The 43,207-nt window shown below is 70.7% G+C and carries 31 protein-coding genes and 2 pseudogenes; 18 read left to right on the forward strand and 15 right to left on the reverse strand.

Translation table 11 applies throughout. The features are described 5' to 3' along the window. Positions 1 to 167: 167 nt before the first annotated feature. The gene (locus IE318_RS28875) at positions 168 to 4,244 is read right to left on the reverse strand and encodes a discoidin domain-containing protein (RefSeq protein ID WP_189905046.1); all 4,077 of its coding nucleotides are present in this window, start codon (positions 4,242 to 4,244) and stop codon (positions 168 to 170) included. A gap of 297 nt (positions 4,245 to 4,541) precedes the next feature. Between IE318_RS28875 and IE318_RS28880 the strand changes: the two genes are divergently transcribed. The 11 genes and pseudogenes from IE318_RS28880 to fumC all read left to right on the forward strand — a co-directional run bounded on the left by IE318_RS28880 (position 4,542) and on the right by fumC (position 18,739). Beyond that, the gene (locus IE318_RS28880) at positions 4,542 to 6,683 is read left to right on the forward strand and encodes a DUF8189 domain-containing protein (protein ID WP_189905047.1); all 2,142 of its coding nucleotides are present in this window, start codon (positions 4,542 to 4,544) and stop codon (positions 6,681 to 6,683) included. Positions 6,684 to 6,800: 117 nt separating this feature from the next. Then, the gene (locus tag IE318_RS28885) at positions 6,801 to 8,090 is read left to right on the forward strand and encodes an ABC transporter substrate-binding protein (RefSeq protein WP_189905049.1); all 1,290 of its coding nucleotides are present in this window, start codon (positions 6,801 to 6,803) and stop codon (positions 8,088 to 8,090) included. A 1-nt stretch (position 8,091) separates the two neighbouring features. Beyond that, positions 8,092 to 9,030, forward strand: coding sequence for a carbohydrate ABC transporter permease (locus IE318_RS28890; protein ID WP_189905191.1), 939 nt, complete (start codon positions 8,092 to 8,094; stop codon positions 9,028 to 9,030). Beyond that, on the forward strand, positions 9,030 to 9,878 hold the full coding sequence (locus IE318_RS28895) for a carbohydrate ABC transporter permease (protein WP_189905051.1): 849 nt from the start codon (positions 9,030 to 9,032) through the stop codon (positions 9,876 to 9,878). The genes IE318_RS28890 and IE318_RS28895 overlap by 1 nt, the downstream gene beginning before the upstream one ends. After that, complete coding sequence (locus IE318_RS28900) at positions 9,875 to 12,013, forward strand: alpha-galactosidase (protein ID WP_189905054.1); 2,139 nt, start codon at positions 9,875 to 9,877, stop codon at positions 12,011 to 12,013. The genes IE318_RS28895 and IE318_RS28900 overlap by 4 nt, the downstream gene beginning before the upstream one ends. A gap of 17 nt (positions 12,014 to 12,030) precedes the next feature. Beyond that, positions 12,031 to 12,225, forward strand: a pseudogene (locus IE318_RS28905) (SDR family NAD(P)-dependent oxidoreductase); the annotation flags it as partial. 139 nt (positions 12,226 to 12,364) lie between these two features. Continuing rightward, entirely contained in the window at positions 12,365 to 13,510 is a 1,146-nt protein-coding gene (gene dgoD / locus IE318_RS28910) for a galactonate dehydratase (RefSeq protein WP_030183520.1), read from the forward strand. A 2-nt stretch (positions 13,511 to 13,512) separates the two neighbouring features. After that, complete coding sequence (locus IE318_RS28915; protein WP_373311307.1) at positions 13,513 to 14,325, forward strand: hypothetical protein; 813 nt, start codon at positions 13,513 to 13,515, stop codon at positions 14,323 to 14,325. A 328-nt stretch (positions 14,326 to 14,653) separates the two neighbouring features. After that, positions 14,654 to 15,364 carry a YoaK family protein gene (locus tag IE318_RS28920; protein WP_189905058.1) on the forward strand — a complete coding sequence of 237 codons (711 nt, stop codon included), beginning with the start codon at positions 14,654 to 14,656 and terminating at the stop codon, positions 15,362 to 15,364. 229 nt (positions 15,365 to 15,593) lie between these two features. Then, entirely contained in the window at positions 15,594 to 17,273 is a 1,680-nt protein-coding gene (locus tag IE318_RS28925; protein WP_189905060.1) for an NAD-dependent malic enzyme, read from the forward strand. Continuing rightward, complete coding sequence (gene fumC, locus IE318_RS28930; protein WP_189905061.1) at positions 17,270 to 18,739, forward strand: class II fumarate hydratase; 1,470 nt, start codon at positions 17,270 to 17,272, stop codon at positions 18,737 to 18,739. The genes IE318_RS28925 and fumC overlap by 4 nt, the downstream gene beginning before the upstream one ends. Before the next feature lie 219 nt (positions 18,740 to 18,958). Here fumC and IE318_RS28935 read toward each other — a convergent pair whose 3' ends face one another. The 3 genes from IE318_RS28935 to IE318_RS28945 form a co-directional block, all read right to left on the reverse strand. Beyond that, positions 18,959 to 21,241 (reverse strand): ATP-binding SpoIIE family protein phosphatase, encoded by a 2,283-nt coding sequence (locus tag IE318_RS28935; protein WP_189905064.1) that lies wholly within the window; start codon positions 21,239 to 21,241, stop codon positions 18,959 to 18,961. Between the two features lie 284 nt (positions 21,242 to 21,525). Continuing rightward, positions 21,526 to 21,672, reverse strand: coding sequence for a hypothetical protein (locus IE318_RS28940; RefSeq protein ID WP_189905066.1), 147 nt, complete (start codon positions 21,670 to 21,672; stop codon positions 21,526 to 21,528). A 100-nt stretch (positions 21,673 to 21,772) separates the two neighbouring features. Next, a complete protein-coding gene (locus IE318_RS28945; protein WP_189905067.1) occupies positions 21,773 to 23,281 on the reverse strand; it encodes an MFS transporter in 1,509 nt (502 codons plus the stop codon). Between the two features lie 39 nt (positions 23,282 to 23,320). Here IE318_RS28945 and IE318_RS28950 point away from each other — a divergent pair, with 39 nt between their 5' ends. Then, positions 23,321 to 23,737: a winged helix-turn-helix transcriptional regulator gene (locus IE318_RS28950; protein WP_030183499.1), complete on the forward strand. Its 417-nt coding sequence runs from the start codon at positions 23,321 to 23,323 to the stop codon at positions 23,735 to 23,737. 334 nt (positions 23,738 to 24,071) lie between these two features. Continuing rightward, complete coding sequence (locus tag IE318_RS28955) at positions 24,072 to 25,205, forward strand: MFS transporter (RefSeq protein ID WP_229903818.1); 1,134 nt, start codon at positions 24,072 to 24,074, stop codon at positions 25,203 to 25,205. 359 nt (positions 25,206 to 25,564) lie between these two features. Here IE318_RS28955 and IE318_RS28960 read toward each other — a convergent pair whose 3' ends face one another. From IE318_RS28960 to IE318_RS28970, 3 genes are all read right to left on the reverse strand, one after another. Then, entirely contained in the window at positions 25,565 to 26,803 is a 1,239-nt protein-coding gene (locus IE318_RS28960) for a PP2C family protein-serine/threonine phosphatase (protein ID WP_189905071.1), read from the reverse strand. Between the two features lie 468 nt (positions 26,804 to 27,271). Then, positions 27,272 to 28,204, reverse strand: coding sequence for a hypothetical protein (locus IE318_RS28965; protein WP_189905073.1), 933 nt, complete (start codon positions 28,202 to 28,204; stop codon positions 27,272 to 27,274). Next, positions 28,201 to 29,448, reverse strand: a complete 1,248-nt coding sequence (locus tag IE318_RS28970) for an MFS transporter (RefSeq protein WP_229903819.1) — start codon at positions 29,446 to 29,448, stop codon at positions 28,201 to 28,203. Before IE318_RS28970 ends, IE318_RS28965 begins: the two co-directional genes overlap by 4 nt. A 90-nt stretch (positions 29,449 to 29,538) precedes the next feature. Between IE318_RS28970 and IE318_RS28975 the strand changes: the two genes are divergently transcribed. Continuing rightward, the gene (locus tag IE318_RS28975; RefSeq protein WP_189905077.1) at positions 29,539 to 29,997 is read left to right on the forward strand and encodes a winged helix-turn-helix transcriptional regulator; all 459 of its coding nucleotides are present in this window, start codon (positions 29,539 to 29,541) and stop codon (positions 29,995 to 29,997) included. A 69-nt stretch (positions 29,998 to 30,066) separates the two neighbouring features. Here IE318_RS28975 and IE318_RS28980 read toward each other — a convergent pair whose 3' ends face one another. Further along, positions 30,067 to 30,300 carry an MmyB family transcriptional regulator gene (locus tag IE318_RS28980; RefSeq protein ID WP_229903807.1) on the reverse strand — a complete coding sequence of 78 codons (234 nt, stop codon included), beginning with the start codon at positions 30,298 to 30,300 and terminating at the stop codon, positions 30,067 to 30,069. A gap of 100 nt (positions 30,301 to 30,400) precedes the next feature. Between IE318_RS28980 and IE318_RS28985 the strand changes: the two genes are divergently transcribed. Next, positions 30,401 to 31,054 carry an HAD family hydrolase gene (locus IE318_RS28985; RefSeq protein WP_189905079.1) on the forward strand — a complete coding sequence of 218 codons (654 nt, stop codon included), beginning with the start codon at positions 30,401 to 30,403 and terminating at the stop codon, positions 31,052 to 31,054. 168 nt (positions 31,055 to 31,222) lie between these two features. Here the strand turns inward: IE318_RS28985 and IE318_RS28990 are convergent, their stop codons facing one another. After that, on the reverse strand, positions 31,223 to 32,776 hold the full coding sequence (locus tag IE318_RS28990) for a nitrosuccinate lyase (protein ID WP_189905081.1): 1,554 nt from the start codon (positions 32,774 to 32,776) through the stop codon (positions 31,223 to 31,225). Beyond that, a complete protein-coding gene (locus IE318_RS28995; protein ID WP_189905083.1) occupies positions 32,773 to 34,809 on the reverse strand; it encodes an FAD/NAD(P)-binding protein in 2,037 nt (678 codons plus the stop codon). Before IE318_RS28995 ends, IE318_RS28990 begins: the two co-directional genes overlap by 4 nt. 311 nt (positions 34,810 to 35,120) lie before the next feature. Here IE318_RS28995 and IE318_RS45280 point away from each other — a divergent pair. After that, a pseudogene (locus IE318_RS45280) lies at positions 35,121 to 35,326 on the forward strand (helix-turn-helix domain-containing protein); the annotation flags it as partial. An 81-nt stretch (positions 35,327 to 35,407) separates the two neighbouring features. On the opposite strand, the gene IE318_RS29005 reads toward IE318_RS45280, so the two are convergent. Both IE318_RS29005 and IE318_RS29010 read right to left on the reverse strand, forming a co-directional pair. Continuing rightward, the gene (locus IE318_RS29005) at positions 35,408 to 35,929 is read right to left on the reverse strand and encodes a hypothetical protein (RefSeq protein ID WP_229903808.1); all 522 of its coding nucleotides are present in this window, start codon (positions 35,927 to 35,929) and stop codon (positions 35,408 to 35,410) included. A 212-nt stretch (positions 35,930 to 36,141) separates the two neighbouring features. Then, positions 36,142 to 37,254, reverse strand: a complete 1,113-nt coding sequence (locus tag IE318_RS29010; protein WP_189905087.1) for an ABC transporter substrate-binding protein — start codon at positions 37,252 to 37,254, stop codon at positions 36,142 to 36,144. 183 nt (positions 37,255 to 37,437) lie between these two features. On the opposite strand from IE318_RS29010, the gene IE318_RS29015 reads away from it, so the two are divergent. Continuing rightward, complete coding sequence (locus IE318_RS29015) at positions 37,438 to 37,578, forward strand: hypothetical protein (protein ID WP_189905205.1); 141 nt, start codon at positions 37,438 to 37,440, stop codon at positions 37,576 to 37,578. 153 nt (positions 37,579 to 37,731) lie between these two features. Further along, positions 37,732 to 39,975, forward strand: a complete 2,244-nt coding sequence (locus IE318_RS29020) for a pectate lyase-like domain-containing protein (RefSeq protein ID WP_373311308.1) — start codon at positions 37,732 to 37,734, stop codon at positions 39,973 to 39,975. A 239-nt stretch (positions 39,976 to 40,214) separates the two neighbouring features. Here the strand turns inward: IE318_RS29020 and IE318_RS29025 are convergent, their stop codons facing one another. The 3 genes from IE318_RS29025 to IE318_RS29035 form a co-directional block, all read right to left on the reverse strand. Then, the gene (locus IE318_RS29025) at positions 40,215 to 40,634 is read right to left on the reverse strand and encodes an SRPBCC family protein (protein WP_189905089.1); all 420 of its coding nucleotides are present in this window, start codon (positions 40,632 to 40,634) and stop codon (positions 40,215 to 40,217) included. A gap of 65 nt (positions 40,635 to 40,699) precedes the next feature. Next, complete coding sequence (locus IE318_RS29030) at positions 40,700 to 41,710, reverse strand: aldo/keto reductase (protein WP_189905091.1); 1,011 nt, start codon at positions 41,708 to 41,710, stop codon at positions 40,700 to 40,702. Positions 41,711 to 42,022: 312 nt separating this feature from the next. Further along, on the reverse strand, positions 42,023 to 42,796 hold the full coding sequence (locus IE318_RS29035; RefSeq protein WP_189905093.1) for an SDR family NAD(P)-dependent oxidoreductase: 774 nt from the start codon (positions 42,794 to 42,796) through the stop codon (positions 42,023 to 42,025). Positions 42,797 to 43,207: the final 411 nt, after the last annotated feature.

The following is a 43,207-nucleotide window of genomic DNA, read 5'->3' on the forward strand; positions in this document are numbered from 1 at the left end:
ACGGCACCAGCCACCGCTCCCTGATCCGGCCTGATCGACGAGACACCCCCTGGGAGTGCGCCGCAAAGTCAGGGCAGCCGGAGTCGTAGGCAGGCTGGGGTGACCAGGGCTTGGTAGTGCCGGGCTCGTTTGCGGCCCAGAGGCCCGTTCAGCCGCGGCGATCCCGGTTACGGCCGGCCTGTCACCTCGGGAACGTTGTAGCCCTCGGCCTTCAGCCCCGGCCGCGCCGTGTGCGCGCGGTCGGGCCAGGACACGGTGACCCTCCGGGACTCGCCGGGCAGCAGCCACAGGTAGTTGTCGCCGTACTCGGCGGGCAGAACCCGCTGCCCGGAACTCGTGTCCACCAGGGACAGGCGCACCATCGCCGCCACCGACGAACCACGGTTGGTCACCTCGGCTGTCAGCCGGTGCCGCCCGCCTGACCGGCCCTGCGAGTCGATGACGTCCACCGAGACCCTGGTCTGCCGCGCCTTGTTCAGCGTCTGCATGGCCTCCGGTGTCCCGTAGCGCCAGTACGTGTTCTCCGCGAGTGTCTTCCCGTGCTCGTCCGCGAGCCGCAGGCGCAGCAGGTACAGGCCGGGCAGGGAGCCCTGCGGGTCGGCGATGAACGCCTTCGCCGTCGCGGACGCGGCCACGTCCACGGTCGCCCTCTGCTCGTCGGCCACCTGGCGTCCGTCCAGGTCGTACCAGCGGGCGGTCACCGTGGCCTTGTGAAGGGCACGCGGGGTGTGGTTGACGGCGAGGACCTGCCCGTCGACCGGGCTCGCCTGCACGTGCACGGGCTCGCAGGCCTTGCGGGAGCCGTAGTAGGCGCCGTTGACATCGAAGTCGTAGTCGTACGTCTGCCAGACCGTGCTGTACCAGGCCGGGTGGGACATCCACAGCAGCAGGGCGCTCGCGTCGTCCCACAGCCTGGCGTTCCACGCCTCGAACATGGCGCGGTGGTTCTCGTAGTTCAGGAACTGCGCCTTGCGGCAGAAGTCGTCCAGGTCCTTCGCGGTGCCGAGCCGGGACTCGATGGCAGCGCGGTAGTTCTGCGGGGCCTGGTTCCCCCTGGTGCTCCAGTCGTGGTAGTACCAGGAGCCGCCGATGGGCCACTCGGGCTCGTCACCGACCAGACGGCGCACGGTCTCCGCCGTGGAGACCACGGGCATGCCGATCTCGGTGTGGAAGCCGTAGTTCTTGCTGCCGTACGTCGAGGCGGAGAAGTACTTCTCCGCCTCGACCCAGCCGTAGGGGCCGCCGCCGGTGACGATGCCGTCGGCCGAGTTGTTCTGGTAGAGCACGCCGGGCGCCCCGGAGTGGACCGCGTCGCGCATGCCGTCGTCGATCGCGGCGGGCGGATTGCCCTCGTTGGCGCCGCACCACACCACGACGCTCGGGTGGATGCGATAGCGGAGCACGACGTCGTGCGCCGTGCTGTTGAACGCGTCGTGGTCCGGCGGGTCCATGCCCCACGCGTTGGGGAAGTCGTTCCACACCAGGATGCCGTGCTCGTCGCAACTGGCGTAGAACTCCTCGCGGTTGCTGCTGCCGACCCAGTTGCGGATCATCGTGAAGTTCATGTCGCGGTGCATCCGCACCGCCGTGTCCATCCGCTCGGCGGGCATCCGGCGCAGCAGCTCGTCCCAGCCCCAGTTGCCGCCCCGGCAGAACACCCGCACGCCGTTGACGCTGATCTTCAGCGGCGCGATGGAGTTGTCGACCGACGTGACGTCCTTCCAGTCGGTGCCGTTGTCGGAGACCTGGATGGTGTATGTCCGCGCGTACGCCTGCTCCCAGGTGATCGCCACCCGGTCGAACCGCTCCGGGGCACCCAGGTCGAACCGGATCCAGCTGTCGTCCTCGTAGACCGAGGTCCAGCGGGTGTTGACGTCGCCGTCCACCGCGTTACCGGCGACCGTGCCCTCGCCCTCGGAGGAGGCGGTGGCGGGCTTGCGCAGCGCCAGATTGATGCCCGGTCTGGCGCTGTCCACGACGGCCAGTTCCCACATGGAGAAGCCCCAGCCGGTGGCCCTGGTCCGGCAGAACACCCGCATGTACCGCGCGGTGACCGCGTCGAACTCGACGTTCTGCATGCTCGCCGAGCCGGAGGTGTGGAAGGGCAGCGGCGCGGCGGCGTTGTCCACGTCCTTCACGCCGGTCCAGGCGGAGCCGTCGTCGGAGACCTGCACGGTGTACGTCCTCGCGTACGCCTGCTCCCAGTCGACCGCGATCCGGTCGAAGGAGACCGAGGAGCCGAGGTCGACCTGGACCCACTGCTCGTCGTCGAAGGATGACGACCAGCGGGTGTCGCCCTTGCCGTCGGTGACGTTGGCCGCTCCGCGCGAGGGGTCGTCGAAGGAGGACGCGGTCGCCTTCTTGCCGAGGGCCAGGTCGTCGCCGGGGGTGAAGCTGTTCAGGACCGACAGGCGCCACATGGACGAGCCCCACTGGGTGGCGCGGGTGTGGCACAGGATGCGGACGTAGCGCGCCTTCTGCCGGGCGAAGTCCACGGTCTGGGTGAAGATGTCGCTGCTCCACCGGAACGTCATCGGGACTGCGCCGTACTCGTAGCCGAACTGGCGTATGCCGAAGCGAGTGGTGCGGCGATCGCTCTCCCGGCCGTCCACGGAGGCGGTCAGGGTGAGGTCGTGCAGGTTCGGCTCGCCGTAGCCGTTGGGCCACCACAGCTCCGGGTCGCGCAGGCGCAACTGCGGGAAGTCGGCGGGGGCGAAAGTGACATCGGTGCTGCCGCCGCCGGACACCGTCACGGTCCGGGTGACCTTGACGGTGCCGAACGCGGCGGTGACGGTGACCCGCCTGTCGTCGGAGTCGGCGTTGCGCACCGGGACCACGACGGTCAGCTCGGCTGTGCGGGTGTCGGGCAGGTCCGGCAGCAGCGTGTCCACGCGCGGGTCGCCGATGACGGCGGCGCCGGTGGAGCGCAGGCGTACGTGGTTCCAGATGCCGGCCGCGCGGTCGCGCACCGCGGGCATCCAGTCCCAGCCGGAGGAGGCCAGGTACGTGGGGGAGTTGCGGTTCATCATGTTGGCGCCGGCGTCCACGAACGCGAGGCCGGCCGGGCCCTTGTCGGTGGGGCTGCCGGGGAACGGCATGGGGGTGATTCTTACCGCGAGCGCCTGGTCGCCGGGCGCCAGCAACTCGGTGACGTCGTAGGAGGCACGCGAGAACGGATTGGTGAAGGCACCTACCCTGGTGCCGTTGAACCAGATCTCGGCCTCGTGGTTGACGCCGTCGAACTCCAGCCAGACGTGCCGGCCCGTGCCGGTCCGCAGACCCCTGGGCAGGGCGAACTCGCGCCGGTACCACCAGGAGTGCCGGGACAGCGCCTCGGGCACGTGCAGGTTGTTGAACCCGGCCACCGGGTCGGGCAGATGACCCTGGTCCACCAGCGAGGTCAGCACCGTGCCGGGGACGGTCGCCGCGAGCCAGCGGCTCGTGTCGTGCCCGACGCGGGACAGCACGGCACCGTCGGCGCCGGCCCAGTCGTCCGTCGTCAGGTCCCAGCCGGACTCCAGCGGGACGGTCCCGTCGGCGGCCTGCTTCAGCGGCTGGGGATGCCGCTCGCGCACGCCCCAGTCGGTCCAGCCTGTGACCTCGGGGCGCCGGGTACGGCAGGTGCCGTACACCTGAAGGCCGTTGAGGCCGAGCGGGTTGGAGTTGGAGCGCTCGGTGACCGTCATCCGCACCCAGCGCGCGCTGACCGCCTTCGGCAGGACGATCTCCATCTCGCCGCCCTTGCCGGAGTGCGTGCGGTACACCGCCGTCCAGGACCTCCCGTCGCGCGAGGTCTCGATGACGAAGGCCACCGCGCAGCTGGACAGGATCTCCTGGCCGGTGGTGTTGTCGCGGGGGCTGCCGGTCGGGGAGTCCTTGAAGGGCGGGTCGTCGGAGGTCGCCTCGAACACCAGCCGCAGCGAGGAGACTTCGCACAGCGCCTGGAGGTCCACCTTGATCCACTGTGGGTCGCCCGCCGCCGCGCGCCAGCCGCTGCCCTTCACCCCGCGCACCGCGAGACCGTCCACGGCGAACTCGGCGGGCGTCGGGGCATAGTCGGTCGAGGACACGAAGACCGGTCGGTACGCGGCGAGTTCGGCCGGGGGAGTGCTGGGGTCGGGGCGCCCGGTTCCGGCCGCGGCGGCCGAAGCGAGCGGGCCCACGCCGAGACCGAACCCGGCCAGCAGGCTGGACCCCGCCGCCATTACGGTACGACGGGAGGGCGTGGAGGGCTGATCCGACATGAACAAGGCTCCGATCAGGGAAGACCAGGGAAGACCAGGGAAGACCAGTGAATGAGGGGCCGGTGGACCAGGATGTGATGACAACGTTGCCAGCCGCTGACAACGTTGCCGAACACTGCCCTCACGGCACCGGACTGTCAAGGTGTTCGGGCGACTCCGGCTTTGTTTCTCGTAAATTAGGAATAAAAGTTGACAGGGTTTCGGTCGGGCGTCACAGTCGTCGCCGTGACGCCGTAGGCCCCTGCTCCGGTGCGGCCCGCGTCACGCATCCCGCTTCCCAACCTCTGGGAGAGGCACGTGACTTCACGCCCGCACGAACACGATCACAGACGCGTCCGGTTCGCCCGGACCGCGCTCGCCGCGGCCATCGCGGTGGCCCTGGCCGCCACCGTGACGCCCTCTGCCCACGCGGCCCCGGCCGTGGACCAGGGCGCTCCCGACTACTACGACAGCGGTCTCGCGCCCACGCCCTACATGGGCTGGAACACCTACTACGGCCTCGGCGCGCCCACTGAGAGGGAGGTGCGCTCGGTCGCGGACAAGCTGGTCAGCAGCGGTCTGCGGGACAGCGGCTACGACATCGTGTGGCTGGACGGCGGCTGGCAGGCCGACAACCCCCGCGACGCGCAGGGGCGGCTGGTCGCCAATGCCCAGCGCTTCCCGTCCGGCATCCCTGCGCTCGTCGACTACCTGCACGAGCGCGGCCTGCGGGCCGGTATCTACACCGACGCCGGCACCTACGACGGCGGCAAGAGCTGCGGTCTCGGCAGCCGGGGTCACTACGAGCAGGACGCCCGGCAGTTCGCCGGGTGGAAGATCGACGCCGTCAAGGTCGACTTCCTGTGCGGCATCTCCGAGAAGCTCGATCCGGGCATGGCGTTCAAGGAGTTCAGCGACGCGGTCGCCAAGTCGGGCCGCAGGATGCTGCTGAACCTGTGCAACCCGCTCACCGACGACTGGGGCCTGCCCCACACCCCGGAGCAGGACGCGCACAACACCTACGCCTACGCGCCGACGATCGCGGACTCCTGGCGCACCGGCACCGACATCGCCTGGGGCACCCCGAGCCCCGGCCAGTGGCCCAACGTCCTGCGCAACATGGACGCCAACGCCTGGCACCCCGAGGCTCAGGGACCTGGCCACTACAACGACCCCGACTACCTGATCCCGACGCGCCGCATGCCGGACGGGAACCTGGAGCTGACCGAGGAGGAGTCGACCACCCAGTTCGTCATGTGGGCGGAGATGGGCTCCCCGCTGATCCTCGGCTCCGACCCGCGCACGCTGTCGCCGTCGATGCTCGCCACCCTGCGCAACCCGGAGATCATCGGCGTCGACCAGGACCGCCTCGGCGTCCAGGGTGTTCGCGTGGCCACCGACGCCACCGGTGACGTCTACAGCAAGGTGCTCTCCGGGGACGGCCGCCGTGCGGTCGTCCTGCTCAACCGCTCCGACCAGGCGGCCGAGCGCACCGTGAAGTTCTCCGACGCCGCCCTCGGCGGCCGGGTCAAGGTCCGCGACCTGCGGGCCCGCGCCGACCGGGGCACGCATACCGGGTCGTACACCGTCACCGTCCCCGCGCACGGCACCGCCTTCCTCCGGCTCACCGGCGAGGATGCGCTGCCCGGCGAGAAGCTCGGCCTGCCCGCCACCGCGAGCCCGGCCGCCGTCCGCACCGGCTCGGCGCCGAGCACCTTCGTGCGCGGCCCGCGCGGCACCCTGCTCCAGCAGACCTCCGAGGGCAGGGGCAACCGTGTCCGCGACCTCGGGGGCCCGGTCCGCGGCGGCATCCTCGGCCAGCCTGCCGCGTACGCCTCGGCCGACGGCCGGATCGACGTGTTCGTGCGCGGCGCCGACTCGCGGGTCTACCGGCGCGCCTACACCGGCGGCCACTGGAGCGGCTGGCAGAGCCTGGGCGGCACGGTGGCCGACGCCCCGAGCGTCGCCTTCACCGACTCAGCGCACTGGACTGTGTTCGCCACCGACGTGGACGGCCGCATCGTCCAGCGCGGCGCGAACACCGGCTGGACCTCGCTCGGCACGCCCGGCAGCCGCCCGGCGTACGGCAGGCCGTCGGCGGCCGTCGACTCCGAGGGCCGCGTGCACGTCGCCGTGCGCTCCGCCGCCGACGACATCTGGACCCGCACCCGCTCGGCGGGCGGCGCGTGGTCCGAGTGGACCTCGGTCGGCGGTACGGTCAGCGGCAGCCCGACCCTCGTCGCCTCCGGCGACAGCGTGCTGCTCTACGTCCGCGCCGGCGACTACACGCTCTGGCAGCAGCGGTACGACGCCGGTGCCTGGCAGGGCTGGAGCAAGCGCGAGGAGTTCCCGAGCGCCGCGTTCGACGGTTCCCTGGGCGCCGTCGCGGGCCCGGACGGCGCGGTCGACGCGGTCTACCGAGGGGTCGACGGCACGGTTCACCACACCCAGTTCAAATAAATTAGTAATTAATCTTGACGTGGTGTGAGTGCCACGCGAATCTTGACGCGCCGCGACGGGGCCGCGCCGGGCCCCCGGCCGCACGGCCCCGCCGCGTGAACCCACAGGGAGCCCTTCATGACGAACCTTCAGACGAGCCGCCGGCGTTTCCTCGCCGGACTCGGTGCCACCGGGACGGCGGCTGTGCTCAGCGGCTGTGTCACCGCCTCCTCCGACGCCAAGTCCCCTGCCACGGGCCCGGTGACACTCCAGTCGAACCTCTCGGCACCGCAGGCCAAGGCAGCGATGGAGGACCTGGCCGCCGCCTACGCCAAGAAGGGGTCCGAGCGCGTCAGCCTCAACACCGTCGCCGCCGAGACCTTCCGCACCCAACTCCCGACGTACCTCACGTCCGCCAACCCGCCGGACGTCTACACGTGGTACCCCGGCTCGGTCGCCGACGCCTACGCCAAGAAGAACCTGCTGCTCGACCTCGATGACGTCTGGGCGTCCTCGCCTGACCTCAAGCGCTACTCCAAGGCGCTGAACTCGCTGTGCACCTCCAGCTCCGGCAAGAAGGTGTTCGTACCCTCCACCTACTACTGGTGGGGCATGTTCTATCGGAAGTCCAACTTCGCCAAGTGGGGCGTCAAGGAGCCCAAGACCTGGGACGAGTTCCTCGACCTGTGCGACAAGCTCAAGTCCAAGGGCGTCGCCCCCATCGGCCTCGGCGCCGGCGGCAACACCCCCTGGGTGGCCTCCGCCTGGTTCGACTACCTGAACATCCGTATCAACGGCGCCGAGTACCACCGTCGGCTGCTCGCCGGCAAGCACCGCTTCGATGACCCCGAGGTGCGCAAGGTCTTCGACCGCTGGGCCGAGGTCCTGCCCTACTTCGACCCCAACGGCACCGCCGTCGCCTTCCAGGACGCCACCACCGCGCTGCTCAACGGCCGCACCGGCATGATGCTCATCGGCACCTTCTTCGCCGACGCCGCGCCCAAGGACGCCCTGGACGACATCGACTTCTTCCGCTTCCCGGTCATCGACCCCAAGGTGCCGCTCGCCGAAGAGGCCCCCACCGACGGCTACTTCGCCAGCGCCCGCAGCGGACGCACCAAGCAGGTCGGCGACCTGATGAAGTACCTCGCCACCGCCGAGGCCCAGGAGATCTACATCAAGGGCTCCTCCGGCACCGTCCTGCCCTGCCACCCCGATGCCAAGGACGCCGGCACGCCCCTGGTGAAGAAGGGCCGCGCGCAGATCGAGTCCGCCGCCGAGATCACGCAGTTCTTCAACCGCGACTCCAGCGACGCCCTCCAGCCCACGGCCGACACCGCGCTCACCAAGTTCCTCGCCAAGCCCAAGGACGTCGGCTCCATCCTCACCACCTGGCAGCGCGACGCCCAGAAGATCTGGAGTGCCTGAGGTGGCAGTGCTCACCACCACCGCGCGCAAGACCCCGGCCGTCACACCGCCCAGCGGCGGGCGCGGCCGGGGGCCCGTCCGCCGCACACCGCCGCTGGTCCTCGCCTTCGTCCTCATACCCCTGCTCGCCGAGGCACTGTGGGTCTTCTGGCCCGCCCTCCAGGGCTTCTACCTCGCCCTCACCTCCTGGGACGGTGTCTCCCCGCCCCGGTTCGTCGGCTTCGGCAACTTCCAGGAGATGGTGCACGACGAGGTCTTCCGGACCGCCGCGATCGACACCGTCCTGTGGCTGGTGCTGTTCGGCGGACTGTCCGCGATCCTCGGCCTGGCCGCCGCACTGCTGCTCCAGCAGGAACGCCGCGGCGTCGGCTTCTACCGCGCCGCTCTCTTCCTGCCCGTCGTCTTCTCCCTGGTGGCGACCGCCCTCGTCTGGCAGGCGATCTACCAGCCCGACGGCGTGCTCAACCAGATCCTCCAGGGCGTCGGCCTCGGCAGCCTCCGCCACGCCTGGCTCGCCGACCAGGACACCGCCCTGTACGCGGTGATCGTGCCCGCCCTGTGGCGCCAGATCGGCTACGTCATGGTGCTCTACCTGGCCGGCCTCAAGGGCATCGACCCCTCGCTCTACGAGGCGGCCAAGATGGACGGCGCCGGACGCTGGCAGCGCTTCCGGCACGTGACGCTTCCGCAGCTCCGCAGCGTCAACGCCGTCGTGCTGTCCGTCATCGTCATCGACTCCCTGCGCTCCTTCGACGTCGTCTGGTCGCTCACCCGAGGCGGCCCTTACCACTCGTCCGAACTGCTGAGCACCTACATGTACTCCACCGCCTTCCAGTCCCTGCGACTCGGCTACGGCTCCGCGCTCGCCGTCGTCATCTTCGTGCTGGCCTTCGGCGTCATCTGCTCCTATCTGGTCCGTGCGTTCCGGGAGGCCGACTGATGTCCGCCGACTCGACCGCCCTGAAGCGCAGACGGGCCGCGACCGCCGGATTCCACCTCGGCGCCGGACTGCTGGCCACGCTCTGGCTGCTGCCCATCGTCCTGGTCCTCGTCACCAGCCTGCGCTCGTTCGACGACGTTGCCGCCAACGGGCTCGGCAGCCTCCCGCACTCCTTCACCCTCGGCAACTTCCGCCAGGCCTGGGTCGACGGCGGCCAGCAGCGCGCCCTGATCAACAGCCTCGTCGTCACCGTCCCCTGCGTGCTGATCACCCTCGCGCTCGCCGCCATGGCCGCGTTCGCCCTCAGCCGCTACGAGATGCCGCTGCGCCGCACCCTGCTGCTGCTCATGCTCGGCGGCAACCTGCTGCCCCCGCAGATCCTGCTGATCCCGGTGTCCAAGCTCAGCGAGATCATGGGCATCTACGACACCCTGCCCGCCCTCGTCGGCGTGCAGATCGGCTTCGGAGTCGGCTTCTACGTCTTCGTCCTGCACGGCTTCATGCGGGCCATCCCCAACGAGATCCAGCAGGCCGCCGTCGTCGACGGCGCCGGACCCTGGCAGATCTTCTGGCGGATCATCCTCCCGCTCACCCGCCCCGCGCTCGCCGCCCTCGGCGCGCTCGCCTTCACCTGGATCTTCAACGACCTGCTCTGGGCCATCACCGTCCTGCGCAGCGACACGAAGATGCCCATCACGGCCGCCCTGATCGGCCTCCAGGGACAGTACGTCTCCATGTGGAACGTGATCGCGGCCGGATCCGTCATCGCCGCCGCCCCCACGGTGGCCGTGTTCCTGCGGTTCCAGCGCCACTTCGTGGCCGGCCTCAACCTCGGAGCGGTGAAATGACCTCCTGCGAACGCTGGACCCTCCGCACGGAGCACACCAGCTACACGGTGCGGCTCTCCCCGGACGGCCCCTGGGCGGAACTCGACGCCTGGGGACCCCTGGGCGTGGAGGACGGCCCGTCCGCCCTCGACTGGTCCCGGCGCACCCACTTCATCACCCCGGCCGACGCCGCCCCCGCCGAGTACCTGCCGCAGGGCCAGCGCCCCTTCACCGGCGCCGAGCTCGTCGTCGGGCACTCCGGGGACCAGCGCGGCGTGTGGTGGGAGTTCGCCGGGGCCGAACAGGACGCGGACGGGCTGCGCCTGGCGTTCACCGACGACGTCGCCGGTCTGCGCACCACCCTGTGCTACGCCACTGTGCCCGGCACCGACGTCGTCCTGCGCTGGACCGAGCTGACCTGCACCGGCGACGGCGAACTCCGCCTGGAACGCCTCGACTCGGGTGCGGTCACCGTGCCCGTCGCCGACGGCGCCCGGCTCACCTACCTCACCGGCCAGTGGTCGCAGGAGTTCACGCACACGCAACTCCACCTCAGGCGCGGCACGTTCAGCATGGGCAGCATCCAGGGAGTCCCCGGCCACGCCTACGCCCCGTGGCTCGCCGTCCAGGACGCGGCCCTGCCCGACGACGGCACCGCCCCGACCTACGGCATCGCCCTGGAGTGGTCCGGCAACTGGCACATCACCGCCGAGGCCGAACCCGGCGGCGCCGTCCGCGTCCGCGCCGGCCGCGTCCCCCACGAGGGCGCCGTCGTCCTCCAGCCCGGACAGACCCTCGCCACCCCACGCCTGGCCTGCGCGTTCAGCCCCGAGGGCACGGACGGCCTCGCCCGGGTCTGGCACCGCTACGAGCGGCACCTCGGCGGCGACCGCCTGCACCGGACCCGCAAGGTCCTCTACAACTCCTGGGAGGCCACCGGCTTCGACGTCCACGCGGCCGACCAGCTGGAACTCGCCAAGGTGGCCGCCGATATCGGCGCCGAAGTGTTCGTCGTGGACGACGGCTGGTTCACCGGCCGTGCCGACGACACCGGCGGCCTCGGCGACTGGTACCCCGATCCGGCGGAGTTCCCGCGGGGCTTCGGACGGTTCGTGGACGACGTGCGCACCCTCGGCCTCGGCTTCGGACTGTGGGTCGAACCGGAGGCCATCAGCCCGAACAGCCGCCTGCACGCCGAACACCCCGACTGGGTCTACCGCGTCGAGGACCGCCCCGGCCGCCTGGTCCGCAACCAGCTCCTGCTCGACCTCGGCCGCACCGATGTGCAGGACTTCGTGATCGGCACCTTCGACCGACTGCTCACCGGGTACCCGATCGAGTACCTCAAGTGGGACATGAACCGGCCGCCCACCGAGCGCGGCCGGCCCGGCGCCGGACCCGCCGACCGCCTCGACCTGGACGCCGGACACGTCGCCGGATACCTCCGCGTCCTGGACCACCTGCGCACCGCCCACCCGCACGTCACCGTCGAGGGCTGCGCCGGCGGCGGAGGACGCATCGAACACGCCACCCTGGCCCGCACCGACGTGGTCTGGCCCAGCGACAACACCGCGCCCCTGGACCGGCTCGCCATCCAGCACGGCTTCCTGCACGCGCACGCCCCGCACGTGATGAGTTCCTGGGTCACCGACTCGCCCGGTGTGTTCGACCCCCGGCCCCGCTCCCTCGCCTTCCGGTTCGTGCTTGCGATGTGCGGCGTCCTCGGCATCGGCGCCGACCTGCGCTCCTGGAACGCGGACCAGCGCGCCGAAGCCGCCCGCTGGATCGCCCGCTACAAAGAGATCAGGGACGTCGTCCACCACGGTGAGGTCCGCCTGCTCGGCACCCCAAAGGACCCGACCTGCGGGGTCCAGTACACCGAGGCCCACAGCTCACGCACCGTCGTCGCCGGGTTCAGCACCGGCGTCCTCGACGGCGCACCCCTCGTGCCCGGCCGCCCCGCCCGGCTCCGGCTGCGCGGACTCGACCCGGCCGCCGCCTACCGGGACGAGGACACCGGCACCCACTACAGCGGCGCTCACCTGCTGCACTACGGTCTGCCGTTCGCCTGGACCGCCGACCACGACGCCCGGCTCGTCGTGCTGACCCGCGACCAGGCCCGCACCGGCCCGCTCGATCCCGCCCACCACCCATGAAGGACCCGAACCCCACGATGGAGCAGCCCGCACGACGGAACGGTGCACGCTTCACCGGCCGCACAGCCGTGGTGACCGGAGCCGCCTCCGCTATCGGAGCGGCCACCGCCGAGCGCCTCGCACGAGGGGGAGCCGCCGTCGTGCTCGCCGACATCGTGGACGAGCGGGGCGAGGCCGTGGCCGGACACATCACCGAGGACGGCGGCCGGGCCGGCACCGCGCCGTCCTGGACGCCGCACGGGACCGCGACCCGCCGGCCTTCGAGGCCGCCATGTGCGCCCTGCTCGGCCGGGCCGGCCGCGAACTGGACCGGGTCGACCCTCCCGACGAAATGAAAGGCAACGGCGGTAAGTGAAGATCGCTCGCATTGAGACATTCCTGGTCCCGCCACGCTGGCTGTTCTGCCGCGTGGAGACCGACGACGGCGTGGTCGGCTGGGGCGAACCCGTGGTCGAGGGCCGCGCCGAGGTCGTCAGCAGCGCCGTCGAGGTCCTCTCCGAGTACCTCGTCGGCCAGGACCCGCTGCGCATCCAGGACCACTGGCAGGTCCTCACCAAGGGAGGCTTCTACCGAGGCGGCCCCGTCCTCTCCAGCGCAGTCGCCGGACTCGACCAGGCCCTGTGGGACATCGTCGGCAAGACCTACGGCGCGCCCGTGCACGCCTTGCTCGGCGGCCCCGTCCGCGACAGCGTCCGCGTCTACGCCTGGGTCGGCGGCGACGAACCCGCCCAGCTCACCGAGCAGATCACCGAACAGGTCGAGGCGGGCTTCACCGCCGTCAAGATGAACGCGGCCGGACCCACCTCGCCCGTTGCCACCGCCGCCGAGACCGCCGCCGTCGTGGCCCGCGTGGCCGCCGCCCGTGACGTGCTCGGCCCCGACCGGGACGTCGCCGTCGACTTCCACGGGCGCTTCGGAGCCGCCTCGGCCCGCCGCGTTCTCGCTGAACTCGCCCCCCTGCACCCGATGTTCGTGGAGGAACCCGTCCTGCCCGAGCAGAGCCACCTGTTGCCCGGCCTGGTCGCTGCAAGTCCCGTCCCGCTCGCCACCGGCGAACGTCTCTTCTCCCGCGCCGAGTTCCTGCCCGTACTGAACGCCGGCATCGCCGTCGCCCAGCCCGACCTCTCGCACGCGGGCGGCATCTCCGAGGTCACCCGCATCGCCTCCCTCGCCGAGACGTACGGAGCCCTGCTCGCCCCGCACTGCCCGCTCGGCCCCATCGCGCTCGCCGCCAGCCTCCAAGTGGCCTTCGCCACGCCTAACTTCCTCATCCAGGAACAGAGCCGCGGCATCCACTACAACAAGGACGCCGACCTCCTCTCCTACGTCGTCGACCCCGAGCCGTTCCGCTTCACCGCCGGACAGGCCCACCGAGGCGACGCGCCCGGCCTCGGCATCACCGTGGACGAGAACGCCGTACGCGCCGCCGACCGCACCGGGCACGCCTGGCGCAACCCCGTGTGGCGGCACGCCGACGGCTCGTTCACGGAGTGGTGAGCGTGTCCCTCACCGTCACCACCGACCCCGCGCACGGCGGACGCTGGACCTCGCTGCGCGCCGCCGGCCGCGAATGGCTGTGGCATCGCCCGGATCCCGCACGCGAACGTGTCGCACCCGGCGACGCCTTCGTGGACGCGGGCGGCCTGGAGGAGTGCGTCCCCACCGTGCGCGGCACCCCCGACCACGGCGACGCCTGGTCCCGACCCTGGACCCGCGACGGCGGCACCGAGCGCGTCGACTGCGACGCGTTCACCCTCGCCCGCACCGTCCGGACCACCGCCGACGGCGTCGAGGCCGACTACACGCTCACCGCCGATCCCGGCTACCGCTTCGTATGGGCCGCCCACGCCCTGCTCGACCTCTCCGAACGGGCCGAACTCCGGGCCCGTACGGGCATGCCCACCCGCGTCTTCCCGGAGGCGGCACCACTGCTCGACGGTCCCTGGCCCGACGGCGCCCCCTGGGTGGAGGGCGACTGGCCCGCCCCGCGCGGACTGCGCCTGGACCGGTTCGGCCCCGACGACGGCAGCGCGGTCGGCGCCGTCCTTGCGGACGGCCGGGTCTGCGTCCATGACGGACCTCACCGGCTCGCCCTCGCCGTCGAGGCCGAGGGACAGCCGGTGTCCGTCGCCCTGTGGCGCAACCTGGGCGGCTTCCCCCAGCAGGACCCCTACCGCAGCACAGGGGTGGAACCGATGCTGGGCCGCGCCTTCGACCTCGCCGAGGCCGGCCCCGACGACGCGGCCCGCGTCCCCGCCTCCGGCGAGGTCCGCTGGCGGCTCATCCTGACCGCGGGCTGCCGGTGCCCCTGACCTCGACCTGATCGAAGCGTCCCTCAGCGGCGCGCCGAGCTCGGCGTCATCGCCCGGGCCGCCGCGGAACTCGGGCCGTAGTGGCTGATCGGCGCGGGCACGGTCCTGACCGCCGACGCGCGCGGCCGCGCGGGACGCCGACGCCCCCTTCGCCGCGACCGCGGGCCGCGACGCCGCCGCCGTCACGACCCCCATCGAACGGCCGGGACGCGCACCGAGCACGACTGTCCCCTGCCGCGCGCGCACGAGTATCGCGACACCCACGTGTCCGGTGACGCAAAGTTAAGATTGTCCACCATGAGTGACGAAGTCCAGTCGCGGGGGAACCATGGAGCATCAGGAGGAATCGAAGGTCGGCCCGGGACGGTCTGTCCGCATCGCCGTGGTGCTGCTGGTGGCGGCCTCCGGAGCCCTGGAATCTGTTTCCTTCCTGGGCCTCGACCGGGTCTTCGCAGGAGTCATGACCAGCAACCTCGCGCTGCTCGGCATGGCCGGCGGCCGGGGCGAGGCCGTCGGCGTGAAGGCGGCGGTCCTGGCGCTGGCCGGCTTCGGCGTGGGCGTGCTGGTCGTCGCCCGGTACACCCGCGGCCGCGTCACGGTGGCCACCCACTGGCCGCGGCACATCATGGTCGTCCTCGGCGCCGAGGCGGTCATCCTGGCCGTGGTCGCGCTGGTCTGGGGAGTCACCGGCGGCATGCCCGGCGAAGCGACCCGGGACGTCATGCAGTTCGGAGCGGCGCTCGGCATGGGGTCGCAGTCCGGTGCCATGGTGGCCGCCGGGCAGGCCGCCGCTCCCACCACCTACCTGACCGGCACGCTGGCCACCTACATCGTCAAAGGCATCGGCACCGGCCGCCCGGGCATCTGGGTACCGTTGCGGTTCGTCGGCCTCATCCTGGGAGCCGCCGTGTCGGCCATGCTGCTGACGGAGGCCCGCGCGTGGGCCGCACTCCCACCCGTGGTCCTGGTGCTGTGCGCCGTCGCCATCGCCCGCGAACCGCTCGTCGCACGGCGTCACGACACCACCGGGCCGTCCTGATCGGCCGCGGGACATTCTGCCGGGGACGCGCACCGGTCGCCGCTGTGCGACAGCAGTCCGGTCGCCCTTCGGCGGCACGGCCGATCACATGACGGATGCGAGGTATGTCCCTTTTGTTCAGGCTGGGACATGAGGGCGCGACCGTCGAAGGCGCGCGGTTCCGCCGTCGATGCCAGTCGTGGGCGGGGCGGTACTCCGGCCCGCCCAGGGACAGACAAGGAGTTTCGGCATGGCAGAGGGCAACGAACACACTCCGGCGACCCCGAAGGTACTGACGGACCCGCTGCGCAACCATGGCGTGGGGTTCACCCAAGCCGAACGCGACGCGTTCGGCCTGACCGGACGACTGCCCGCCGCGGTCCTCACGCTGGACCAGCAGGCACAGCGTGCGTACCGGCAGCTTCAGGCCCAGGGCAGCGACCTCGCCAAGAACGTGTACCTCGAACAACTGCACGACCGCAACGAGAACCTCTACTTCAAGGTGCTCCGGGACCACCTGCCGGAGCTGCTGCCGATCGTCTACGACCCCACGGTGGGCGAGGCGATCGAGCAGTACTCCCACGAGTACCGCCGCCCGAGGGGCGTGTTCCTCTCCATCGACACGCCGGACGACATCGAGAAGGCGTTCGCCACCCTCGAACTCGGCCCGGAGGACGTGGACCTGATCGTCTGCTCCGACGCGGAGGAGATCCTCGGCATCGGCGACTGGGGCGTGGGCGGCGTGCAGATCGCCGTCGGCAAGCTGGCCGTCTACACCGCCGCCGCCGGCATCGACCCCAGCCGTGTCGTGGCCGTCTCCCTGGACGTGGGCACCGACCGAGAGTCGCTGCTGAAGGACCCGCTCTACCTCGGCAACCGCTTCCCGCGCGTACGCGGCGCCGAATACGACGCCTTCATCGAGAAGTACCTGCGCACCGCGTCCTCGCTGTTCCCCCACGCCTTGCTGCACTTCGAGGACTTCGGCCCGAGCAACGCCCGGCGCATCCTGGAGACCTACCGGAACCAGTACCGGATCTTCAACGACGATGTGCAGGGTACTGGCGCGATCACCCTGGCCGCCGTCCTCGCGGCCGTGAAGGTGAGCGGCGTACCGATGCGTGACCAGCGACTGGTCGTCTTCGGCTCGGGCACCGCCGGCGTCGGCATCGCCGACCAGCTCCGCGACGCGATGGTCCGTGACGGCGCGACCGAGGAGCAGGCCACCTCACAGATCTGGCTCATCGACAAGCAGGGGTTGCTCACCAGCGACATGACCGACCTGCGCGACTTCCAGCGGCGCTACGCGCGCGACCCCGGCGACATCGACGGCTGGGCGGTCGACGACAACGGCATCCAGCTCCTGGAGACCGTGCGCCGGGTCAGGCCCACCATCCTGCTGGGCACGTCGACCGTCCGCGGCGCCTTCACGCAGGACGTCATCGAGGCCATGGCCGCCGGTACGGAGCGGCCCATCGTCCTCCCGCTGTCCAACCCGACGTCGCGGATCGAGGCCATGCCCGCCGACGTCGTCGCCTGGACGAAGGGCAAGGCGCTGGTCGCCTCCGGCATCCCCGTGGACCCCGTCGAGTACGGCGGCGTGACCTACCGCATCGGACAGGCCAACAACGCCCTGCTCTACCCCGGACTCGGACTGGGCACCGTCGTCGCGAACGCCTCCCGGGTGACCGACCGCATGCTCCTGGCCGCCGCGCAGGCCGTGGCTGCCCAGGTCGATCCCTCGCGGCCGGGCGCCGCCCTGCTGCCGCCCGTCGAGGACCTGTGGGAGTCGTCCGCCGTCACCGCCACCGCGGTCGTGCGTGCGGCCATCGAAGAAGGCGTCGCCGGCAACCGTCCGTCCGACCCCGCCACCGCCGTCCGTGACCGTATGTGGGAGCCCGGCTACCGGAACAGGGTGGGTGTGATCGCATGACGCCGCGCGACGCCGGCAGCACGGACACCCCACGGGTCCGTGACCTCCCCATCGGCCTGCACGCGACCGGCACCCGGCGCGAGACCGATTCCATGGGCGCCATCGACGTACCCGCCGACCGCTACTGGGGCGCGCAGACCCAGCGGTCCCTGGTCCACTTCTCCATCGGCGACGACCACATGCCGAAGGCGGTCTACCACGCCTACGGCCACGTCAAGAAGGCCGCCGCGATCGTCAACGGTAGCGCCGGCCGCCTGCCCGGCTGGAAGGCCGATCTGATCGAGCGGGTGGCGGACGAGGTCATCGCCGGAAAGCTGGACGACCACTTCCCGCTCTACGTCTGGCAGACGGGGTCGGGCACGCAGTCCAACATGAACACCAACGAGGTGATCAGCAACCGGGCGATCCAACTCGTAGGAGGCGAACTCGGCAGCAAGACGCCGGTCCACCCCAACGACCACGTCAACATGGGGCAGTCCTCCAACGACACCTTCCCGACCGCCATGCACATCGCCGCGGTCAAGGCGGTGCACGAGCGCCTGTTGCCGAGCGTGCGGGCACTCCAGCAGGCCATCGCCGACAAGGCGAAGCAGTGGCGCGACGTGGTGAAGATCGGCCGTACCCACCTTGAGGACGCCGTACCGCTCACCGTCGGCCAGGAGTGGTCCGGCTACGCCCGCCAGTTGGAGCAGGCATGCGAACGGGTCGTCGACTCCTCGGACGGACTGCTCGAACTCGCCATGGGCGGTACCGCGGTCGGCACCGGCCTGAACGCCCCGGACGGCTTCGCCGAGGAGGTCGCCGACGAGATCGCCCGGGCCACCGGGTTCGCCTTCACCACGGCGAAGAACAAGTTCGCCGCGCAAGGCGGTCTCGACGCCATGGTGGGCGCCTCGGCGGGCCTGCGCGCGCTGGCCGTCCCCCTGATGAAGATCGCCAACGACATCCGTTGGCTGGCCTCCGGGCCGCGCTGTGGCCTCAGCGAGCTGGTGCTGCCGGCCAACGAGCCGGGCTCATCGATCATGCCCGGCAAGGTGAACCCGACCCAGTGCGAAGCCATGGTCATGGTGTGCATCCAGGTGCTCTCCGAGGACCAGGCCATCGCCTTCGCGGGTTCGCAGGGCAACTTCGAGCTCAACGCCATGCGACCGGTCATCATCGACAACTTCCTGCACATGGCGAGCATCCTCGCCGACGCCTGCGCCAAGTTCCGCGAGTACTGCATCGAGGGCGCGGAACTCAACTCGGAGCAGGTCGAGGACTACGTCGACCGCTCGCTCATGCTGGTCACCGCGCTGTCGCCGGCCATCGGCTACGACAAGGCCTCCGCCATCGCGCACAAGGCGAACGACGAGGGAACCACCCTGCGCGAGGCCGCGCTGGCCTCCGGCCACGTCAGCGCGGAGGAGTTCGACCGGATCGTGGACCCGGCGGCCATGGTCGGCCTGACACCACATCACGCCTGAGCCGCGACGAGACGACGTCCGCCGCAGTGCACCTGGCCACCCCACCCGGTCCCGGCGCTCGCCGGGACCGGGCAGGGACCCGTATGTCCAGGGCCGCGGCCGTTGACCACCGGCGGCCGGCGCGCTCTGCCGAGTAAGACAACCGGATGGTTCAGATCCGGGGGGTGCGTACTCGGACCGGTGCCCCCGGCCGGTCAGGGCACATGCGCCGCCGTCGGACTACTCCGCGCTGCCGATGCCCTGCCGAGCCCAGACCGTCTTGCCCTGCGCGTGGTACCGGATGCCCCAACCGTCGGCGACGCTCGCGACGATGAAGAGGCCACGACCGCCCTCGTCGATGGTGCGCGCGTGCTTCAGGTGCGGGGCGCTGTCGCCGGCGTCCCGAACCTCGCAGGTCAGACGCTCGTCGAGGATGAGGCGCAGTCGGTACGGCGGTGCGCCGTAGCGAATGGCGTTGGCGACCAGCTCGCTCGCGATGAGTTCCGTGGTGAATGCGTCGTCCGCGCCGATGTCCCACTCGGCGAGCTGTCCGCGCACCGCGGCCCGGACATCCGGGACGGCCGCGAGGTCCTCGGCCAGCGGCACCGTCAGCACGTGGTCGGCGGGCAGTCCTTTGGCGCGTGCCAGGAGCAGCAGCTTCTCGGTCTCGTGGCGGTCCCGAAGCGCGTAGGCGAGCATGTCGCTCACCTCGTCCAGAGGCAGCGCCGTTTCCTGGCGCAGCACGGCGCGCAACCGTGGTTCGCTCTCCAGCAGGTCCTCGTTGCCGACCGCGAGGATGCTGCCGGCCGGCAGCGGGAACTCGGTCGCGGGAAACGGCGCGTGGTCGGTGCCGGCCAGGATCGGCCCTCCCGGCGCGGACACGGCCTCCGCGTCGCCCCCGGGGCGGACCAGGTACGGCTCGGACAGGCCGGCGCGGACGAGGGTGCAGGTGTGGTCGACCGAGTCGTAGACCGCGATCAGGCAGCCGGCGGTCAATGGCTCGCGGTTCAGCGGATCTCCGGCCGGCAGCGCCGCCCGCTCGGAGGCCAGCTGCATGGCGGTGTCACTGAGCCGTGCCATCAATTCGTTCGGCTCCAGGTCCAGCCCGGCCAGTGCGTGAATGACCGTCCTGAGCTGTCCCATCGTGGTCGCGGTGGCGATACCGCGGCCGCCGACGTCGCCGAACACCAATGCGGTCCGGCCGCCGGCCATCTCGATCACGTCGAACCAGGCGCCTCCGCCGCCCGGCCCCGGGATGTGCAGGGACGCCACGTCGAGCGTGGACGGTGCCGAGCTCCGCTGCGGCAGGAGTCTGCGCTTCACCGTCGCGGCGATGGTCCGCTCCCGGGTGAAGCGGCGAGCGTTGTCGATGCACAGGGCCGCATGGGCGCAGAGGTCCGACGCCAACGCGATGTCGTCCTTGTCGAAGGGGGCCTCCTCCCGGTGCCGATAGAAGCTCACCACACCCAGCGCCTGACCGCGCACGGTCAGCGGCGCGACGATCAGGGAGTGTGCGTCCGACTGGGCGATGGCGCTGGCCCGTGCGGGGTCCGCCGACAGCCAGGGGCTGTCCCTTGTCACGGTGATGAGCCGCGGCCGCAGGTCGTTCAGGACGAGGGAGAAGGGCGTGCCCTCCGGCAGCCGCCGCACTTCCCCCACCGTGTGAGCCGACACCAGCCCCTTGAAGGCGGTTCGCCTGAGTGGCATGTCCTGGTCCACCGGAGCCAGCGGAGGCTCCTCGCCCCGGATCACGTCCTCGATGACTTCGACCACCGCGATGCCGGTGAACGCCGGTACGACCGCGTCCACCAGCTCCTGGCACACAGACGTGACTTCGAGCCGCTCGCCGACGGTGGTGCGGACGTCCTCCAGGAGCCTCACCCGGTGCAGTGCCCGTTCCTGCTCGGTCACATCGACCGCCGATGCGACAAGGCCCAGGACTGCGCCGTCCGCCCCTTCAAGGCGCACGTAGGAGAGGGAATAGTGCATGGAGCGGCCTGTGCCGTTCCTCGGCGCGGCCCGCACGACGCGCCGCAGCGCCGGCTCGCCGGTCATGAGGACCCGGCGCGCCACGGCGTGCTCACTCTCAGGGTTCACAAGACCGAGGGCTTCGGGAAAGTTCTGGCCGGCCAGGGCGCCATCCGTCCCTGGCAGAGCTTCGGGCGCGCCGCTCCCGGACCGGCCGATGCGTAGGTCCGCGTCCAGGATGTACAGGTCGATCGGCGAGTGGAGGAACAGCGTCCGCAGGATCGCCAGGTCCCGGGCCGTGGCGCCGTTGCCCTGGCCGTCGCGTACCTCCCAGGTGAGCGAGGCCCCCGAGAGCACAGGCCGTACGGACACGGCGCCCAGAGCCGCCAGCAAGGCCTTGCCTCCCGCGGTGCCGTCACCCCCGCCCGTCAGCTCGGCCACGGTGCGGCCCACGGCCTCCTGCCGCGATCGGCCGAGCAGCTCCCCGGCCCGCGCGGACCACTCGACGATCCGCCCGTCGTCGGCGATTCGCATGAGCACGGCACCGCTGGACATCGCACCACACCTCCGCTCGGTCCGCGCACATGCGTCCCTTCTCATAGTGGGGTATGTGATGGGGCCGCTCACCTCGGTGGGTCGCGCTCAGGAGGATGTACGACTGCATCGCGCAACCCCGCCGACGCCGGACGCCGTGCCGGTGACCCCGGGCGCTCGGCCGGGGACGCTGCGCCACGACGCGCATGACGACCCCCTGCGACCCGAGCGCCGTGTCCGTGGCATTGCCCATCTGCACCACCTTGCGCGCCACGCCTGACCGCACTCGACCGAGCACTGCCCGTTCAGGATTCGGTGGGCAGGAGCTGGACCAGGCCGACCCGGTTCTCCTCGTCCACCTCGGTGTGGGCGGCTCGGACCCTCCAGCGGCCGGCGGGCAGCGGGACCGATGCCTGGGCGGGCATCCCGCCACCGGGATACTCGATGCCCATGTCGAGCCGTCACTCCACGCGGCCGCCTCACAGAAGTGAGCCAGAGCCGGTTCCGGTGAAGCCCGGGAATCTTCCCGGCTCCAGGTGGTGGCGCAGCCGGTCAGTGAGCGGCGTTCTCGGGCACGGGTGTCTCCTCGACCGCTGGGCGTTGCGCTGGGGCGGGGGATCGCAGCAGGGCTGTGGCGAGGAGGAGAGAGACGACGACGAGGCACGCGCCGATGCGGAAGGCGAGTTGGTAGCCGCCTGTGAGTGCCGAGGCGGTGTCGGCCCCGTCACCCAGCAGGGCTTCCGTGTGCGCGTCGGCCAGCGTGCTGAGGACAGCGAGGCCGAAGGCGGCGCCGATCTGCTGCATGGTGTTGAACATGCCGGAGGCGATCCCCGAGTCCTCGGGTGTGGCCGCCGACATGGCCAGTGTGGCCAGAGCCGGCATCGCGAGGCCGAATCCGATGCCGAGCGGCAGCAGTGCGGGCAGGACGTCCACGGCGTAGCTTCCGCCCGCCGGTACGCGGCCGAGCGCGCCGAGACCCGCCGCGATCAGCGCGAGTCCCGGGAGAAGCACGGTACGGGGACCGAAGCGAGCGATGGCCTTGGGCGAGAGACCGAGGGACAGCGCACCGATGGCGACCGAGACCGGGAACACGCCGAGGCCGGTGTGTATTTCGTCGAAACCGAGCACCTTCTGCAGGTAGAGGACGCACAAGAACTGGAAGCTGAACATCCCGGCCACCATGAGAGCCTGGATGCCCATTGCCCCCGAGACGTTGAGTGACCGGAACACACGCAGCGGCAGCAGCGGACGGGTCGCCTTGGCCTGGCGGGCGACGAACGCCAGGAGCAGAGCCAGTGCCACGGCGCCGAAGCTCAGCGTGTGTGCCGAGGCCCAGCCGCGGTCGGTGGTCTCGACGATCGTGTAGACGCCGAGCATCAGCGCGGAGGTGACCAGGAGCGCGCCCAGGACGTCGCTCCCCTTGCCGAGGCCGACACCCTGCTCGGAGGCGAGCATGCGGCCGGCCGACAGAGCGGCCACGATGCCGATCGGGACGTTGACGAAGAAGATCCAGTGCCAGCCGATGCTCTGCGTCAGGGCGCCGCCGGCGAGGAGGCCCAGCGAGCCACCGGCGGACTGGACGAAGCTGTAGACGCCGATGGCCTTGGCCCGCTCCTTCGGCTGCGGGAACAGGGTCACGACCATGCCGAGCGTGACGGCGGAGGTCACCGCGCCGCCGATGCCCTGGACGAACCGGGAGGCGAGCAACATCACCGGGTCCTGGGACACACCGCACAGCAGGGAGGCAGCGGTGAAAATGCCCAGACCCGCGATGAAGACCCTCTTGCGCCCGATGAGGTCGCCGAGCCGTCCGGCGAGCAGCAGCAGGCCGCCGAAGGGGACCAGGTAGGCGTTGACCACCCAGGCCAGGCTGGACGAGGAGAACCCGAGGCTGTGCTGGATGGACGGCAGCGCCACGCTCACGATGGTCCCGTCGAGGATGACCATCAACTGCCCGGCACAGAGCACGGCCAGCGCCGCCCAACGCGATGCCTGTGCTGATGAGTTGGTTGTCCGCACGGGAACCCCTTCCAATGGTGCACGATTTGTTACAGCGCTCATCTTCTGTAACCATGACGCGCAGCGGAAGGAGGCACTTTCATGTCCCACAGTCACACCGATGTGTCCGACCAGGTCAGCAACGAGGCATGCCCGATCACCGAGGTCCTCGACCACGTCGCCGGCAAGTGGAGCATCGGAATCCTCGTCGCCGCAGCACACCGACCCGTCCGGTTCACCGAGTTGGAACGCACCATCACAGGCATCAGCCGACGCATGCTCACCCTGAACCTGCGCAAGCTGGAACGCGACGGCTTGCTCATCCGGACCGTCTACCCCACGGTGCCGCCCAAGGTCGAATACAGCCTCACACCCATGGCCCGCGAACTCCACGCAACCCTCACCGGACTCGTCGGCTGGGCAGAACGCCACCGAGCCGACATCACCACCGCCCGCGCCACCTACGACGCCGCCACCGCATCGGCTCCCGACGCTCACGCGGATCCTGGCAGGCGTTGAGCCATCGCCTACTGGCGGACACTCTTGGGTGCGTCAGCACCCCGGGCTCACGCGGCGTCAGTACGGCACGGTCGCGGCAGGCGTCTCGCGTGGGGTCGTCCGCCGCTCCACGAAGCCGGTCACCGTCCGACCGACGGCCTCGCCTTCGCTCGGATCGCCGGGGCGCACCCGCCCCAGGGCCTACGATTTTCGGTTGCGGCACCTCCGGTGCGTCCGGTGGGGTGAATCCATGGACGGGTCCACGGATCAGGTGCAACGGGCGGCGGCAGGAACAGGCCGTACGCGTACGAGGCAGCCGGCGCCATGGCAGGGGGCGGCGGTGCTCGCGGCCCTCATGCTGGCCGCCTTCACTTTCAACACTGCGGAGAACCTGCCGATCGGCCTGCTGGAGCTCATCTCCGAAAGCCTTCGGGTGCCCCTGTCCGCGGTCGGTCTCCTGGTCACCGGCTACGGCGTGACGGTGGCCGTGGCGTCTGTGCCGCTTGCCCACGTGGTGCGGGCCGCGCCCCGGCGACATGTGCTGACGGGCCTGCTGGCCGCGCTCGTCGTGTCCAGTCTGGTGGCGGCACTGGCGACCTCCTACGGCCTGCTCCTCGTGGCGCGGCTGCTGACCGCGCTCGCCCAGGCACTGTTCTGGGCCGTGATGGGGCCGGTCGCGGTCGGCCTCTTCCCGCCCGAGGTGCGCGGGCGTGTGGTCGGGGCGCTGTCCGTCGCCGGTTCCCTCGCCCTCGTCCTCGGTGTACCCGCCGGGACCTGGCTGGGCCGGCAGAGCGGCTGGCAGGTGCCCGTCGCCGTCCTGGCGGCACTGGGGCTCGTCTCCCTGGTGACCATCGCCGTTCTGCTGCCGACCTCTCATCCGGAGGAAGAGCCCGCCGCCTACGGAACCGGTCCCGACGCCCGCCGGTTCGGGACCGTACTGGCGGCCGGGACCCTGTCCGCTGCCGGGGCGTTCGCGGGCTACACGTACATCGTGAAGTTTCTGGGCGACGTGAGCGGGTTCTCCCCGAACACGGTCAGCGTCCTGTTCGTAGCTTTCGGTGTGGCGTGTCTGACGGGGGTGAGCATCACCGGGGCGTTTGTGGACCGCTTTCCGCGCGCCGCACTGGCCACTGCCGTAGCCACGCAGGCGGTGGGCATGCTCGGCCTGTACGCGGCCGGCACCGATCCCGCGGCGGCGGTGCTGTTCTTGCTGCTGATGGGCGGTGCGCTCGGGCCGGTGTTCATGACCACCCAGAACGAGATGTTGCGTTGCGCACCGGGGCGCACGGACATCGCACTCGCGGCGAACTCCGGTTCCTACAACGCCGGTATCGCGGCGGGCGCCGGGCTCGGGGGACTGGTCCTTCCGCTCGTCGACGTGCGGGGCACCTTCCTTGCCGGCGGACTGATGACCGTCGGGGCCTGCGCCGTGCTGCTCGGCGGGCGACTGCTGCCCGGGCGCGGCGTTCAAAAGCCATGCCCGCATTAGCAGCGTGGTACAGGCAATCCGCGCCACTTGGCCGACAGCCCGGGAGGTTGCCGGCGCACGCCCGCACGTCCTCCGGCGTGCTCTCGGCTGCCGGTCACCTCCGGCCGGTCATGGCGCTCACTACATCCGCTCGCTCGGCCTGAACTGTCCGGTGTCTGAGGCCACACACGCATCGACGATGGTTTCCTCACCGGCGGCTGATCCGTCCAGGCAGAGCCGGCCACCCTTGACGCGCAGGTCGAGAAAGAACCGCGTGGCTGCGCCGGACACCCCCTAGGTGTGCTGACCGGACAGGTTGGTGACGCGGAGGGCGTACCTTCCTGATCGACGAGATCGTCCGCGAGGCTGCCCGGAAAGCGTTACAGGCGGATGACGACCAGGGCGATGTCGTCGCGGGCGCCGCTGGTGACGCCGAGGCGGGCCGGCAGGGCCTCCGCGATCTGGCCGGGGGCGAGGGCCCTGCTCTGGGCGAGGACCGAGATCAGGCGGGCCAGACCGGTGTCGATGTCTTCGTCGTGGCGTTCGATGAGCCCGTCGGTGTAGAGCACCAGGGTGTCGCCCGGCGTGTAGGGCAGGCCGGCCTGAGGGCGGGGGACGTGGTAGGGGCGGGCCCCGAGCGGGGGATCGGTGGCCTGGTCCAGCAGCTCGCAGGTTCCGTCGCGGTGGACCAGGACGGGGGGAAGGTGTCCGGCACTGCTGTAGATGATCAGTCTGCTGCGGGTGTCGATGAGTACCTTGACCGCGGTCGCAGCCGTCGCGCCCTCGATGGAGCGGGCGTACAGGCCGAGGACTTCCAGGGCCTGGGCGGGGCTCGGGATGGCCCGGATGGCCGCGCTCAGGGCACTGCGGAGCATCCCCATGACGGCTGCGGCCGGCAGGCCGTGGCCGACGACGTCTCCGACCGCCACGGCGTAGCGGTCGGGCGGCAGATCGACGACGTCATACCAGTCACCGCACACGTTGAGCGATGTCGTCGCGGGCAGGTACAGCACGGCGATGTTGTCGTCGTGCCGGTTCAGGTCGGGGGCCTGGAGCATGGCTTCCTGCAGAGCGATGCCCACCTGGCGTTCGCGCGCGTGGGCCTGGCGCAGCTCCTCGTTCAGCCGCTGCAGCTCGCGGGCCCGCACGTAGAGCTCGGCTGCCAAGCCCTTTTCCCGCTCGGTGAACTCCTCGGTGAGCTGACGCGCCCAGCGTGAATGAATGATGGCGGTGACGTCCTCGGACCGTTGCACGATCCATGCCACCGTGCCGTCCGGTCCGGGGATCGGGGTGTGGATGTTGGACCACCACCGCTCCTCGAACCCGCTGAGCTGGTCGGGGGCGCAGATGTCGTACCGCTGCAATACCAGGGTGTCGGGGGCCTTGGTGTCCAGGACGCGATGCAGCGACGCCTTGAGGTTGTGTTCCGCGTCGCAGGGGATGCCAGGATTTTCCGGCAGGGCGTCGAAGAAGTACTTCCCGATCAGCTCTTCCCCGGTCCGCCTCGTGGCCTGCAGGTATGCGCGGTTCGCGTAGCGGATCACCAGGTCCGTGTCCAGTACCAGGTACGGGCTTGGGGTGGCGTCGAAGAAGGCCGTGAAGTTGATGTCCGCTGTCATGGCGCGCTCTCTTCGGTCCATGAGCGCGACTTGCCGTCGGCGAGTACGCCCGCGCGAGCCGCGGCCCGCGGCCCTGGCCGCGCGTAGCGACTGCCCTCTTTCCCATCCTGCCGCCTGGGCCGCTGACCTGCACCACACGGGCTCAGGCTGCGCGACGCCGTGACCAGCTGTGGCCGGGGCTGGGCGCGGGCACGCAGTGGTCGAGGCGGACGGATGAGGCGGGTTTCCCTCGTCCAGGCCGCATCCGTCGTTCGCGGCCTGGAAGCACTCCCCGATCGCCCAGCGGCTGCCGGCGATCCGGGCGGCTCGCAGATCTCGATGCCGGCGGGTGCGCGGCGGCCGCAAGACCCTCTCCGGCTCCGCCATTCGATGCCGAGCGCTGTCCCGCGCCGAGAGTTCCGGGCAGGCTTCGGCTGCCGGCCCGGCGCTGCCGTGTGTCCTGACGCCGTGGACAAGCCGTCCGCGGCGTCACGACACGCGCTCGCCATGGCGAGATCCGAAAGGCGCGGCCTGGTCACGGCGTTGCAGGATGTAGAGGTCCCAGCTGTCGGGGTCGCCGATGTAGACGAACAGCTTCGGGTGCTCGCGGGTTCCGAACACCTCCCAGGTGTCCCATGGACAGTCGGCGACGGTCACAGCCACCTTCTGGGACCATGGCCCGGTGCCCGGGTCGTACTCCCAGGTACCGGTGCCGGTGCATTCGTGCGCCACCGGTTCGAAGGAGTCGTCGAGGTCGAACGTCTTGACGCGGGTCGCCGTGGCCTTGCCATCTGCCGTGAGGGTGAGCGTGCCGCCTCTGCCGTCGGACCACGTCCCGGCGACCTGTTCCGCGCTCAGCCGCGGAGGTTCGTAGCCGATGCCGACGCTCAGGGCGATGCCCGCGAGCGTGCCGGTGGTGACGACAGCGAGCGTCCCGTACAGCGCCACCCGCCCGAACATCGCGGCGCCGGAGAGCCACGGGCGGTCCGGCAGCAGCAGCCTGCGGGAGACCAGCGCCGTGGCGGTGAGCGCCGCCGTCACCGCGAGCCATATGCCGAGGCCCGCCAGGAAACCGGTCTCCACGAGCTCCGCCACGGCCAGGGCCAACGGGGCTGTTCCGGCGGCCGCCAGTGCCGGGATCGACCACCACCTCTCGTGGCCCGAGAGCCGGCGGCCGAGCCATCCGGCCGCAACCAGCAGCGGTATCACCAGGGCGACCGACAGCACGGCGAAGAGGGCAGCTCCCGCTGCCGCGAGGAACGGCGCCACCAGGATCAGGAAGACGACACCCATGGCGTTGTAGGGAAGGTCTGGGCTCTCCTGGGTCTGCCCCCACACGACGAGCGCGATCGCACCGATCACAGCTTCGACGAACAGCATCGACACCGAAGCCGTCAGCACCGCGCCGAATCTGTCCCTCACCCGGACCTGCGTCTGTACCGGCTCCCGCATTTTTGAACGCATTCAAATCCCCTCCGTCCCGCATCCTCCTCCATGCGGGGTGGGCCTCCGCAACCGGGGCCCTGGTGGGCGTTTGCCGCCCAGACGGTGAGCGCGCAGGCCGCGAAGGCTGCGCCGAGGACGCTGGAGCCGGTCCATCCGGCGTCTGCGAACACGGTGGTCGTGGTGGTGGCGCCTAGGGCGGAGCCGAGGGCGTAGAAGATCATGTAGCCGCCGATGGCGCTGCTGGTGTGGTGCGGGTGGGTCATGGTGAGCAGGTGCTGGTTGCTCACATGCACGGCTTGCACGGCGAAGTCGAGCACGACCACGCCGATGACGACGGGCCACAGCGACCATGAAGTCTGCCCGATGGCCAGCCATGAGGTGGCGAGGAGCGCGAGTGCTCCGCCGGTGACGGCGCTCGCGAACCCGGCATCGGCCCAGCGTCCTGCCCGGGCGGCGCCGAGTGCGCCGGCCAGTCCGGCGAGGCCGAACAGGCCGATCTGCGCCGTGTCCAGATGCCACGGAGCGGCCGCGAGCGGTAGCGCCAGGCCGCTCCACAGCGTGCTGAAGGAGGCGAACAGGAAGAACGCGATCAGCCCGCGCGAGACGAACAGGCGCTCGCGGAACAATCCGCCCAGCGACGTCAGCACCTGTCGATACGGAGCGTGGTCGGTGCGCGGGTCGGGTGGCAGGGTTCTCAGGACGAGGCATGCCAGCGTCACCAGGAGCACGGCGAGCACGACGTACACGCTGCGCCAGCTCCAGGCCGTGGCCAGGGCGCCGGCCGCGACGCGTGCGCCGAGAATGCCGACGACGACACCGGAGGTCACCACACCGAGGTTCCGGCCGCGTTCCTCGGGCGTGGACAAGGCTGCGGCGTAGGCGACCGTCGTCTGGACGACGGTCGCGAACAGGCCGGCGACGGCCAGCCCGACCAGCAGAACCCAGGCCCGGGCAGCTGTCGCGGCCAGCACCGCAGCAACCCCGGTCAGCAGGAGATGCCCCGATATGAGCTTGCGCCGGTCGATCATGTCGCCCAGCGGGACGAGAACGGCCAGCCCTGCCAGATAGCCGAGCTGCCCGGCCGCGACGATCCGTCCCAGGTGGGCGTCCGGCACGCCCAGGTCGGTTCCGATCTGGGCGAGAACGGGCTGGGCGGCGTAGAGGCTCGCGACGGCGACCGCGCAGACCGCGGCGAACAGCGTCCTTCGGCCCGTGGTCATGCTCATGCTCTCCCTCGGTCAGTAGCAGATCGCAACCAATTCCAGAGTACGGCAGAATGGTTTCAATCAGCTACTCATCGGGGAGGCGTGATGACCCAGACCGTGATCAGGGCCGAGGGTGTCGCCTGGACCGACCCGACCTGTCCCGTGGCACGAACGCTCGACCTGATCGGGGACCGCTGGAGCCTGCTCATCGTCCGCGACGCCATGGACGGCGCGCGAGCCTTCACCGACTTCCAGCAGCGCACCGGGATCGCCCGCAACATCCTCACCGACCGGCTCCGTCGTCTCGTCGACCGTGGCATCCTCGCCCGGCAGACCGCGCCATCGGGCAGGCGGCAGCTCTACACCCTCACCCCGGCCGGTCGCGATCTGTTCACCGTCATCGTGGCCCTGCGACAGTGGGGCGAACGTCATGCCTTCGCCGCCGGCGAAGACCACTCCCTCCTCGTCGACGGACACGGTCTCCCACTGCCGCAGCTCCAGCCGATCGACTCAGGCGGCAACCTCGCCGACGTCGACACAACCTCCGTGCGACAAGACCGCTGATGCCGCCGGCCCGATCCCGGCGCCCATGAACATGGCCGAACCCGGGAGGCGACCGGCCAGTTCTTGTGATCAGCCGTTGCCCGACCGGTCGTTGCCCGACCGGTCGTTCCCTGACCGGTCCCTCCTGGAGGGGACGACGGCGCCGGTGCTCGCCCAGCCGGCGAGGAGACCGAGGGCCTCCCGCTCTCGCGAATCCGGTTCGGGGGTGCAGAAGTTGAGGCGGAGGCCGGGGCCGGACGGCAGGCCCATCGCCTCGTAGGGCTGGGCGAGGTCGCCGACGAGCGGATGATGCAGGTGCTTCACGCCCGAGCACTCGTTCACCTGGTCCGCTCCGGCTGGTCGAACGCCCTGACAGCCGCACAGCCGCACAGCCGCCTGTCTCATGAGGTCCTATGCTGCCGGGATGATCAAGCCCATTGAACTCGTGATATTCGACTGCGACGGCGTACTGGTCGACAGCGAGCGCATCGCCGCACGCGTGCAGGTCGCCCTCGGAGCTCAGTTGGGCTGGCCGCTGACCGAGGAAGAGGTCGTGGACCGGTTCATCGGGCGCTCACACGCGGCCATCCGTGAACAGGTCGCGGCCCAGCTCGGCGAGGACACGGCGGCGACCTGGTCGGAGCGGTTCGAGCAGCTTCACCGCGAGGCCGTCGACGCCGAGCTCGCCCCCGTCGACGGCCTACCGGAAGCCCTGGACGCACTCACCTTGCCGACCTGCGTCGCCTCCAGCGGCACCCACGACAAGATGCGCCACACCCTCGGCCGCACCGGACTGTACGAACACTTCGCGGGCCGCATCTACAGCGCCACTGAGGTCTCCCACGGCAAACCCGCTCCGGACCTGTTCCTGCACGCCGCCCGACAGATGGGCGTCGATCCCGCAGCCTGCGTGGTGGTGGAGGACAGCCGGCCCGGCGTCCGCGCTGCCCGCGCCGCTGGTATGCGGTCCTTCGGCTATGCCGGCGGACTGACCCCGGCCGAACGCCTCGAAGGCCGCGACACCACCATCTTCTACGACATGCGCGAACTCCCGACACTCATCGCGGGACGGCGCTGAACTTGAACGAGTGATGCCGGGACGCTCCTCGGAGGTCGGCAGGCGGCACGTAATAGTGCCCGACCATCCTTCCGCGGCCGGCTGATCACCCAAGGCCATGCGGCACTTCGAGCAGGTCGTCGCAGATGCCGACCATCTCAAGAAGCGCCGTCATCGTGTCCACGCCGCTCATTTCGCTCCCGGGTGAGGATGGGCCGGGCCCGGGTGTCGGTGTGTTGAGGTGGTTCGGTCACCGCTCAGCGCCCGGTCGACCAAGGCGCCGGCCGCGCCCGTGTAGCCGGCTGCGTCCAGCAGTGCGGCTGCCTCGCCAGGGGTGAACAGGCCGTGCAGGGAGGGTAGTTCGGTGAGCACCTCGGCCAGCGGCCGGGAGGTCTCGGCGGCCAGCAGGGACGCCTGGGCCAGCACTTCCTTGGCCGCCGCCTTGCCCAGCCGGGGAGCCAGTACGGCGGAGACCCGTTCGGAGGCGACCTGGCCGCCGGTCGCCTCCAGGTTGGCGCGCATCCGGTCCGGATGGATGGTGAGCCCCCGGGCCAGCTCCACGGCGGTGTGGGCGGCGCCGCCGGTGAGCCGCAGACACTCCCGCAGCGGGAGCCACTCGGTGTGCCAAACGCCCGCCGACCGCTCGTCCTCGGCGACCAGACACTGCGTCAGGATCGAGGCCAGCGCAGGCACTTGCAGTGCGGCGGAGCGGATCAGCGTGGCCAGGACCGGGTTGCGCTTGTGTGGCATCGCCGAGGACACCCCGCGGCCCGCCACCTGCGGTTCGGCCACCTCGCCGACCTCGGTGCGGGCCAGCACCAGCACGTCGGCGGCGATCTTGCCAAGCGCACCCGCGGTGTGCGCGAGGGCGGCGCCCAGGTCGGCGATCGGGGTGCGCAGCGCGTGCCAGGGCAGCAGGGGCTCGGCCAGCTGCGTCTCCCGGGCGAAGGCAGTGGTGAGTTCGGCGACGAGGGTGTGCGCGTCGGTGTCCTCACCGGCGTACTGGAGGTAGCCCGCGAGGGTGCCGGCGGCGCCGCCCAGGGACACCGGAAGCCGGTCGGCCACCTGCTCCAGGCGGAGGGCCGACTCCAGTACGAGCTGCCGCCAGCCGGCCGCCTTGAGCCCGAACGTGGTCGGCACGGCGTGCAGGGCGAGGGTACGGCCGGCCATCACGGTGTCGCGGTGCTCGGCGGCCAGCGTCGTGAGCGCGGCCGCGGTGGTCCGCAGGTCGCCGATGACGATCCGCAGCGCCCGCCGGGCCACCAGCATCGCTCCGGTGTCGAGGATGTCCTGGCTCGTGGAGCCGCGGTGGACGTACTCCACTGCCTCCGGGGCGTCCTCGGCCACCACCGCGGTCAGCGCCTTGATCATGCCGACGACCGGGTTGGCGGTCTCCCGAGCGGCCCGCGCCAGCGGCACCAGGTCCAGGCGCTCGGCACGGGCGGCCGCGGTGATGGCTGCGGCGACTTCCGCGGGTACGGTGCCGCAGCGCGCCTGCGCCCTGGCGAGCGCCGCCTCCGCGTCCAACATGGCCTGCAGCCAGGCGGTGTCGCCGACCGCCGGCTCTATGGGGGTGCCCGCCCTTACGGGGGAGAGGAGGCCGGCGTCCAGGTCGGGTGGGGGGAAGAGGTGGGCGCCGGTGCCGGGTGCGAGGCCGGTTCCAGGCTCCGAGTCGTTGTCGGCCGCGCCGTTGCCCGTGGTGCCGTTGCCCGTGCTCGTCCTGGAGAGATGAGTGGCCGTCATGCAGCTGCCCTCGTCGGGGTGTCGTCGTCCTGTGTGGGGCGGTCGGGGTGGATGACCGGGGTCGCAGTGGCCGGCACGGGGGTGGGGGCCGGGGCGGTTGCCGGCTGCGGGAGGGACAGCGCGGCGGCCGCTATGGCGTCGGAGTCCTCCAGCGTCACCGAGCCGACGCCGGGGCGGATGCCGGCCGCGGTGACCCAGTGCACGGACTCGGTGGGGACACCGTAGGCGAAGCGCCGGGGATGCGGCTCGCTCCGGGCGTCCACGAGGTGGTACGGACGCTCGGTGACGGCGAGACCGCCGGTCTCGTAGGGGGCGCCGGCCCGGCCGGGGATGCTAAAGGGGCGGCACTGGCCGGTGCGGAGCAGGTGCCGCAGCAGGGGGTCCGCGGTGCGCCGCAGGTCGATCTCCGGCAGCCGGCTGTCGATCAGCGTCGTGGCCCGGACCAGCACGCCGGGAATGTCGCTCGTACCGGTGAACCGGGCGCCTTCGGGGCCGTCCTCCTCGGTGCCGGCCCGCATCCCGGGGCCGAGGACCTCCAGGACGCCCGCGTCGATCAGAGCGGCCATCTCCTCGATGCGGGAGGCCGGCGGCCCGATGGACAGGTAGGCGTTGAGCGGTGTGTACCAGCCGTCCAGCTCGTCCCGGTGGGAGTCGCCGTCCAGGCCACCGTGGTCGACGGCCAGGCGGACCTCGTTGCGCAGGTCGCGCAGGACGTCCAGGGCCGCTTTGAGCGGGCCGGAGACGTTGCCCTGGCGGGCGTGGCGGACGTCGTCGTCGAGGTAGCCGCGCAGCCAGGCGCGGAAGTCGGCCAGGTCGGCGAAGCGCCGGTTGCCGTACGGCCTGGCGATCCGCTCCCAGTCCCAGCGTTCGGCCGCGGCCACGCCGGCCTCGGCCAGCAGCCGGTTCCGCCACGGACCGGGCTCGGTGCGCAGGTACCGGGCGGCGAAGACCGCGGCAGAGCCGGGGCCTTGGCGGGGGGCGAGCAGCGCCTCGTAGTAGACGCTCTCCACTTCCCTCGCGATCAGCGGCCACAGGTCGGTGCCGAACCGGATCGGTCCGCGACCCGGAGCCCGCAGGGCCGCGATGTGCCCGGCGGTCAGCAGCCGGGGCAGGTAGCGGCCGTGGGCGCCCTTCTCGTTCTCACCGCGCGCCTGATACGGCACACCGCGGCGGGAACCGGCGTACAGGCGCGGTTCGCGACCGGAGGGACGGTAGACCAGGCGGCCGTCGACGCGCTGGAAGACGCCGCCGCGGGCACGCGTGAACAGGGCCATGTAGTCGAAGAAGTTCAGGCCGAGACCGCGCAGCAGCACGCTCTCGCCGCACGCGATGGCGTCGAGGTCGGCATCGGCCGGGTTCGCGGGGGCGAGGTAGACCAGGCCGTGCCGGGCGGCGAAGCCGGACAGTTCCCGCTCGGCGGGGCCGGGTACGACGGGCAGGTGACCCTGCGCCAGCACGACCGCGGAGAGCCCGGCCAGCCGGGTTCCGTCGGCCAGGAGCACGGTCTGGGGTCCGCGCGCGCCGAGCGTGTCGTCCCCGTCGTCCAGCGCGACCGCCCGCTGGGCGTGCACCCGTACCGTCACATGCGCGGCCGCGTTCGCGGTGACCTGCTGGAACACCCAGCCCAGGTATGCGCCGTACAGGGCACGGGTGGGATAGGTGTCCGGGCCCAGGTCGCGGGCCTCGGCGAGTGTCTCGTCGGCGCAGGAGGTGCCGTCGGCCGGGGTGAGCGCGGTCGGGCCGAGCGCCTTGGCCCACTGGTAGAGACTCGGGCCCTCCTCCAGGGGGCCCTCGATGCCGACGCTGGCGTCGGTGTAGACCGTCACCTGGGAGGCGACGGTGTTCATCAGCAGGTGCCGGGACTGGGAGGGCCGCCACACCTGGCCCGAGCCGGGCGGGCCCGGGTCGACCACGTGGACGGTGAGGTGATCCCAGCGAGGGGACTTGCGCTCCTGGGCGCACAACCGCTCCAGCACGGACAGCCCGCGCGGGCCGGCGCCGACGAGGCACACTTCGATACGTCCGCTGCTCACAAGGACACTCCGCTCGGCGTACGGGGGTGACGGGCCGACGGGGCGGCACCAACGGTGAGGCGGGCACGCCGGGCGTCGCCCCTGGGGAGCTGAGTGGATTCCCGGAGTTCCGGACAGAAGGAGACGGCCGCCGTCGCCGGCAGCCCCGCCGGTGGGTCGGCGCACCGACCGTCCCACACACCTTCGCGCATACCGTCCACAGCGCCTCCTCCGTCCGCCACCGTGGGCCGGTGCGCTCGACCGGAGCTCGGATCCGGCTAGTGCTGTGACCGCAGTCGTGTGGGTAGACGACCGATCAGGAGGGGCAGAAGCTGCAGCAGATCGTGCGCCGGGGCAGCACCAGCTCGGTGCGCCACCAGCGCGCGATGATGCTGCCGGCCTCGGCCGGCGGGAACCGGGTGCCGGTGATCGCCCAGCTGGTCCAGTCCGACGAGGTCACCGTCCGGGACGTGATCCACCGGTTCAACGAGATGGGCCTCGCCTGCCTGGACTCCTCGGTGGGCGGGAGGGCACGCGGGCCAGGTCCGAGTGGCGACGGACCAGAAGGCCGTCCCAGGTGCGCCAACTCATGACGTTGGCGCCACGTTCACGGTCACGGTCATGGCGCGGCGGGGTTGTTGTTGTCGTTGAGAAGGAGGCTGTGGCGTTCGGTGAGGGGGCCGACGCCGAGATCTTCACGCATGAGCTTGCGCATCTTGGCGGCTGCTTTGCCGCGCGCCTCCCAGTGGGCGCGATCCTCCGGACTGCTGACAGCAATGCCCTCGACATAGCCGTCGCAGATGCGTCGCAGGCAGTGGAACACGCTGTTGGAGGCCCTGACGACGGGTTGGGGCGCGATGAGCCACATCCGTTCTGATGCTATGGCTATGCCTGAATCCCGAAAGGCTCCGCGCAGCGCAAGCGCCCGCTCGTCGTCGGAAGGGTGTTCTCGCTCGGCCAAGGCCCGCAGGGTCTCACCGAGGACCTTCACGGTGGTGGTGTACTGCGTGTAGATGTCGAGCCGCAGCCGAAGAAGTTCTTTGACATCCTCGTGCCTCCACCGATTCCGATCGGCGATGAGAGTAGCGACGATGCCGATCGCGGCCCCGGCCAGGGTGGAGAGCAGTGGCAACCAATCCATGAGGGCCAGCTTGGGGTATCCCGTGACGGCGGCGCCAGGTGGGCTTCGAGAACGAACCCGTACCGCCGTAGCCGAGACCACCCGATGCCGGACGCCCACCAGCCCCTGGCCTCGTCCGTGCATCGGCCCGGGCCCATCTGCCGTTGTTCCTCCCGGGCGAGGCCGCGGTGTTGCTCCTGTCCTGATCGATGGAGCAAGGACGATCAGACATGTCAGTCGGCGTGGAGGATGCGGAAGCGGCCGGGTTTCGCCGGGTCTCGGTCGACGACTTGGACGGGGGGCCAGGTCCATTGCCACACGCCGATGCCTGGTGCGCGGGAGAACTCGATTCGCCCGCGGGTGCCGTCGACGGCGACGCGCGGCCAGGCTTCGGCGATACGGGCTCGGTCGGTGCCGTACGTGCGCAGTACATCGGCGAGGACGGCGATTGTGTCGTAGCCCTCGAAGGCGACGAAGGAGGGAGCTTGGGCGAGCCGCTCGCGGAGGCTCTTCTCGACTCGGACACCGACAGGAGTGAGACGGTGGGGCAGGTAGCGCAGGAAAGGGACCGCAGTGCCGAGATCACCCAGCAGCTCCTCCCATTCGGCGAACTCCGGCTGCCCGGCCGGAGCGCCGATCAGGATGTCGGTGAGACGCTGGTCGCGTCGGACGGACCGGACGATGGGTACGGCCGGCTCGGGGTGGCCGACGAGAAGAAGGAGGGCTGTCGCGCGGTGGTCGGCGAGTGCGTCGCAGATCGCCGTGGGGGTGAGCTCGCGCATGTCGAGTTCGATGACGGTGCCGCCGTGCTGAGCGAGGTGGTTCCGCAGCAGGCGGGTGCCTGACGCCCAGTAGACACTCGGTTGGGTGGCCACGGCGATGCGGCTGTGGCCGGCATCGCGCAGGAAGTCCGCGTAGATCCGCCAGCCGTGGGACTGCGCCGGGCACAGGCGCGCGACCCGGTCCGTCGGTTCGTCGGTGAGTGCGTCGAGAACCGCTGACGAGCACAGGTACGGCAGCCTGAGCGCGTCGGCCCTGGCCGCAGCCGTGCGAGCGACGACGCTGTGATACTCCCCGGCCAGGGCGGCCACGCCGAGGTGCGCCAGTTCGTCCACGGCCGCCGCGGCCCTTTGGGGATCAGCTGCGGTGTCCCGGACCTCCAACTCCAGTGGCTTTCCGCCCACCCCTCCCGCGTCATTGACATCGCGCACGGCCAACTCCATACCGGCGATGAGGTGTTGGCCTGCCTCGGCCCAGCCGGGGCGAGTCAGGGGTGCGAGAGCGCCGATCAGGACGGATGAACCGTCGGTGCGCTGGGCTCCAAGCGGCGATGGCGGCGTGTTCAAGCGTCGACGTCTCCCCATGTGACGATGCGGTCGCAGAGTGCCCGGAAGGCAGGTCAGGGCCTGCGGAGAGTCGGTATCCGTCGTCCCTGCCTTGCGATCGTGAAGCGGCAGCCTAACCACGCCACTTGGAAAAACCAACTGAGATGTCCGGGACGGTCCGGGACGGGCCCGCGCGGCGGGCCGGTGCCGCCGAGCGAGCAGGCACGGTCCCGCCACGCCTGGCCGCAGGCGCTCGCCACCGCCCACCCGGACCTCGACATCGCCGCTCGCGTCATCACCCTGCGCCAGGACAAGCTCCTCGGACGCCTTCTGGACCGTCGTTGAGCCTCATGCCCGCTCCGTTGGGGCCATTTCCACCCATCTCCCTTCTTGGGCAGCATAGTTCACGGCTTATATTTTGATCTGTATTGACGGCCGAAGGGACTGCCTCTAGCGTCCGATCCGCATCGCGCCCCACATCGCGACCAAGGAGACACGTTGACCGACGTTCCCGCCGCGTGCGTCCGCGCCCCCCGCCGGCGCAGACGCACGGCCGCCCTCACGACAGCCTTTCTGCTGCCGGCCGCCGCCGGTATCGCACTGGCTTCCGCCGCGAGTGCCGCCGCCGCGAGCATCCCCACCGCTCCGACCACCGTCGTCAACGCGGGCAGCGGCAAGTGCGTTGACGCGCGTGCCGCGGCCACCGGTAACGGCACCGCCGTGCAGCAGTACACCTGCAACGGCACCGATGCGCAGTCCTGGCAGTTCACGCCGACCGACAGCGGCTACTACCGGATCGGCGTCGCCTCCGCGCCGAACCAGGTCTGGGACGAGACCGGCGTCTCCACCGCCGACGGCGCGCTGACCCAGCTGTGGCTCTACGGCGGCGGCGCCAACCAGCAGTGGCAGCCGGTCGCGGAGGCCTCCGGCACGTACCACTTCGTCAACCGCAACAGCGGCAAGTGCCTCGATGTGCCGTCGGCGTCCACCGCCGACAGCGTCCAGCTGCAGCAATACACGTGCAACGGCTCCGCCGCCCAGTCCTTCACTCTCTCCGCCGGCATCACCCCGCCGGCCGGCACGCCGGACTTCGGCCCCAACGTCACGGTGTTCGACCCGTCGATGTCGACGTCCACCATCCAGTCGAAGATCAACTCGGTCTACAGCACCCAGCAGACCAACGAGTTCGGCGCCCAGCGCAACGCCCTGCTGTTCACCCCCGGGACCTACAACGTCGACATACCCGTCGGCTACTACACCCAGGTTGCCGGGCTCGGGCTGTCACCGGACGACGTGTCGATCACGGGTGGCGGCGTGCACGTCGCGGGTCACACCAGCGACGGCAACGCCACCCAGAACTTCTGGCGCGATGTGGAGAACATGTCGGTGAGCCCCGGTTCGGGCAGCACCATGTGGGCCGTCTCGCAGGCCGACCCGTTCCGGCGCATGGACGTGCACGGCAGCATGAAGCTGTGGGACGACACCCACGGCACCAGCACCAACTGGTCCAGCGGCGGCTACATCGGCGACTCGCGGGTCTCCGGCCAGATCAACTCCGGGACCCAGCAGCAGTTCCTCACCCAGGACACCGCCATGAACGGCGGCTGGACCGGGCACAACTGGAACATGGTCTTCGTAGGCGACACCGGCGCCCCGGCGACCAGCTTCCCCAATCCGCAGTACACCACCGTCGCCCAGAGCCCGGTGATGCGCGAGAAGCCGTTCATCTACGTCGACGGCTCCGGGAACTGGCAGGTGTTCGTCCCGTCCGTGCGCACCAATGTGCAGGGCCCGGACTGGACGAACGGCACCGCCCCGGGCACCTCGCTGCCGATCGGCCAGTTCTACATCGTCAAACCCGGTGATACCGCCACGACGATCAACAACGCACTCGCCGCGGGCAAGAACCTGATCGTCACCCCGGGCGTCTACCACCTGTCCGCCCCGCTGAACATCACCCGCCCCGACACCGTGGTCCTCGGCCTGGGCCTGGCCACCCTCGTACCGGACAACGGCGTCACCGCCATCACCACCGCCGACGTCGACGGCATCGACATCGCCGGGCTGCTGATCAGCGCGAACACCACCAACTCCAACACGCTCATGCAGGTCGGCCCGACCGGCTCGACCGCCAGTCACACCGCCGACCCGATCGTGCTGCACGACGTGTTCTTCCGCATCGGCGGCGACCTCGCCGGCAAGGCAACCCAGTCACTGGTGATCAACAGCAACGACGTCATCGGGGACGACCTGTGGCTGTGGCGCGCGGACCACACCAACGGCGTCGGCTGGACGGCCAACCCGGCAGTCAACGGACTGATCGTCAACGGCAACAACGTCACCATGTACGGCCTGGCGGTCGAGCACTACCAGAAGTACCAGACCACCTGGAACGGCAACGGCGGCCGCACGTACTTCTACCAGAGCGAGACCCCCTACGACGTGCCCGACCAGTCCAGCTGGACCACCAGTGGAGGCGACCTCGGCTACGCCTCGTACAAGGTCGCCAACTCCGTCACCTCACACGAGGCATGGGGTGTGGGCGTCTACGCCTATCTCCGCGACAACCCCTCCGTCGTACTCGGCCACGCCATCGAGGTGCCCACCACGTCCACGGTGAAGTTCCACAGCATGGTCACCACGGTCCTGGGCGGCGCCGGCACCATCAATCACATCGTCGACAACACCGGCAACCAGGTCACTCCCAGCAGCAACGTGGCCTACCTGGTGAGCTATCCGTAAGTCCGGCAGCGGTTCCCGACCGTAGGCAGGAAGCAGCCCGTCCGCGAGCTCTGCGGGAGGCGTGTGCCGGGCCGGCCGGACGGACAAACAGGCCGGTCCGGCGCCCGTGCCGAAATGGCACGGGCGCCGGTCACACTGATGAGAGCCGAACTCCGACCTCGGACGTGCCGTCCGGTGCCGGGGTGCGCACTTGGGCCGTGCGGTCCGGCGCCGGAGCCCTGGGCGGGCCGGCGTCGGTGTCAGGCGGCGAGGGTCGTGTGGAGGGCGTCGAGGCCGTCGCGGTAGATGCCGTTGAACAGGTCGACGACCTCGTCCTCGGTGGCGCCGTCGGGGTTGAAGCGGCCGGACCACTGGACCTCGGCGGCGTTCTCCTGTCCGGGGATCGCGTGGACGCGGATGGTGGAGACGTAGCCGTTGACGGGGAAGGGGGCCTGGAGGATGGCGTAGCTGTAGCGGCGTTCGGTCTCGTTGAAGTCGACGAGGCGCTCGATGATGACCTCGCCCTCGGGGTTCTTCAGCCGGCGGACGCGGCCGCCTTCGAGTGCGGTGCTCTCCGAGATGTAGGGGAGCCAGTCGGGCAGGGCGTCGAAGCCGCCGATGAGGCTCCAGACCTTGTCGGGCGAGGCGGGGACGATGCGGCTGACGGACGTCGAGGCCATGGTGTTACTCCGGATGGTGTTGCCGGTGTGGGGGTTTCGGGAGTGGGGGTGGTGGGGGTCAGGGGTCAGGCGCCGTTGGGCAGAGGTGCGGCCGGGCTGACCAGGTTGGCGGCGCGCAGGTCCGTCCAGAAGGCGGCCGGGATGTTCTCGTGGAGGGCGGCGGAGTCCTCGGCGATGCGGCTGGGGCGGGTGGCGCCGGGGATGACGGCGGCGGCTGCCGGGTGGGCCAGAGAGAACTGGAGGGCGGCGGCCTTGATGCTGATGCCGTGCTTGTCGGTGAGGGTCTTGAGGCGGTTGACGCGCTCGATGATCTCGGGCGGGGCCTGCTGGTACTCGAAGTGGGTGCCGCCGGCGAGGATGCCGGAGCTGTAGGGGCCGCCGACGACCATGTCGACGTTCTGCTCCTGGGCCATCGGCAGCAGGCGCTGGAGGGCGTGGGCGTGGTCGAGGAGGGTGTAGCGGCCCGCGAGGAGGAACCCGTCGGGCTTGGGCTCGTCGAGGGCGAGGGTCATCTCGATGGGCTCGGTCTTGTTGACGCCCAGACCCCAGGCCTTGATGACGCCCTCGTCGCGCAGGCGGGACAGGACGCGGAAGGCACCGGTGCGGGCCTCTTCGAACTTCTGGATCCAGGCGTCGCCGTGGAAGTCCTGGGCGATGTCGTGGACCCAGACGATGTCGAAGCGGTCGACGCCCATGCGGCGGAGGCTGCCCTCGATGGAGCGCTCGGTGGCGTCGGCGGTCCACTCGTGGAGGATCTTGTTGGGGTTGCCGTGCTCGAAGAGGTCGCCCTTCTCCCCGAAGTCAGGGACGTCGGTCTCCGGTTCGTCGAGGATGACCCGGCCGACCTTGGTGGACAGCACGTAGGCGTCGCGGGGCTTGGTGGACAGGACCTGGCCCAGGCGCTCCTCGGCGAGGCCGGCGCCGTAGAAGGGTGCGGTGTCGTAGTAGCGGATGCCCTGCTCCCAGGCGGCCTCGACGGTGGCGCGGGCCTCCTCGTCGGGGATCGCGCGGAACATGTTGCCCAGCGGAGCGGTGCCGAAGCCGAGGCGGCCGGGGAGGATTTCCTTCAGGGACATGAATGATGCCTTTTCGATCGATGCCTCGTTTTCGGCGAGGCTTGGGGGAGCGGGTGCCTCCCGGTGCGGCGGCTCGTCCGACGGAGCCGGGCACGGGGGTCAGGGGACACCCCCAGGAGTGGTACAGGTGAGCCGCCGCATTTAGTTGCAGAAGCTCTTTACAGGTTCACACAATAATTGCAGACGCGGGCTAATGCAAACGTGAGGTGTCCGCCGCGCCGAAGCAGGCGGACACGGCTCGGCGGACCTGCGGAAACCACCCCGCGGACGCGACGAGGGCGAGCCGTTCCGCACGACTGCCGGGTGCACCCGTCAAGGGACGATCGTGGGGACGAGGCCGCCGTCGGCGCCGAGTGCCCTGCCCGTGGTCGCCGAAGCCTGCTCCGAGGCCACGTATGCGATCATGCTGGCCACCTCATGGGGACGGATCAGGCGTTTGAGCAGGGACGCGGCCGCACGGTTCTCTGCCAGATAGCGCCGCTCCTGCTCAGCCGGATCGAGCCCGGGATACAGCTCGTCGAACATCGCCAGTACGCCGTCACTCATCGTCGGCCCGGGCAGTACGCAGTTCACGGTGACCCCGGTGCCGGCGAGCGCCTGGGCCATCCCGCGCGACACCGCCAGCTGCGCCGTCTTGGTCATCCCGTAGTGGACCATGTCCGTCGGTGTCTGGACGCCCGCCTCACTGCTCACGAAGATCACTCGGCCCCACCCGCGCCGGGCCATCCGCGGTGCGTAATGGCGCGCCAGGCGCACCCCGGAGAGCACGTTGACCTCGAAGAACCGCAGCCAGTCTCCATCGGGGATCTCGAAGACGGGTCTGGTCGCGAAGATGCCGGTGTTGTTGACCAGGACGTCGACCTCGGGCAGCTGCCGGATCAGGTCGGCCGTGCCTTCCGCCGTCCCGACGTCGGCCGTGACGCCGCGTGCTCCGATCCGCTCCGCCGCCTCGGCAACACGGTCGGCATTACGGCCGTTGACCACGACGTCGGCCCCGGCCGAGGCCAGCGCCTGCGCGGTCGCCGCGCCGATTCCCGCCGTCGACCCGGTGACCAGCGCGTTACGTCCACTGAGATCGATCTGCATCGGGCGAGCACCTTTCCGGAAGTGGTGGCGACCCACTCGGCGGCGGGCCGCGTCCGATCGCAACCTCCGCCCTCCCGGCGTCCCCCGGAGGGACGACCGGAGGCGCATGGAAGTCGCCCGCAGCGGCGGGAACGGCCATGACGCACCACCGCGTGGGGCGCCCCGTCACACCGGCGAAATCTCGCAGGCGCAGGGCTCTTCATGAGGCACCCAGACGGAAAAGATTCTTCGGCAGCGCGGCGGAACCCGCACCTTGGCGACGCCCGCGGACTCCGGACGGACCTGATGCACCTCTAGGGGGTGTCTCGCCGATCATGCGGGGCTCGCGGCGCCTGGCACCGCACCTCGCCGCGTTGTCGTCGGTCGCCGATGCTCCGCATCGACTCCCTCCTCCGCCTTGCGATGCTCCCC

This window comes from Streptomyces spiralis (assembly GCF_014654675.1).
Lineage (GTDB): Bacteria > Actinomycetota > Actinomycetes > Streptomycetales > Streptomycetaceae > Streptomyces > Streptomyces spiralis.

Bases quoted from the DNA above. Each gene is read 5' to 3' on its own strand.
- IE318_RS28960 (WP_189905071.1), bottom strand. From the start codon at position 26,803: ATGACAGCGGACATCAACTTCACGGCCTTCTTCGACGCCACCCCAAGC.
- IE318_RS28985 (WP_189905079.1), top strand. From the start codon at position 30,401: ATGATCAAGCCCATTGAACTCGTGATATTCGACTGCGACGGCGTACTG.
- IE318_RS28900 (WP_189905054.1), top strand. From the start codon at position 9,875: ATGACCTCCTGCGAACGCTGGACCCTCCGCACGGAGCACACCAGCTAC.
- IE318_RS28940 (WP_189905066.1), bottom strand. From the start codon at position 21,672: ATGGGCATCGAGTATCCCGGTGGCGGGATGCCCGCCCAGGCATCGGTC.
- IE318_RS28885 (WP_189905049.1), top strand. From the start codon at position 6,801: ATGACGAACCTTCAGACGAGCCGCCGGCGTTTCCTCGCCGGACTCGGT.
- IE318_RS28920 (WP_189905058.1), top strand. From the start codon at position 14,654: ATGGAGCATCAGGAGGAATCGAAGGTCGGCCCGGGACGGTCTGTCCGC.
- IE318_RS28975 (WP_189905077.1), top strand. From the start codon at position 29,539: ATGACCCAGACCGTGATCAGGGCCGAGGGTGTCGCCTGGACCGACCCG.
- IE318_RS28950 (WP_030183499.1), top strand. From the start codon at position 23,321: ATGTCCCACAGTCACACCGATGTGTCCGACCAGGTCAGCAACGAGGCA.
- IE318_RS28875 (WP_189905046.1), bottom strand. From the start codon at position 4,244: ATGTCGGATCAGCCCTCCACGCCCTCCCGTCGTACCGTAATGGCGGCG.
- IE318_RS28935 (WP_189905064.1), bottom strand. From the start codon at position 21,241: ATGTCCAGCGGTGCCGTGCTCATGCGAATCGCCGACGACGGGCGGATC.
- IE318_RS29025 (WP_189905089.1), bottom strand. From the start codon at position 40,634: ATGGCCTCGACGTCCGTCAGCCGCATCGTCCCCGCCTCGCCCGACAAG.
- IE318_RS28955 (WP_229903818.1), top strand. From the start codon at position 24,072: ATGCTGGCCGCCTTCACTTTCAACACTGCGGAGAACCTGCCGATCGGC.
- fumC (WP_189905061.1), top strand. From the start codon at position 17,270: ATGACGCCGCGCGACGCCGGCAGCACGGACACCCCACGGGTCCGTGAC.
- IE318_RS28925 (WP_189905060.1), top strand. From the start codon at position 15,594: ATGGCAGAGGGCAACGAACACACTCCGGCGACCCCGAAGGTACTGACG.
- IE318_RS29035 (WP_189905093.1), bottom strand. From the start codon at position 42,796: ATGCAGATCGATCTCAGTGGACGTAACGCGCTGGTCACCGGGTCGACG.
- IE318_RS28895 (WP_189905051.1), top strand. From the start codon at position 9,030: ATGTCCGCCGACTCGACCGCCCTGAAGCGCAGACGGGCCGCGACCGCC.
- IE318_RS28945 (WP_189905067.1), bottom strand. From the start codon at position 23,281: ATGAGCGCTGTAACAAATCGTGCACCATTGGAAGGGGTTCCCGTGCGG.
- IE318_RS28970 (WP_229903819.1), bottom strand. From the start codon at position 29,448: ATGACCACGGGCCGAAGGACGCTGTTCGCCGCGGTCTGCGCGGTCGCC.
- IE318_RS29030 (WP_189905091.1), bottom strand. From the start codon at position 41,710: ATGTCCCTGAAGGAAATCCTCCCCGGCCGCCTCGGCTTCGGCACCGCT.
- IE318_RS28990 (WP_189905081.1), bottom strand. From the start codon at position 32,776: ATGACGGCCACTCATCTCTCCAGGACGAGCACGGGCAACGGCACCACG.
- IE318_RS29005 (WP_229903808.1), bottom strand. From the start codon at position 35,929: ATGGATTGGTTGCCACTGCTCTCCACCCTGGCCGGGGCCGCGATCGGC.